The organism is Acidobacteriota bacterium, from assembly GCA_016715115.1.
In the GTDB taxonomy this organism is placed as follows: Bacteria; Acidobacteriota; Blastocatellia; order Pyrinomonadales; family Pyrinomonadaceae; genus JAFDVJ01.
Genome location: JADKBM010000013.1, coordinates 115,344 through 173,014, shown reverse-complemented (window position 1 = coordinate 173,014; position 57,671 = coordinate 115,344). Strand labels below are relative to the sequence as shown.

Genomic DNA, 57,671 nt, shown 5'->3' with positions numbered 1-57,671 from the left:
CCATTTTGAGCTCGGAAAAACTTCGTAACGTCCCTCGCCCGAAAAATCGACGACGACAGTCGAACGGGACTTGAACGTTACCTGGAAACCCGCGGGATTCGCGAGAAATGTGAGTGTGAATATCTGAAAGAACAGACATAACACCGGTGCGAGTGTATTCATTTGATTCTCCTTTAGTTCTGAGTGTTTGCGGGGAATGAGACCCCGTTGTAATCCGGGCGAGGGTTTGAGCGCGCTGACGGCACGGGTCGCCGCCGATAGAATTCGTCCGAATGCGACAATTCTATCGCAAATCTCAACGATTTCAAGTTCGAACTATTCGGGATTCCGTCCGCTCCGACAAATCAAGATTCCAGGTTCCAAGATTCCAAATTTCAGAACTTTCGAACACCGGCGTCTCTGGAATCTCTGGAATCTCTGGAATCTCTGGAATCTCTGGAATCTCTGGAATTCTGGAATCTCTGGAATCTCCGGAATTCTGGAATCTCTGGAATTCTGGAATCTCTGGAATCCCTGGAATCTCTGGAATTCTGGAATCTCTGGAATCTCTGGAATTCTGGAATTCTGGAATCTCTGGAATTCTGGAATTCTGGAATCTCTGGAATCTCTGGAATTCTGGAATCTCTGGAATTCTGGAATCTCTGGAATCTCTGGAATCTCTGGAATTCTTGGACTCAGATGATATCCGGGTTTTTGACGACCGCAATGAACGGCAGATTGCGGTAACGGTTGGCGGCATCGAGGCCATAGCCGACGACGAACTTGTTCGGAATCTGAAAACCGCAGTAGTCGATGACGAGTTCGGTCTTGATCCGCGGTTCGGGTTTGTCGAGAAGCGTCGCGATCTTCAGGGAATTCGCGCCGCGGGAGCCGAGTATTTCCATCAAGCGGAAAAGCGTCAACCCGGTGTCGATGATGTCTTCAACGACGATCACTTCCTTGCCGCGGATCGGATGCGTCAGATCCTTGAGAATCTCGACATCGCCCGATGAAACCGTGCCGTCTTTGTAACTCGAAACCGACATAAAATCGATCGTCAGGTCAAGATCGATCTCGCGCATCAGATCCGACAGGAAGATCACGGATCCTTTCAGAACGCCAACCAAAACAAGCTCGCGGCCCGCGTAATCGGACGTGATCTGTCGGCCGAGTTCGGCGACTCGCGACCTGATGTCATCGGCCGAGTACATAACTTCGAGGTTCGGATTGGTAAATTCGGTAAACTCGGCGACTTTTTGCGTTGACATAGTTTTCGTTTAAGATTGAATGGATTTTTAGAAATACTATTGGAGCATCGCCCAAAGGTCAAACCCGCGCTTATGGCTGACAACAATGAAACAAGAGACCGCGTCCGCGAACTGGTCAGGCAGGTCCTGTCGGCCGTCCCGTCCGAAGAAAAGCCGAAAGTGAATTCGATCGAACACGTCGTCGTCAATTCGCTGCAGAATAAGGTGGGAAGGGAGTTTGATCGCGACGAATCCGCGAGGAGCCTGATCACTGAAGACGATCTTCGCGGGCTCGAACCGGGGTCAAAGCTCCGGATCGCCGCAAACGCGAAGTTCACGCCGCTTGCGGAAGATCTGGTCCGCGAGCGCGGGATCGTTTTGATCAAAAAAGAGTCGCGGCGCGCAACAACGAAGGTCAGAAGCGTCGCCGTCGGCTGTGATCACGGCGGCTTCGAATACAAGGAAAAACTGCTCGTTTTTCTCACCGAACTCGGACTTAATGTCCGCGATTTCGGAACGGATTCAAAAGAAGCGGTCGACTATCCGGATTTTGCCCACGCCGTTGCGTTCGCGGTGTCGCGCCGTCAGACAGACGTCGGGATCATCATCGACGGCGCCGGTATCGGCTCGGCGATGACCGCCAACAAAGTTCCGAACGTCCGCGCCGCGGCGTGTTATTCGCCGGCGCTCGCCAGGAACTCCCGCGAGCACAATGGCGCCAACGTATTGACACTCGGCAGCGGTCAGAACACGGTCGACGAGATTCGCGATATCGTAATGGCTTTTCTCACTTCCGACATTTCCGAAGAGCGTCACCTCAAAAGAGTCGGGAAGATCGACGCCGTTGAACGGGAATATAAGAAATAGTTGTTTACCGCGCGGCATTTATTAATTGAGTTAATCATTTATCTTTTCGCTCTCAGGCTCTAAACTGGAGTTGATGTTTCGGATTGCTCCACAACCGAGAAAGAACCCGGAAAGAATCTTCAGTTCGTCGCTGGCGACGTACGTCAACGGCGTTTTTAGTTCCGACAATACTGAAAAGCCCGGGGCCTCCTCCGAATCAAAACCGGTAGTCAAGTCAAACCAACGAGTTGCGGAACACGAAACATCTTTCGGAACTGATTCGAATTCGGGCGCGGCCCGGTCTTTGGTCTCAGGCTGAATTTGCGGCGGTCGGAACCGAATTCCGATCCGCGCTCGAATTCGTATCGGTTCTCAGGACCCGCGCGAATCGCGCAACGCCTTGACGGCAAGCGCCGCTAGTGGACGAAATCGGACCGCGCGTGTAAATTAATCGTAGTATGAAGATCAAGGCAATAATCGCATTCACCGTTGTATTCGCGCTCGCGATGGCGGTTTATGCTCTCAATCAATCGAATTCCGCCAAATTGGGTACCGCGGATTGCTGTATGAAGAGCGATTCGTGCCCGATGAAGGATAAGAAGTCTGATTCGGAACAGATGTCGAAACACGACAATTGCCCGATGAAGTCGAAGATGTCTGATTCGGAACAAGCGTCGAAACACGACAATTGCCCGATGAAAGATAAGATGTCCGATTCGGAGAAGATGTCTTGTGACAACTGCCCGATGAAGGACAAGAAGGCCGATTCGGAAAAGATGTCTTGCGACAACTGCCCGATGAAAGCCAAAAGCGAGGATTCTTCGCCGGACAACTGCCCGATGAAGAAAATGCGCGAAAAACCGTCAACGGAAAAACCCGCGACGGACTAGACTGCTGTAGCAGCCGCGCTTTCCGCAAACAAGCGAGGCTGACATTATTTTTCTCCTTTTCGAAACGACAAAGGCAGCCAATGCCACGGCTGCCTTTGTCGCGTTCCGGGGGTCGGAATTTACATTGTTTACAAATTCTTTGCACGTTCTTAATCCTTTTCGCCGACACGTCAGGCACAATACCCGAATATGAAACATCCAGTTAGCTTGCTCTTTATCGCGATGTTCTTTTTGGCAGCGTCGGCCGCAATCGCCCAAGCGCCGGACATTTCAGAACTTTCGAAGCTCGAAGGCGGGCGCCGGGTGATCGAGTACTTCGAGGCTTTCAACTCGGGCGACGAACAAAGGCTCAAACAGTTTTTTGAACAAAACCTGACGGCTGAATCATTGTCAGCCCGTCCGGTGGCTCCTCGGCTCGATTTTCACCGGCAGATTCGCCAGGATCACCGCACTTTGACAGTTGAGCAAGTGGTTTCGATCGAAACCAAGCAGGACGTTGAAGTTTCCTTGATGGCGCGCGGCGCAACAGGCACCTGGCTTTCGTTCAAATTCCGGTTTGAGCGGCAGTCGCCGCAGAAGCTCATCGGTTGGCAGATCCAAATGTCGAACGCACCGTCATCTGTCCCGAAATCGAATTCACGGGCGCCGAGCGCCGCCGAATTCCCCGCCGCACTTGCAAGATACCTTGACGATCTCGTCGCAGACGATCGGTTTTCGGGCGTCGTGCTCGTTGCAAAAGGACCGGGTCCGATTTTTCGGAAGGCGTTTGGGCTGGCCGATCAGGAGACGAAACGGGCAAACGACATTGAAACCAAATTCAACCTCGGTTCTATCAATAAGGTCTTCACGCAAATCGCGATCGGCCAACTCCTTGAGCAAAAAAAGATTTCGATCGATGACAAACTCGGCAAATTTCTGCCGGATTATCCGAATAGCGAAGCCAGAGAAAAGGTTACGATCCGACACCTGCTCACAATGACGTCCGGCATCGGTGATATGTTCGGATCAAAATTCGAATCCACTCCGAAGAAGAAGCTCAGATCGATCAAAGACTTCATTCCGCTTTTTGCCGATCAGGCTCTCGCGTTCGAACCTGGTACGCGAAACCAGTATTCGAATGGCGGTTACGTGCTTCTTGGGGCGATCATCGAAAAGATTTCGGGCATTAGTTATTACGAATATGTCCGCAAAAACATCTTCGAACCGGTCGGGATGAACAATACGGATTCGTTTGAGTCGGACCGCAAAACACCGAATATGGCCGAAGGCTACACGACGCTCGGAGTCGCCGACGGCGCTGCGAGGAAACGCCGAAACAATCTCGACACACGGCCCGCTCGGGGCAGTTCGGCGGGCGGCGGATACTCGACGGCCGACGATCTGCTGAAGTTCTCTCTGGCGCTGCAAAGTGGAAAATTGCGGCTACCGAACACCTCCGGCGACGATCCACGCGCGCCCGGAAAGTTCGGCGGCTTTGGATTTGCCGGCGGTTCGCCCGGCGTCAACGGTATGATCGAAATAATCGCAGAAGGCGGCTACACGGTGATCGTACTGTCGAATTACGATCCGCCGAGCGCCGAAAATGTCGTCGATCAGATCAAAAGCTGGCTGGAAGATCTCAAGAAGAAATAGCCGCCAAGGAGATTGCGAAACCAGAGCAGAAAGCGAATCCGAATCCCCAAATTCGTTGGTGCCCCCGGCAGGATTCGAACCTGCAACCAACGGATTATGAGTCCGCTGCTCTAACCGTTGAGCTACAGGGGCCAAAGCCCTTTCAGTTTATTAAATCACCCGAGGTTCGGCAAACTTCGACGAACAAAAAAGGCGGGCCGGCGAAAACTTCGCCGGCCCGCGGAAACGGGGGTAGCAAACTGAAGAGGCTGCCATCTATGAGCGGACGATCTTCAATCCTCGTCCACCTTCCTGATCGCAGCTCCTCAGACGATTACGGACAGCCCCCAGAGGGGTTGATTTTGGGATCACTGCTCTTGATATCCACGCCCGAACCCAAGGTTGTCCCGTGAACCGTAAAGCAACTGTTCAGCTCTTTCGGGGTCAAGATGCGGTTCAGTATCTCTCGTCTGGGCTGCCAGACGAGGCCGGTGTCGTTTTCCAACTTCAGGCGGATGTTTTCCGCATCTCCCGGAAAATCGAACTTGATCTGGTAACCACTGGTTTTACCCTCTTCCTTGCGCGACATCGGAATCATCTGTTCCGGATTGTTCGGATCCGGCTGGTCCCAATTTGCGTAGAAATGAGCAATATATGCACCCGAATGATTGATCTTGACCCAAAGGTTGTCGAGTTCCTTACAGTCTTCGGTTACGAAATCGGTCGTCGAACCCATCTTGGCGACCGTGTTGTCCTTCAGGAATTTGACGGTGTACGCAATCGGCACGCCCGGATTGTTCTTGGAATAGACGGCATTCTTGCCCTTGATGATCCTCTGAAGATCCGCTGCGCCCCTCGCCGAAACCGCTTCGGAGGCGACCTCCGCGTTGCCGCCCATCGTCACGACGGTGATCGAGGAATTGCTGATGATCTTATTGTAATTCGCCTCGGCGGTCGCACCGACGGTGACCACTCCCGCGGCGTAGTTGAAAGCCGCTTGAGCTTCCATCGCCGAAGTCGATTTATCGGTTTCCATTCTGAGCATGATGATCCGGCCATAGTTGACGCTGCTCACGTAAGCGGGCGCCGACGGGTTCTCGGAGTTGAAGGCATCCTTGGCTTCTTCGGCCGTAACGCTTGAATCGAAGAACTGTTCCGGCAGATTCGGCGCGTCGAACGTGACCGTGTAGAAAACCTGCCTGTAAACCGCGACAACGACATTCTTTTCACTGCTCGACGAATACTTGAACTGTGCGGATGCGTCGCCTGACGCCCATTTCACGTTGAATCCCAGGCTCATCGCCAATTGCTCGCTGCTGTAGGCGATGGTCGAGTTATAGTTTGAACGCGACGGGTTGATGTAGCCGTCCTTGAAGCTCGTCGAGTTGTTCCAGAAATTCAACGCCTTGTTGACTGCGCTCTGAACCTTGCCGTCGGTTGGGTTTGCAATGACAAAACTGCCCTCGTCCTGCAATCCCGGAAGATCGAGACGCAGGTCGATCGGCGCACGCGGCAAGCCCGTTAACGGACGCGGTTTCCCGTCGACCAATTCCTGGTCGGCATAGACCAGCGCGCCGGGATAGATCACACCCTGGGTCGGCTGCAGAATGGCGACGTCTTCGAAGTTCTTGCTCAATGACCGCTCCGTTCGCACACAACGTATGATCTTTGCGTTGCCCGGTTTGCGTTCGTTCTTTTTGCCCTTTTCCTTGTCGACGATGAGCGTGCCGCCGTCTCCCTGGACCGCGAGCAATTTGCGCGCGTCGTACTGCAGACTGCGGATGTACTGACGGAGCGAAGCGTTCGTGTTCGGACGATCGGGCGTCGTCGGCATGGTCGGCTCCGTCGTTTTGGTCGGAGTCGTCGGTTCGGTCGGCTCGGTCGGCTCCGTTGTTCCCGTCGATTCACCGTCGGCGTTCATCGCCGCGGTGAGCGCTTCGGAGATCGTTCCCTGAACGGCTTCGTCTTCGATCGCGGCTTTGACGTCGGCCATAAACAGATCGACGATCTGCTTTTTGGTCTTGCCCGTCATCGCGCCGCGTTGCTTGAACGCTGTCGAGATCTTTCCTTTCAGATCCTCAACGCCGTCGAGATCCTGCGAATCGTCGAGCACGTTCTCGGTCTCGTCGATCAACTGCTGAACGAATGCCGCCGCATCGGCTGCGTTCAACGGTTTATCGTCGTTTCGAATTGATTTGCCGGTAATTTCTTCCGTCGCAAATCCCATCTGCGTGATCGGTGCGGCTGCCATTCCGACGATCAGCGAACTCAACGTAACAACTGCCAGGACTGCGTTTTTCGCAAATCCCTTGCGCACGTGGAAATTGCCCAAATTGGTCTTCCTTTCTTTTTTCATTTTCCTTCTCCTTTTCTGATCGAACCATTCAAGCTGGGCCGGGCGTCTCCGGAACCGCCAGCTATTTCAATGTCATTTCGACGTATCCGTGTCTACTGACAATCGTTGCTAAAGCTGGAACCCAACGTCGTCGAGCCGAGAACACGGTTGATGAATTCGCGCTTACGCTGCCAAACGAGACCGGCTTGCTTTGGTAAGATATCCGGCTCGTCCGATCAACGGGTAGTACGAATTTATTGATTCGCGCCACTGGGTCTTTGGTACGTGATCGAACCCAGCACCCTGGGAATGCTCGGCCCGCGGTAACGTCTGTAAACTTCCCAAACCTCCGCGCTAAATGTCTTGCCGAGCACCGCGCCGGTAAAAACCTCCGCAACGAATTCCTTTTTGTTTCTCTTCGCGTATTCGGAGACCTGGGCTGCAATCGCCTCATCCGCAGCTCCCCGACGATTTACCTCGGCGGTCCATTCGGTATTTCGAAACGGACCCAGCGTGAAGAAAAATTCACCCGCGTGCCGTTCGTGCAGGATATGGCCTATTTCGTGAATAATCGTGATCGAAGGTTTCGGAAGCCCCATCAAACCGGAATCAGAAAGCGCCGCCGGCTTCGTCGGTGTTATCTTCCGCAAAATAATGTCGGCGATGGGCGCCCAGTTTATTCCGCGTTGGTACGCAATGGTCATCACCTCTTGACAGTCCATTCCAACGGGACGGACCGATCGTCCCGTTGCCTGATTGAAACACAAGGGATTTTTGAACCGGTCGGAATCTTTGACCAGATAGATGGTCAAGTTCGAGGGGAGCGTTAATCCTTTATCGACAACGATTGCGACCCCGCGTTTGACCGCATTGACCTTGAGTTCCATATCCGGATCGTCAGCGTCTTTTCGAAGAACGAAGGGCACCCCCTTGTAATTCCCGTTCTCGGGTATGAACTGCCTTGTTTGCCCAATGTAGTCCTTGAACTCCTTTTGCATAAGCTCAACTCTCCGGAGTTTTTGATCGTTCGTTATACCAACCTCCGGCGATCTCCAAAACGCAGATCTCGCTCCGACCAGCGGCATATCCGCAACCGGTTCACGCGGGACGGTTGGTTCGGTTGGCATTGTTGGTTCCGTTGGCTGAGTCGGTTCCGTCGGTTCCGTCGATTCCTCGTCCGCGCCGATGCTTTGCCAGGTCTCCCAGATCGAATCCTGCGCTTCCTTGTCGGTGACGACCGTTTTCAGATCGGCGAAAAGCATATCGAGGATCTGTTTGCGGGACTTTCCCGTCAGAATTCGGCGATCCCATTTCTCCTGGATCGCGGCCACGTCGTCCTCGCTCTCGACGGCGTCGGTGAGACTCTCTTTAAGCTGTTCGAGCAGGGCCGCGGCGGCATCGGCATTCAATGGCGTCGGTGCCGGTTTGGCGGCGACGTTCTCGCTTGCCGCATTCACCCGTTTCGCCGACGTACCGAACATCGCAACGGCTGCCGCGAGCCCGAGCATCACACACACCGTGACCAAGGATTTCATTCCGGATCCGATGCCGCTCCATTCCATTTTTGTAGTTCTGACCCTTCTCATATTTAGCTTCTCCTTTTCTGCTAACTTCCGTCCTGCGCCGCTTCGAACCCCGAAAAAACTCAAAGCTCGTCCCTGCCTGTTCAAACGAGAATCTCGACCGAACAGGGTCACTCACCGCTGATTGTTCTTAAGGGAATTGATCGAATCGGACGCCGCGCGCCCGATTCTGCCTGCTATTGCTCGTCCTCGCAAGGCGAGTAGAAAGAGAAGTACTCGTAACCGGTCGAAATGACGCGCGTCGCCCCTTTCCAGACGCCGATCGAGTACTTCAGGTCGTGCTCGCCGCATTCAAGCTCAAGTTCGTCATAGGGCATAAAGACCTTGAACTGCTTGAACGCCGCCCGTTGATATTGCGGAGTGAACTTGGAAAACACCGCAACCTTGCCGTTTGCCGAGAAAAACTGCTTGTTCGTGTCGACCAACGCCGCGCCGTCGGCTTCGTAGAAATAGATGGCGATCGTCAGTTCCTGTTTCAGAGCGTTGTTGACGTCAAAATCAAGGATGAAACCCATTCCGTCAATTTCCTCCGTTTTGTCGGTAGCCTCGAAATCGATTTCCAGGTTTTTGATCAGAACTTCCGGCAGCAGTCCCGTCGGCTGCGGCTTCGGATCGACTTTTCCGGTGTTCGTCGGCAGCGGCCGGTTGCCGTTGAATGGGTAGAGGGTCGCGACAACGGCTTTGTCGCCCTCTGAAAGTTCCGAGTTCCACGCTACGCCGCGATTGTTCTTCGTCAGTGCAGGATCGACCGGATAGTGCATTATCGACAGCCGGTCATAATCGCCGTTGGTGATGTCAGTCCCGGGACCATAACGTTTGAGAACCTGCGATCGGACCCGATCCGGATCCCAGCCGCTCGTCCGAAAATAGTATTCGAAGACCTTTTCTTCGTCATAAATGATGTCGCCGTTGCCGTTCTGATGTTCGTGGTGCAGTCCGATCGCGTGCCCGAATTCGTGCAGCGCCTTGCGCTTGAATTCCGCTTCCGGGGTGTTGGCATTGAAGGTTCCATAGTTCATCGAAGGTCCGTCGGTTCCAGGTGCCGACCGGTACTCGTTCCCCACCTTAACCATCGATATCCTCTCGGAATCGCGACCGAAAAACGACCAGGCGGCGCCGGGCTGGAAAGCAAAACTGATGCGGATCTCGGCCGGGCCCGAATCGACAAACACGAAATCGAGATTGGCGTACTGTTCCCAGATCTGGGAATACTGAACGATCTTCGCCTTCCAGACGGCGGGTCCGTCGAGAAAGCGGACACGAAGCGTTTGACCCGGAAGCCATTTCTTCGAGCGCTGAAAAACGGCTCCCTTGACGCCTTCGGGGCGCTTGGGCTCCTCTTTCAGAAAGTCCGACAGGCACGGCTCGACGCCGTTGGTCTGTGCCAATACCGGGCTCGAAAGACAGATAAAACAAATGGCGACAATGATTCTTGCAAGCATGATCGATCTCCTTTTCACTTGACGGCGGGACACTCGTCCGTTGTCCTACTTTCGCGCTTCTTCGCGTTCAACCAGTCGATTGACGGCGGCGACGATCTGATCGCTGATCTCCCGATCGGTAAACACTGACATTACATCTGCATTGAACATTTCGGCGATCGCCTTCCGTGTTTTGCGTTTCATCGATCCGCGAGCGCCGAAGCGTTTAATAACCTCCTTGCGTTGCGACCGGGTCTTTTCAAAGCTCATGATCGGATAGATCACGATATCCATTTCGACCTGCATGTTCTTGACGAACATTTTTGTCTCTTTGGAACTCAGCCGTTTGTCAGCGCGGCGGCTCGTGCCCGAACTAAACGACTTCGCCGACGATTCTACCGGAGCCGCGACGAATACGGTCGCCAATAAAAGAAAGGCCAATACCGAGCCGACGATCCTCTTCGTTATGCTATTTGAAAACTCGTTCATCATCATTCCTCCAAAAACTGTCTTCTGCGACACCGTATCTCATCGACCTCAGGCAATTGGCCGGGTACAAAACGAAACAGCCCGTGTCACTTCGAGAAACGAGATTATTCCCGAAATCGGAACATCGATCGGTATTTTCTTTCCGTCACTGATTGAAACTTAGCCGTTGTCGGCGGCAAGCATTCTTTCGGCAAGTTTTTGAAAGGCTTCTTCGACACGCTCGCCGGATTTGGCGCTGGTCCGGAACATTTTCCAACCATAGTTCATCATCTGTTCGAGTTCGGTCGGAAGAATGTCGAATTGTTCGGTGAGGTCGTTCTTGTTGAAGAGCACGATGAACGGCAACGGCCCGACTTCGCGTTCGACCATCTGCTGGATCGAAAATGCGGTGACGAAGGTTTCGTGACGCGTCAGATCGACGACGATGAAATAGCCGGACGCGCCGCGCAGGAACGACGGTCGGATCTTGAACTCGGCGTCTTCGCCCTGCAGATCCCAAAGCAGCAGGTTGACGCCGTCATCTCCCACGGTAACCGACTTCTTGTCGATCTTGACACCGATCGTCGAATGATATTTTTCCGAGTAAATGCTCTGCACGAAGCGCCGCACAAGACTCGTTTTTCCGACGCCCGTCGCGCCGAGCATACATATCTTTTTCTGGATCATTTTTCTTCCAAAAAGACCTTGAACCGCACGCCGCATTCGCCGGCATCACCGCTCGCGCCGGCACCAACAGCCTTGAAACCGGATCCGGCCGACTTTAGTATCTCAGAGCGCGAAAACAGCTCCGCCAAGATCTTATCGGCCCGCGCCTGGCTGATCTCGGCGTTGATCTCGTCCGTTCCGCTCGGATCGGCAACGCCCTGTATCTCGACCCGAAATCCGCGCCCGGACACCTTGGACACGCGGGAAAGATCTTCAAAATCCGCAGTCAGCGAGGCGACGATCTGTGCGTCACGGTCAAGGAAGTTCGTCGTGCCGCACGCAAACCTTATTTTTTCGGATTCGATCGTCCTCTTCAACGAATCGAATCCGACCTGAAAGGACTTGACCCCGTTCAACGCCGGCGCGATCTTGCGCGAATCGACGAACCACTGTCGCGGCGCGTCGCCGTCGGCGTAGACGATGCCGTTCTCATACGTGAGCGTAACGCCTGCCGGCGGCACAAGCAAGCGGCGCGCTCGCTCGATGACGTACGCCGGCGACACGTCCTGGAATGGTTTCCAGTTTTGCTCGACATCGTCGGCATCCAGTTTGAATTCGGCGCGGATCGCGTCCGGGTCGGCTGCTAACTCGTCGCGCAATCCGGAGATCGAATGGGTGAAAAATCCGCGTTCCGCTTCGGCGACGACAAATCCCGGCTCGGTCTTCAAACGCGACACGAATCCCGACCAACGCCAGGAATCGCGAACCCAGAAGAACCCGACGACCAAAACGACCAGCAGCAAGAGCCCGGCGAGCGCGTTGAACGGCGTGAAAACTCCTTTCGTTTCAATTTCCGCAGTTCCCAGCTGAAACCGCAAACAGCGTTCGAGGATCGGGCGCGAGCGTTCGAACTCGGCGGCGTCGCCTTTGAAATCGTGAAATTCACCGTCGAACTCGAACTGAACCTCTTCGATCGTTTCGAGCAGCGTTTCACGAAGCGTCAGCGGCGCGTTGCCGCGTATGACCGCCGCGAGTATCGCGTCCGGACCGTATTCGATCCAAACCGAAAGATCCCGAACCTTGAGAGCGTCGAGCGTTGCGTCCTCCTGCGCTTTGAACGAATCGTGAACGAAATCCTGGATCGCCGTCAGCATCGCCGAAACCATATCGCCGTCTTCGGTCGCCGTCGGGTCGATAGAAACGTGCTGCAGCAAAATTCCTGTGTCTTTGTGGATCAGGAAGACCTGCTCGACGCGGTACAAAAGCGTATTGAGCATCACGACCTCGCCGAACGGCTTGCCGGTTCGCATCGCTTCAAGCCGCCATTTCATCCCTTGCGGCGAAAAACTGTGCTCAAGCGTTTGATTGAGCGACTGAACCATTTGGCTCAGCGCTTCGGCGATCGCCTTGCGGACCGCCGGACCGATGATCGGAAAGATCGCCTCGGCAAGGATTCGCGGATTCCGCTTCGCCGAAACCTTGATGTTCTCCTCGACTATCGGAAGCGTCGCTTCGGTGAGTTTGCGATCGCGCCGCGCGCTCTTTCTGAGCGCCGACGGCAACACTTCGCTGACGCTTTCGGACTGAACGAGTATTCTTCGAAGCTCAGCGAGCCCGGTTTCCGGATTTCCAACTTCCGAAGACAACTCGGACGTTTCGGGAACATCATTGGGGTTGTCGATGGTTGGAAGCATCGGATTTGGGATTTGGGATTTGGGATTTGGGATTTTGCGTTCGAGGTGCAGAGATGTCTTTCTGAATCCTCAAATCCGCAATCACAGATCCCAAATCCCAAATCGAATTAGTCGGTCTCCGGGAGACTGAAATCGTTCGTCAGGCGCATTGCCATCTCGGTGAACAATTCCGCGAGCGCCGTGCGGTCGGCCTTGTCGTCGCGAATCTCGGACGACTCGCGGTCGAGTGTCGCAAGCATTTCGCTATGGCGCTTCTGAATGTCCTCCGAAAGATTCTTTGATTGCGTCAGAAGTTGCTGGCGCAGGTCGCTTTCCGATTTGGCAGCCTGTTCGTTGATCGTCGTGACCTTTTTGTCGAGGTTGTGCGACATATCCCGAAGCCCGTCCGAAAGGACCTTTACGGCGTCGGTCCGCGAATTCTGTTCCGATGCGAGCCGGTCGGTCAGTGACTTGACCTCGCTCTTCATATAGTCTTCGAGAGCATCGAGTTTTTTCCTTGTTTCATCGCGCATATCCGAGATCTCCTTTGAAAGGCGCTCTTCCATTCGCGCAAAACGCCGTTCAAAATCGCGCGACTGCGATCCGAACAGAATATCTCTGATCTTGTCGATGTTTCCGTCTTCGGGTTGTTCCGCACCGGTCTTCTTCTTTTCGGGTTTCATAACTTCTCTCGTAACAGTTCTCTTAGTTTATTGAATTCGCGGCCAAGGGTTGCCGCAGCCTCTGAAAGATCGCCTGCCGAATCGACCGATCGCTCGAGGTCGAGGCAACACGCCACGATTGATGAAAGCCCGACGTTTGCGCTGCTTCCCTTCAAGGCGTGGGCGCGGCGTTTCACCGTCTGCAGGTCGCCAACTGCGACGGCGGACTCGATCTTCGCGATCTCTTCTACGGCAAACCGGAAATAGGTTTGAAAGATCTCCGACACAAAATCCTTCTCGCCGCGGGCTTCGATCGACGAGAAGTTCGCCAGGACTTCGGGGGTAACGTGGCTTGCTAGCAAATGGTGAATCAAATTCGAATCCAAGTCAAGATTTGGCGACCTGTAATGATCCGCAAAATGCGTTTCAAACATCATTGAAAGGGCGTTCGGTGTCAACGGTTTGCAGAGAAAGTCGTCCATCCCGGCGCGCAGACAGTTTTCACGCTCGATCTCTTCGGCGTGCGCCGAGAGCGCGATGATCTTGGTCGACCGGTTCGGGCCGTCCGACCGGCGAATCAACTCGGTTGCGGCGTAGCCGTCGATCTCCGGCATCTGGCAATCCATCAGGATCAGGTCAAACGCGCGCTTGCCCGCAAGTTCAACCGCAGCGGCACCATCCGCCGCCACCGTTACGCTGCATCCGGCCTGTTCAAGCATCTTACGGATGATCTCCGAACTGATCGGGTGATCTTCGGCAAGAAGGACGCTGAAGTTCGCCGTCGGACTTTCGGATATATGTATGCTCTGGTTCGAACCCGGTTCAGATGTCCTCGTGAGCCGCACGTTGAACCAAAACCTCGAACCTTCGCCGGGAACGCTTTCGACGCCGATACTGCCGTTCATCATTTCAACCAGTTCGCGCGAAATGGCGAGTCCAAGCCCCGTTCCTCCGAAGCGACGGGTCGTTGAAATGTCTCCTTGAGTGAAAGGTTGAAACAGCGCCGAGAGTTGCTCGCTGCCGATTCCGATGCCGGTATCGATGACTTCGAAACATACCTCGTCGCCTTGCGGGTCGGCCCGCCGGACCGTCAGCGTGACACTGCCCTGATGCGTGAATTTAAGCGCGTTGCTGATCAGATTGCTCAGGATCTGCCGCAAACGCCCGGAATCGCCGCGAAACGAACCTTCGATCCCCGGATCGATCGCGGCGGTCAGCGAAAGTCCTTTCGCTTCGGCACTCGAGGAATAAAGCGTGAGCGTTTCGTCGATCAGCGCACGCAGGTCGAAACTAACCAAATGCAGTTTCAGTTTTCCGGCTTCGATCTTGGAAAAATCAAGAATGTCGTTGACGATTTCGAGCAACGAACCGATGCTCTGTTTGAGCAGTTCGACGAGATTGGTCTGTTCCGGGCTGAGGTCGGTTTCCGCGAGTAGGTTCGCCGTGCCGACAATGCCGCTTAAGGGCGTGCGAATCTCGTGGCTGATATTCGCCAGGAAGGCGGCTTTGGTCCGTGCGGCCTCAACCGCGGCATCGCGCGCGTCCGCTACCGCCCGTTCGATCTCGCGCCGTTGCGTGACATCCTGAAAACTAACGACGGCTCCGTCGATCCGTTCGCCGTCGATGATCGGCGTGCATAGAAATTCGACGAGAAGTTCGGAACCGTCCGCGCGGACAAAAACACCGTCGAGCATATGCGAGGCCGCGCCTTCTGAAAGCGCGAATTGAATCGGACAGTCCGCGGCGAGTTCTTCGGAAACGCTTTTGTCAGTATTGAAGAAGGCGATATCGTACGGACGGCCGACAATGTCCCCGGCGTGTGAACCGAGCATCTTCAACGCCGATCGGTTTGCGAAAACGACGTTTCGCGACGCGTCGATGATCGCGACTCCTTCAAGCAGCGACTCAAGAATGAGATCATTTGAAGCCTCAACGCTGGCAAGAAGTTTTCCGATGGCCTGGTTCATTGTTTCGTTTACAATAGCCGTTTCAGCCTTGAATTGTAAACAAAAACGACGGAACAATCCTTTGTTCCGTCGCCTTGAAGCGGTTGATCGCAATCTCGTGCGAATAATCGCACCAGAGTTTGGCCGATCCAGCGAAGTGGTGAATTCAGCTTCGGTTTAAGACCACGGCACGCTTCGAAAAGCGCCGCGCGCTGCTTCAGCGAAGACGGAATCAGACGCAACGGGGCCACGAATTCACGCAGCCCCGTTGGTTGAAACACACGCTAAACTCCGGGCATCGCTACGCGATTCGGGCTTGAAGTTGGATTCAGATTCGGATTAGGGAAGGCGGCCCGTCAAAAAAAAGATGCTCAGCCCCGAAGGGTCCTGACGGGGCTGAGCTCCTGCGGACCCTATGGGCTACCCCCGTCCCCATATCGCCGCATTCCGCAGCTTGGTTCCGCGGACGCGTCAACGCCACGGAACCGCAAATTCCAAAGAACATTTCAATTTGAAAGCAACAACGGCGCCCCCGTCCTGGAATTTCTCTGCCCCCAAAAAAAATCTTCAGATGGAAGCGCCGTTTGTCGGTATTGATTAATACAAGACTTGTGCCAAAACAGTCCGCAAATTCGCAGGAAAGCTAAATGAAGTGTTTACAATGCTTTGCGATCGCAGGTCAGCCGAACCTCAGGTCACTGGTTTTGAATGCCCGACATTTTGTCTGGCATTCTAGACATACAGACTGACATTCCGTCAGCTATGAGCGTCGTACTCGGCAAGTTTCCGATACAACGTCCGCGACGTTATGCCGAGAATGACCGCAGCGCGCTCGCGATGTCCGCCGGTGATCTCGAGGACTTTCAGGATATGCCGCTTTTCGAGTTCTGCGAGCGGTATCGGTGACTCGGGCGTCCCGGAACTCGAATCTGAAGCCTCGAATCCTGCCGATTTCATCACCGCGACGTCGTCGATCAGATCGTCGCGTGAAAGCGCGGCCGAGCGTTCGAGCGCGTTGCGAAGCTCGCGGATGTTCCCGGGCCAGTCCTGATGCATAATCTGCCGGATCGCATTCGGGGAAAACGAAAGATGGGGACGATTGAAGCGCAGTCGCAGTTTGGCAACGAAATGATCGATCAGCGCCGGCAGATCTTCACGCCGATCGCGGAGCGCCGGAAGATTGAACGAAACGACGTTCAATCGATAAAAGAGATCCATCCGGAAGTTGCCCTTGCGAACCTCGGCCGCGAGATCTTTGTTGGTCGCGGCAATGACCCGCGCCGAGGCTCGTTTGTCGCGGGTCGCTCCGACCGGTCGGAAGTTGCCGTTCTCGAGAAAATGCAGAAGCTTGACCTGCATCTGCAGCGGCATCTCGCCGATTTCGTCGAGAAAGAGCGTCGAACCGTCGGCGGCTTCGACGAGTCCGGTTTTGGCCGCCATCGCGCCCGTGAAAGACCCTTTTTCGTGACCGAAGAACTCGGATTCGAAGAGATGTTCGGGCAATGCGCCGCAGTTGACCGAGATCAAAGGCAGATCGGCACGGGGACTCCGCGAATGGATCCAGCGTGCAAGGACGTCCTTGCCGGTTCCCGATTCGCCGGTGATGAGGATCGTCGTGTCGAGTTTTGCGACCGTTTCGGCCTGACCGAAGATCACGTTCATCAACGGACTTTGATGCACCGGCTCGACCGTCAAATCCTCGTTTTGACGGCGAACCGCGAGCCGAAACCGTTCGTTTTCCCTGATCAACCGACGCTTTTCGAAGGCCTTGCGGATAAGCGCCTCGACCTGATGCGGATTGGCCGGTTTGGTGACGTAGTCGTACGCTCCGCGGCGCATCGCCTCAATGCCCGTCTCAAGCGAAACATCGGCTGTCAGCATTATCACTTCCGGCGGATTTTCGCCGCGCCTGACGGTCGGAAGAAGTTCGATGCCTGAAGCGTCCGGCAAATTGACATCAAGAAGAACAACATCGAATTCGTCCTCGCGAATCCGTTCGAGCAGCGCCTTGGCGTCCTCAGCCGATGAAAACTCGAGGTCGTCCGCGGCGATCTGTGCAGGCAAAAGCCGACGCAGCACCGGATCATCATCGGCGAGGAGTATTTTGATCGTTTGGGTCATCTATTCGGTTGAGGGGGGTACGGTCATTTGACCAAAAGCGGCTGCAAAACATCGGCCGAAAGCAGTTTCTGCAATTTCGCCGTCAGTCTCGGACGCAATTCGGCGGCCTGTTCGGGACCGAATTCGGTTTCAAGCCCTCGTTCGATCTCATCCGGTTGCTTGTCGCGGAACAGGCCTTCAAGAATATGAAGGTCGAGGTCGTCAAACTCGGCGATCCCCAACGCATTCGTCATATTCGCACCGAAAACGCGGGTCTGCGCGAGGTCGAAGATCCAATCCGCGGCCTTCTCAAGCGGATCGGCGTCCGGGAATCGCGCCTTGATCAGTTCGAAGATCCGCTCGCGACCCTCGACATTCATCAACAACGCGAGGAAGAACCGCTGTTCCGGGTTCGCGACCAAGCTCCGTTTATGGACTATGGAATCGAGGCGCCGTTGGTATTCAAAGACCTTGCGCAAGACGTCGGCGTGCGCGCCGTGGCGCTTCCCGACGATCTCCATAAAAACATCGAACTTCGACTCCGAGCGGCCGAGCTTGAAAATCTCGTCCATCTGATTCGATTTCAGATAGTTCCTGATATTGAGCAGGATCAAATAGGACGTAAACAGGTCCGATCCGGCGAGCAGATCCGAAACGAGTCCGTCAGCCTCGGGACGTTCCAAACGGATCATCGTCGAGATCAGCTGGAGTTTCTTGATCAGATTCGGCTCCTGATAGAACGGGTCGACCGCCACGTGCGGCTTGCGGTAATCGAACTGCGGAAGATGGTTCTGAGTTTGGTGCGTCCGAATGACGATCGTGACCGACGGATGGTCAAGATGGAAGAGTGAGTGAATATAAGCGGCACCGGGGACGATCTCCTGAATATCGCCGACCTTGAGCAACTCGCAAACCTTGAGACGTATGTCGCCGATCTCCATACACTGGTTGATCGTCTCCAGACGCTCGAACTCGTACCAGCTATGAATGCTTGACCCCTCAAGCACCTGGAAGGCACCGCAAAAGCGTGCTGATGCGTCGCAGTCGTGCCTTCGAGCCAGAAATAGGCGTCTATGTAGAATCTGGTTCCGTTATAAATGGTTATCGGCGGCTGGCCGAACGATGCCGGCAGATCTTGCTGCAGCGGCAGAACATCCTGTTTGAGCGCCCATTCGACAATTTGCCAAGGCGTTATCCTTTCCGGAAAGCGCGCTTCGCAAAGCGCCGCGGAACAGATCCCCGGGAAGGCGTCGTCGTTGTAGTTCTGATCACACCAGAGGCGCTCGATTCGCGCCCCGACCTCGTCGAATTCTTTCATAAACCAGTTAAAACGTCGGCGGTGACGGCACTTCAAGCGGCGGTTCGTCTTCGGGTATCCGGTCCAGGTAACTGAAGATCAGGTAAACGACCAGAATGCTGAACGCGATCGCCGCAAGATTGACGACGATCGAATAGGTTTCATAAATGTCCTCGTTCCACCCGAACGCGGCGATTCCAATCCCGAAAAACAAGCCGATCACGAGACCGCAAACGAGCTGCGTCCCGATGAACGCGCCGGCGCAAATGAACGCCCACAAGATCCCGTTGCGCCCGCTGTCATTTGCTTTCTTATATCCGAACCAAGCTGCCAGAATCGCCAGTAACATAGTTGGTACTCCTAAGTTTACATTTATTTTGCCTAATGCCTTATGTCCCAACGGCTTTCAAACTCGGGATAGGGCAAGATTCTTTTGTATTTCGTCGTTAATCTGGTATATTTTGCGCAATTCTTTTCAAATTTCAAACACAAAATGGAGTACAGATGAATTCAAACGCAGGTACGATCGAGGACGTTGCAGGAATCCCCCACGCCGAGAAGCATCCAAAAGGGCTTGTTGTGCTGTTCGCCACCGAAATGTGGGAGCGCTTCAGTTTCTATTCGATGCTCGCGCTTTTTACGCTTTATCTTCGCGATCCGACCGACGGTTTCGGATGGACCGCGTCACAAGCGACTTCGCTTTATTCAAATTACTTGATGTTCGTCTATGCGAGTCCGCTGATCGGCGGCTTCATTGCGGACAAATTCACCGGTTATCGCAAAGCGGTGATGATCGGCGGATTCTTCTTTATGGCGGGGCACGGCCTGCTTTCGATTCCGGCGATCTGGGCCGTTTATCTCGCGCTCACCTGTTTGGTAATCGGAAACGGATTCTTCAAGCCGAACGTCTCGACGATGGTCGGCAATCTCTACCCCGAAGGCAGTCATCTGAAAGACCGCGCCTATAATATTTTTTATTTCGGCATCAACGTCGGCGCGTTCATCGCACCGATCGTGATGGAGTTCGTACGCCAGTTTTGGGGCTTCCATCCGGCATTTGCCGTCGCCGCGTTCGGGATGATCATCTCGGTCGGCATTCTTTGGAAGTTCAAGAGCCACGTGATGGCCGCGGACAATGCGCACGGCAACGGCGACCAGACGGCCGACTCGGCCGCGACCGCAACCGACGCTCCGCCGCACGGAGTCAGCGACCAAGCGCCGCGAAATGCTTCGCAAATGGCGTCGGACCTGATGAACACGGTCTCCGACGGAAAACGGATTACGGCGCTGATCGTGATCTTCCTGATCGTCATCGTCTTCTGGATGGTCTTCCACCAAAACGGTTCGACGTTGACGTATTTCGCCGACGACAACACCGATTGGAACGTGACCGGCACGATCTCAAACTCGATCAACGCCTTCTGGGTTCTGACACTTACGTTCCCTCTGGTATGGTTCTGGGGATTCCTCGACCGCCGCGGCAAGGAGCCTTCGACCCCAACGAAGATGGCGATCGGAATGACCTTGACCGGACTCTCGTTCCTGGTGCTCTATTTCGGCGCGTCGATCGGCGAGAATATGACCAAGTCGGCGGATCAGTTGGCTGCCGGCGAATTTCGGGTCAATGAGCGCGTGATCACGAATCTTGCCGCCGCGGGCGTTTCGAAGGACGTTCTCGACAAGATCGTCGCGGCGAAGGACGCCGAAGGCAAACCGCTGATCTACGGCAAGAAGTTCGCGGCGAAAACGGACGAGGCGACCAAGGTCAAAACCTCGGGTGAAAACCAGTTGATCGCCGCGATCAACACGGTCGCGCCGGGTCAGGGAGACGCGAACAAGGCCGCGATCCTGCAAAACGCATACTTGTTCCGGGTCTCGCCGTTTTGGCTGGTCTTTGCCTATATGATCGTGACGCTTGGTGAACTGATGCTCTCGCCGATGGGATTGTCGCTCGTTTCCAAAGTCGCACCGATCAGTAAACGCGGGCTTCTGATGGGCGGATGGTTCGTCGCGACGGCGATCGGCAACAAACTGACGCAGATCGGCATTTTCTGGGACATCTGGCTGCAATCGTCGTTCTTTCTCGTGCTCGCGGGAATGGCGCTGTTTATGGCCGTCGTTCTGTTCCTTATCCTGAAACCGCTGAAAAGAGCGATGCCGGGAGTGTAGAAAAAAGGCAAAGGGAAAAAGGGAAGAGGATAAGGTCGTAATCGTATCCTCTTCCCTTTTTCCCTTTGCCTTTTTCCCTTTTTGCCTTTTTCCCTTTGCCTTTTTCCCTTTGCCTTTTTCCCTTTGCCTTTTTCCCTTTGCCTTTTTCCCTTTGCCTTTTTCCCTTTGCCTTTTTCCCTTTTCCCTTTTTCCCTTTGCCTTTTTCCCTTTGCCTTTTTCCCTTTGCCTTTTGCCTTTTCCCTTTTTCAAAAACTGATCTTCTCGCTTGACCCGATCTCCGCACCGAGTTTCTGCACGGAATGCACCTTCCATTTGTCTTCGCGATCCGGGAAATCCGTCCGATAGTGTCCGCCGCGTGATTCTTCGCGCCAGAGCGCGGCGCGCGCGATCAGCGTCGCAAGGGTGACGAAATTCAATGATGCGGTCGAGAGATTTGCGCTCCGGATCTGTTCGAACTCAGTCAATGCGCGTTCGAGAGACTCGCGATCCCGCAATATGCCGACTCGCTCCCACATCACGCGTTTGACGCGTTTTTTGACCGCTGTCATAACGCCGACCGACTGTTCGCTGACCGGACCGACGGCGTGTCCGGTGATCTTGCCTTCAAATTCCGCGAGATCGATCGAATCGACGAGTGCCGCAGCGCCCGCGCGGGCGCCGAAAACAAGTCCCTCAAGCAACGAGTTCGAGGCCAAACGGTTCGCGCCGTGGACGCCCGTGCAGGTGACCTCGCCGGCGGCGTACAGCCCGGGGATCGTCGAACGCCCGTGCAGATCGGTCCGAATCCCGCCCATACAGTAATGCGAGGCAGGCGAAACTGGCAGCTGATCCTTGGCGATATTCAAACCGTAAGTCTTGCAAGTCTCATAGATCTTCGGGAATCTCTCGCTCAAAAAATCCTCGCTCAAAGCCGTCATATCGAGAAAGACACTGCGTGTTCCGGTTCGCCTCATCTCGGCGACGATCGAACGCGAAACGATGTCGCGCGGCGCAAGTTCGAGCCGCTCGTCGTATCTTCCCATAAAGCGCTCGCCTGCCTTGTTGCGAAGGATCCCGCCCTCGCCGCGCATCGCTTCGCTGAGCAAAAATCGCGGCGCGCCCTCGATGCTGAGCGCCGTTGGATGAAACTGGACAAACTCCATATCGGCCATCTCGGCACCGGCGAAATACGCCATTGCCATTCCGTCGCCGGTCGCGACGGCCGGATTCGTCGTGTGCTGGAACAGTTGTCCGGCGCCGCCGGTGCATAGAATAACGGCTTTTGCGTATAACTCGCGGGGCGCCCGCAGAATCGGATCGAGGAAGCGGACACCGACGCAGCGTCCGTCAGCGACGAGCAATTCCTCGGTGTTTGCGAACGGCGTCAGAGTGATGGACTTTTCGGCTTTTGAACGCGCGATCAGCGCGCGGACGATCTCTTTGCCGGTCGAATCGCCGTGTGCGTGCAGAATCCGCCGGCGTGAATGGGCCGCTTCCTGTGTAAAGACGAGTTTTCCGGCTTCGCGGTCAAATTCGGTGCCCCAATCGATGAGTTGCTTGATGTAGAGCGTTCCTTCGGAAACCAGCGTCTCAACGGCCTCTTCGTCACAAAGTCCGGCGCCGGCGATGAGAGTGTCATCTTCGTGGAGTTCGGCGTTGTCGTCGTCTGAGAGAACGACCGCGACGCCGCCCTGTGCATATTCGGTGTTGGATTCGCTCGCCTTGTCCTTCGTGAGGACCGAAACGTGAGCGCCCGAACCCGCAAGTTCGATGGCCGCACGCAACCCCGCAACTCCGCTCCCGATCACGACAAAGTCGGTTTCCAAAGACATCAACTGCAATTTAACAGATAATCCGCCGAACAGAAAGTTGACAAGATAACGGAACGCGCTCGCGCCGAATGCTCGCCGGCGCTTGATTCGGTACCATTCATTTTCGCGAAATTGCAGGGGTCAACGCGAAGTAATCTCTTCTCTTTCGATCGCTTTGCGTCACTTTGCGGTTTCAAATCATACGATTTTCCTGAGCCTGAATCGGCCGTTCGAAAAGGACCCTTTTGCAAAAATCGTGCAATTGTGGGAGTTTGATAATTGAATTCAATCGACTGACCAAAATGACACAGACAGAACTCGAACGATCAGATTTTATCAAAGGGAAGATTAACGACGTCGTCGTTTATCCGTTGCGCAAGTTCGTCGACGACCGCGGCTGGCTTGCAGAGCTTTTTCGGCACGACGAGCTCGCCGAGGAGTTTTATCCGACGATGGCGTACATTTCGGTGACCGAACCGGGGATTCAACGCGGCCCGCACGAGCACGTCGATCAAGCCGATCTTTTCTGCTTTATCGGTTCCGGGAATTTTATGCTGCGAATGTGGGACAATCGCGAGGAGTCTTCGACATTTCGATTTGTGATGACGCTGTTTGTCGGGGCCGACAATCCGACCGCCGTCATTGTGCCGAAGGGCGTCGTGCACGCTTACAAGAACATCAGCCGAACCGAAAAGGGCGTCGTCATCAACTGCCCGAACCAGCTTTATATGGGCGAAGGGAAGAAGGAACCGATCGACGAGATCCGTCACGAGGACGATCCCGATACGATTTTCACGATGGCGGTTTAGTTCGATTTGTGAATCGGGATTTCGGATTTCGGATCGAAGCGCCGGGCTTGTTCCGATTATCCGGGAGGTTCGGATTCTAGAATCGAACATCCGTTTTGGCCGACAACGCTTTTCCCGCACAAGCGTCGGCCGTTTGCCGGTCCGGTGAGAGCCGGATTCGCGAACGGCCAGTCGGCCAATCGATTTTGGGATTTGGGATTTGGGATCTTTGGATTTGGGATTTGGGATATTTGGGATTTGGGATTTGGGATTTGGGATCTTTGGATTTGGGATTTGGGATCTTTGGATTTGGGATTTGGGATTTGGGATTTGGGATTTGGGATTTGGGATTTGGGATTTGGGATCTTTGGATTTGGGATTTGGGATATTTGGGATTTGGGATATTTGGGATTTGGGATTTTGGGATCTTTGGATTTGGGATTTGGGATATTTGGGATCTTTGGATTTGGGATTTGGAATATTTGGAATTTGGAATTTGGAATTTGGAATTTGGAATGTCGAATCTCACAATGGAATCTGGAATCTTAATCTTGCATAAATGAAAGTGGTTCGTATCATCGCGCGTCTCAACGTCGGAGGGCCGGCGCGCCACGTCATTTGGCTGACAAAGGCACTTGACGACGAGGAGTTTCGTTCGGTCCTGCTCACCGGAACGGTTCCCGAAGGCGAAGAGGATATGAGCTATTTCGCCGCCGAAAACTCCGTCGATCCGGTTTACATTCCTGAAATGAGCCGTGAATTGTCGCCCAAAGACGTCGTTTCTCTTTGGAAGGTCTTTGCGCGGTTACGGCGCGAGAAACCCGACATCATCCACACCCATACCGCCAAAGCCGGATCCGTCGGGCGAGTCGCCGGATTTCTTTATCGCTGGCTTCTGTGGAAGGACGTCAAGATCGTCCATACCTTTCACGGGCACGTGTTTCACAGCTATTACGGAAAACTGAAAACGTCGGTTTTTCTGTTGATCGAGAGAGTTCTCGCGCGCGTCGCGACGGACCGGATCGTCGTCATCAGCGAACGCCAGCGAGCCGAGATCTGCGAGGATTTCGGCGTCGGACGCGCCGAACAATTCGCCGTCATCCCGCTCGGAATCGAACTTACACAGTTTTCAGCGGCCGAATCCAAACTAGATTTATTGCGTCAAGAGATCGGCGCTGCCGACGACGAGATCCTCGTCGGATTCGTCGGGCGACTGACCGGGATCAAGAATATCCCGATGTTGCTTGCCGCGGCGGCCAAGGTAAGCCCCGACAAACGTCTGCGTTTCGTGATCATCGGCGACGGCCATTTGCGTTCCGAACTCGAAGAATTAACTCGCGAACTCGGCATCGGATCGACGGTGACGTTTCTCGGGAACCGCAACGACAGCGGCACGTTCTACGCCGGGCTCGATCTCGTCGCCCTTTGTTCGCTGAACGAAGGCACGCCGCTGACGCTGATCGAGGCAATGGCAAACGGCAAGCCTTTCATCTCGACCGAGGTCGGCGGCGTCGGCGATCTCGCCGGGAAATTGGTCGGGCAGTTCACGGATTTCGCCGTTTGTGAACGCGGCGTCACGGTCAAATCGGGCGACGTTGACGGTTTCGTCGCAGGACTTGAGTATTTGGCCGGGAACATCAAGCTGCAAATCGAGACCGGAGCCCGCGGAAAACGATTTGTCGAGGAAAATTACTCGCGCGAGCGGCTGGTCTCGGACATTCGCGAACTTTACCGGGAATTAACTGCCGGCGAACGACGAACTGCTTGATTTTGATAGGTTATTGTTTTGTAATAGTCTGAAGATTTCCTCGTATCCGGATTTAGTTGAACCCTAATGTTCGATTCATCTCTCTATCCGTTCCTTGTCGGTGCCATTAGCTTCGCGCTTTCCGTCGGCACGACCTTCGCCGTCCGCGAACTCGCGCGGCGTTACGGATTCGTCGCGAAACCGAAAGCCGACCGTTGGCACAAAAAGCCGACCGCGATGATGGGCGGCGTGGCGATCTTTTTGACGACCATTATAATTTACGCGTTCTTTGTCCCGCATACGCGCGAGTCGCTGGTTATCGTCGGGGCCAGTTCGCTGCTGTTTCTTGTCGGTCTGCTGGATGATCTGCTCAACATCAAGCCCTATCAGAAGCTATTCGGACAGGTCATCGGAACCGCGATATTGGTCGGTTTCGGGCTGCGTTTGCCGTGGACCGGCTACGAGATCGTCGACATCTGGATCACCGTCATCTGGGTCATCGGCATCACGAACGCCATCAACCTGCTCGATAATATGGACGGCCTTGCGGCCGGGATCTCGGCGATCGCGGCGTTCTCGCTCGCGCTCGGGTTCAGCGCCGGCGGCCAACTCGACGAATTGCTGCTGGTTGCCGTCTTCATCGGTGCGCTGATCGGTTTTCTGGCTTTCAACTTCAACCCGGCGTCGATCTTTATGGGCGACTGCGGATCGATGTTCGTCGGCTTTCTGCTCGCGAGTTCAGTGTTGATGAACCAGGTCGGAGGGCGGTCACGCGGCGTCCTGACGATCCTGGCGGTGCCGGCGCTGATCCTTTTCGTACCGATCTTTGACACGACGTTCGTCACCATTCTGCGCAAGCTCTGGGGACGAAAGGCCTCGCAGGGCGGACGCGATCACACCTCGCACCGGCTTGTCGCGCTTGGTCTCTCCGAGCGTTCGGCGGTCCTGATGCTCTACGGGTTCGCGATCGTCGCCGGCGCGATCGCTTTGGCGGTGCGCGAACTTCAAACGACGCAAAGCATCGCGCTGATCGCCGCATTCACGATCGTGTTGACGATCGTCGGCGTCTATCTCGCCAAGGTCAAAGTTTACGAAGAGCAGGACGAAGAACTGGCGCTTCAAACCGGCGCGGCGTTCGGATTCTTGCTCAATATATCGCACAAACGGCGTATATTCGAGATCCTTCTTGACGCGATCTTGATCACGCTTTCGTATTACGTCTCATACGTGCTGCTTTTCGGCCAGTTGGAAGAAGGCGGAAACTGGGACTTGTTCGTCAAAACGCTTCCGATTCTGATCTCGCTCAAGCTTTTCGCGTTTCTCGCGGTCGGAGTTTATCGCGGACTTTGGCGCTACACGGGGCTTCGCGACTTCTTCACTTTCTTCCGCGGAAATATTTATGGTTCGATCCTCAGTATTTTGCTGATTCTGTTGATTTTTCGTTTCGAGAATTTTTCCCGCGCCGTGTTCGTTGTCGACGCGTTGGTGATGTTCTTTGCGCTTGCGGGTTCGCGCATCGCGTTCAGGCTGTTCAGACAAATGCTGCCGATGCCGTTCTCGGAAGACGGGCGCAACGTCCTGATCTACGGCGCGGGCGATGGCGGAGAGATGATTCTCCGCGAGCTTCAAAACAACCGCGAATGGGAATATAGACCGGTCGGATTCCTCGATGACGATCCGCTCAAAAAAGGCAAGATCATCAACGGCTTGAAGGTATACGGGGGCTATGAATCGCTCGATCAAATTTGCCGGGAGAACGACATTCAGGAGATTCTGGTGTCGTTCCGGGCACTGTCGCCGGAGCGCATCCGCGAAGTCCGTGCAATCTGTCAGGAGGCGAACGTCGCGCTCAACCGAGCGATGATCAGGATCGAGCCGCTCGACTTCGATTAATCTTCAAAATGGCCGCAAAAACATTCCAGCTCAAGAACCCGGCCGCGCGCAGCGCTCTGATCGCCGCGGCCGTCGTGACGGTCATCGCCGTCTTTTTTTGCGCCCGTTGGTTCTTCGCCAACACGATCGCGACCCGCTCGGTCTACAAAGAGATCGCCGAGATTTCGGTCCTGCTGGGACCTTCCGATCCTCAAACGCATTTCGCGCACGCCGTGTTGCTCGAAAAAACCTTCTTTCCCGAAGATCTGCCGCGTTCGTTGAGCGAGTTTGAACGCGCCGTCGCACTTTCGCCGGCGGACTTCAATCTCTGGCTCGAACTCGGCCGGGCGCGGGCGCGGTCGGGCGACGATGCCGGCGCCGAGACCGCGCTCCGACGGGCGCAGGAACTGGCGCCGAATTACGCCCGTGTCGCCTGGGCGCTCGGCAACTTTCTGTTGCGGCAGGAAAAGAACTCAGAGGCCTTCGGGTTGATCCGTCGAGCGTCCGACGCGGACCCGCAATACTCGAATCCGGCGATCACGAACGCGTGGCAGGTTTTCGATGGCGATTACGCGAGGATCCGTGAACTTGCCGGTGAATCGCGCAATTTGCGAGCGTCGCTGGCGGCGTATCTGGCGCGCCAGAAGAGATTCGAAGAAGCAGTCGAGGTGTGGAACTCATTGCCCGAAAGCGACCGCCAGAATGATCTGAAGGCCAACGGCGACGAGATCTATCGTGAGATGCTCGCCGCAAAGCGTTTTCGCGATGCGGTTGGAATGAGCAACCGGCGCTTCACGACGGGCACGCTTTTCAACGGAGATTTCGAGATCCCGTTCACGCTTCAGTCTCCAACGGTTTTCGAATGGCAGATCGCCGACGGCGCCGAACCGCAGATCGCGGTCGATTCCTCGCAAAAACACGATGGAAACCTAAGTCTTATTCTCGTTTTCAACAGCTCGGACGGCACCGGCTTTCGCGGCGTTACCCAGACGGTGGCGACCGAACCCGGGCGCGGCTACGTCCTTCGCGGTTTCTACCGCTCGGACGCAAAGGCGGCCACGACCCTCAAATGGACCGTTTCAAACGCCGCTAACGGGGCGCCGATTGCGGAAACTGCCCAGATCGACGCACGCGCGGAATGGAAGGAGTTCTCGGTGGCTTTCAAGGCTCCGGCGGATACCGACGCCGTCGTCATAAGCCTGAAACGCGGAAACTGCGCTTCGTCAATATGCCCGATTACCGGCAAGATCTGGTTCGACGGACTTCAGGTAGCCGAAGCTTCAAAACGGAACGACTCAAAATGACCAACGAAAGTCGCGAAATCGAAACTCCGGGCGACGCGCCGGCCGAACCGCTGAATGAACATCAAGAATCATCGCGGCTCAGGAGCGCGGCCATTTTCCTTCTTTATTTGATCCCGATCTCTGCGACGCTCGCCTACGGCGCGGTCGAAACCTGGGCGTTCGGCTTCATTTCCCTTCTGACCGGGTTGTTGGTGTTGTTCTGGATCGCCGACAGCCTGTTCAAACGCGAGTTTCGGATCGACACGAACCTGCTGCAGGTCCCGTTTGCCGCGCTCGTCGCCGTCGGGCTGATCCAGTTGCTTCCGCTCCGCGCGGCGAACGCGCCGTCGCTTTCGATCCCGGCGGTTTCGTCATTGTCGGCAAATCCGTACGCGACGCGCGTCGCCGTCATCCAACTGATCGCCCAACTCGTCTTTTTCGCGACCGCCTTTGTTTTCTTCGACAACTCGCGGCGCATCAAACGCCTTTCGATCGGGTTCGTGATCTTCGCTTCGCTGCTGGCGTTCTTTGGAATTCTCCAGTGGCTGGCCAATCCGCAAGGGATTTACGGCTGGCGACCGACGCCGCAGGCGATACCATTCGGAACGTTTGTCAATCAGCATCATTTCGCGGCGTTGATGGAGATGTCGATCGGATTGACCCTCGGACTCCTCTTCGGAGGCGCGCTCAAGAAGGACAAACGGCTTCTACTCGTCATCGGGGCGGTTCTGATGGCGAGCGCCGTCGCGCTCACGGGTTCGCGCGGCGGACTCTTGAGTATGCTCATCGTCGCGATAATCGCGGCGTTTCTCGGATACGTGCGCCGACCGGACGCCGAGGAATCAGAGGCTCCGAGTCGCATACCGCGGAAGGTCGCGCTCGTCGGCTTCGGCGTCGGATTCGCGGTCTTGCTCGTTGCAATGGTCGTCTTTCTCGGCGGCGACGCATCGCTGATGCGCGGCGTCGGAATCACGAACCAAGCGGATTTCAGCAGCGGGAGACTCCACTTCTGGTCGGTGGCGATGCAGATCTTCAAGGATCACCCGATCCTCGGCGCCGGACTCGACGGCTTTGCGACAGTGTTTCCGAACTATGACAGTTGGAACGGAACGTTCCGCGTCGAACAGGCGCACAACGACTATCTGCAGATTCTAGCCGACGCCGGAATCGCCGGTTTCGCTTGCGTCGCAACCTTTGTTTTACTTTTATTCCGAAAGAGTCTCGCGATGATCAACGGAGCCGCCGATCCGCATCGGCGGAGTATCGCCGTCGGAGCCCTGGCCGGATGCGCCGGAATGCTCGTCCATAGCTTCTTCGACTTTCCACTCAGAACGCCGGCGAATGCATACTTCTTTCTGCTCCTCGTCGTCCTTGCGACGACCGCGGTGCGATTTCCGAGGCGTCACCGCTCGCGCCACCGCTGACGTCATTTGAGTTCAAAAACGAATCCCTTCTTGAAGAACAGACGCAAAACCCAAGGCTTTGCAGGATCGTCATTGTATTCCGCTTTTTCAAGAACTCCGCCGAGGAAGATTTTCGAATTGTCAGCCTTCAGATCCTCGACCGCCATATCAAAACGGATGTAATCGAACGAATGAATGCCGTCTCCCGACTTGTTTGTCGCGGTCGTCCTGAGCGCCGTCGGAGTGTTCCTGACCCGGCAGATATAATTGAGTTTACCGGTGCAGTCCGCGGCGAATTCTCTCGGCGGCAGAACGATCTCCTTTCCGATGAACGAAGCCACGGCGCGGTCGAGTTCGAGCCAGGTCTTTTCGGCTTCCGCGGCGTTTCCCTTTTCGTTGGATTCGAGAATTACGCCGGCCAGCGCGAAGAGCCTGAGATAACGAAGCTGCGCGAGTTGTTTCTTGTCGTTTTCTGCCTTGAGAGCATTGAGATGAACGGCAGCGGTCGCGGACGCTTTTGACCAGTTCTCGGACTGCAGATCTTCGGCGAGCGCTTTCCAGCCGGCATCCGAGATTTCTGCGGCTACTGTCCGAACGGGCGCCTTTGCGACCGGCTTGACGGGCGTCTTCCGTCGTTGGGCTGCCGCCGGAACAACGGCCAAAAACGCAAACAACGCAAGAGTTATGGCCTTTCTGAACATTACTGCTGTTTCATCAGACGCGCCCGGGCCGCAACGGCTTCCTGATACGCTCCGCCCTTGACGTCACCGAGCTGGATCGCCGCCTCGTAGATCTTGACCGCGTATTCATTCTGGTCGTAATACTCGTACAATCGCGCAAGCGCCACATACGTCAGCGAGATCAGCGCCGGATCGGCCTTCTGGAGCTGGGCGGCGCGCAAGATGTTGTCAAAATAGGTCTTAGCCTCGAGAATCCGGACGTTGCGCTCCTCGATGTCCGTGATCGCCGCGGCCGAAAGGCTTTTGACGCGGCCGAGGTTATACGGAATCCGAAGGTCGTTCGGATTCGCTTCGAGGAGCTTTCTGAGTTCGGCCTCCGCTTCGCCGTACTTCTGTGCCTTGATCAGCGGTTCGATCTCCGTGAGCCGTTTGGTCAACGGATTTTCGACCAGCGTCAGCGCCGTTTTGCGTTGTTCTTCGCGGTACGCAAGCGCGCGCTTGCGGGCGTCGGCGGTATCAGCGAGACGATTCCCTTCCTTCGTCGTATCGAGGCTCAGGATCATATCCCGCAGCGAACCGGCGATATCGAACTGCGATTCCTCGAGTCCTTTGAGTTGCTGGGCAAAGTAGAACGCCAGCACGGCGCCCTTCTCATACGCCTCGGAAAGCTGGAGCGCGACCTCGTCATCGAGCCGCGGCATCTCGAATCGTCCGTCGATCAGATAAAGTTCGTCGGTCAATTGAACTACCTTGCGGCCCTTTGCGTCGGTCGTTTCGCTGACCGGCTTTTTTCCGACGTTGCGCCGCGCCTCGGCAGTTTCGGACTGAAATTTCTGATACGCGGGCTGCTTGGCATCGACCGCCGCGACGAGCGACCGTGAAACCGCAAGCACGATGTCGGGTGAAATATCAGGATTCGTCTTGCGTCGCTCGTCGAGCAACGATTTGATTCCTTCCTTGAACGTCAGTATGTCGCGCGAGTTCTTGAGAATGATCGGGTCGAGCACGAACTGCAGAAACGCGCGCCGCACCTCCGATTCGTCGAGTTCCGTTCCGGGCGGGACGATCGCGTAATAATCGTCGCCGATGTTTCGGAAGTTGATCGTCGCGTCTTGCGCGAGAATGTCCGGAACGATGAAGAATCGACGCTCCCGCTCTCGGATCTCGGTCTTCTGAAGCTTGGCGGTCTTGCTCTTTCCCTTCTGGATCTCGGTCTTGATCTGTTCCGTGTAAACGAGCTCGGGGCGAGTGTGCAGATAATCGAGCAGTCCGCGGACCATTTCGATCGTTGACGAACGCATCGCGTCTCCGGTCGCCTGATATTCCTTGTAATATTCTTCGACCTTCTGCGAAACCGTGTAACTCTGATCCCCGCGGCGAATCACGCTGCGGTAGAATTGGCGCACGAGAGGCGAAAAGTCGAGCACCTCAAGCAGATCGCCGGGCAGATCGGTGGCACGAGTCGGTTCCGCAAGATCCGGAACGGGTCCGAGCGTGTAGGACATCGAAATGAACGGCGCCATCAGTTCCGATGACGACGCTTTCGGATGCCTCTTCCTGTACTGATCGACGAAGAACTTCATCCGTTGGACGAGTTCCGGATTGAGTCCCTCGATATCCGCACGCATTTTCTGCCGAAACTCCGAACCCTTTTCGGTCAGTGGCGACTCGAGCCCCGATGCCTCGAGCGCAAGCGAGACCACGATCAAACGCCGGTCAGGCTCGATCTTCACGCCGTATTGCGATAGATCGAACAATTGCGGATTGCCTTGCGCGAAGACCGGCAGCGAAAGCGCCAGCAACAGAAATACAAAAACGACTCTTTTCATTTGCTCAAAAAAACTTCGAGCAAAGGGCACGAAAAACGACGGAGGATTCGGGGGAATCGGTTACGGTTTCTCCGCTATTCGTCGCGCCTTTGCTGCTTCTAAAAGATGCCTCGGGTTGGCCTTTGGATGTCTCTCAAAAAAAGGGATAAAGGAAAACACGCCGGAGCGTAGTCCTTCATCCCTTCGGAAATCCTTTTCGAACCGATCTAGTTATAACTCGCAAGCGCTTCGCCTTCGTTTTCGAATACATCGAAAACCGTCAGAAGCTTGGTGATCGCCAAAAGATCTTGAATCTTCTGTGTCAGGTTCAGGAGTTTCAGGCTTCCGCCTTCTTTGTTGACCGCCGTGAAGCTCGAAACCAATTCGCCGATGCCGCTCGAATCGACATAGCCGACGCTGCCGAGATTCAAAAGAATCTTCTTTTTGCCCTCGCCCAGCAAACGACGGATCGTGGTCCGAAGCGCCACGCTGCCTTCGCCGATGGTTACTTTGCCATCCATATCAAGAATCGTGATGTCACCCGCTTGACGCTCAGAAATGTTAAGTTCAGCCATTTTTATCTCCTGTTCGAATTAATAGACGTTTGATTGCAATTTGTCTTTGAAATTTACCAAAAATTCCGGATTAAAACAAAACTATGCCCGTTTTTTTATCATCCGGACGGTCGTTCCGCCCGCGTCGTGACACTCCCAATCGACCTGATCGACAAAATTATGCATAAAAAGAATCCCGCGGCCCGTCGCCTTGAGCAGATTTTCGGGATTCGTCGGATCCGGAACTTTTCCGACGTCAAAACCGTCGCCAAAGTCGCGGATAAGAATTTCAATTCCGTCGGACATCCTGTTTAACGTAATTTCGACGGATTTCGTGTCATCCAGCTTGTTGCCGTGCTTGACGGCGTTGGCGACAGCCTCGCGAACGGCCATATCGATACCGAACAACGCGTCGTCCGGAAATCCTGCGTCGGTGGCGAACGCGACCGCTTCGACGACGGCGTCGTCGATCGCTTCGATAGTGCTGACAATTGAGAACTTCGTTTGCTTTTCGTTCACTAAGTGCCGGTAATTGCTCGTGGATTCTTACAAAACTGTATGCTAAGTTTCCTTTTTCCGCCGGCATCTGTCAAGACTCGTTTTCCGCGTCGTCGACTTGGACTATGATTTGAAAAGATGGCGCTTTGAAGGCGATAAGCAAAACTGAGGGAGGAGACCCGAAATGACTGAAAGAGCTGAACAACTGGCACGACAATTGATGCGGCGGGAATGGCAGAAACTGACAGAGCGCGAGCGACACGTGATCGAATCGATAGTCGCGAAAAAACACGTCAGTCGCAACATTTCAAAGGCATTTGAAGACGAACGGACCTTTGGCGAACGCATTGCCGACCGCGTCGCCGCATTCGGCGGATCCTGGACATTCATCGTTATCTTCGGCGGCTCGATCGTCTTATGGGTCCTTGTAAATTCGATCCTTCTTCTGAACCGCGGCTTCGATCCGTACCCTTATATCCTGCTCAATCTCTTTCTGTCGATGATCGCAGCGGTCCAGGCGCCGATCATTATGATGTCGCAAAACCGCCAGGCGGCGCGCGACCGGCTCGATGCCTCGCACGATTATGAAGTGAACCTCAAGGCCGAACTCGAGATCCGCGATCTTCACGAAAAGCTCGACGATATCCGCGAAGCGAAATGGATGGATCTGGTCGAGATGCAGCAGGAACAGATAAAACTGCTTCAGCGGTTGATAGAAAAGAAGTAGTGCCCCGCGGGAACACGCGATCGGGCCGAGCTTGCGAAGATGCGGCTCAGAGGATTGAATTGAAAAACGAGATCACCCGTCGATTGTAATCGCTGAAAAACTGATGTTCGGTGAAACAGACCTTGAGTTGATCCAGGATATCCGGCAGATTTCCGTTGTACTGCGCCGGAACAACCGCTTGCCAGCCGGACGAAATCGGATTTTGCCGCAACAAATCGCGTGAATCGAGAAAACCGTTGTTTTTCAAAGCGTTGTAGATATTGATCGAATCAGCCGTGTTGAGGCCGGGAATTCTTCGAAAACGCTCGGGGAAAACCGGCGACGGCCGCAGGACGTTATATTCTGCGCGAATTCCGCGGCCGCGGAGCACGTTGTAGTTATTCAGCGCTTCCTGAACGCTTCCGGGCGCGAGCGTCGAGTCGTTTTGCATAATGCACCAGATGGTTGCGGCGGTTGTGTTCTGCATTATCGTCGCGTTCGACGTCGCGATGTAAACCGCGGTTCCCCGGAAGCCGAGAAAAAGCGAAACCCTTGGGGCGAACGCGCCGCCGTTCGAAATACCGCTCGCGAAGACCGGCGTTTGATTCGTGATCAAGCCGCGCGAAATGAAGCTGGCGATCGCGGCCTCGACATTGATGACGTCGGGATTGTTCGGCGGCAGTGACGTGTTCCATTGAGCGTTGACACGGTCGCTGCTGTTCATCGATACGACCGCGTAGCCTTCGGCAACCAGTTCGCGTGCGAAGATCGTTTGCTCGCTTGAACTGAAAAGGCCGTTCATACTCCCGCCCGAGCCGTGAAAGTGAAAGACGATGCCGACCGGGTTCGCCGGAAAAAAATAACGCATCTGCGTCGAGCCGATGTTTTCCGGACCGACCGGCAGCCACGCCGGAACCGTTCTGTAAGTCGCATTGAGATTGATATTTTTCGTACCGGTTCGGACCTTCGCGTGCCATTCGTCGGGTCTCGCGAGAAGGTGCGTGTCGCCGACCCAGCGGTCGAAGATCTGACCGGCCGGATACGGATCCGCCCATACGTCAACGATCTGCTGTCCGCGAAATCGTCCGTCGCCGCTGCCCGACCCGACCGTCAGGCTTGTCTGTCCGAACGCACCGACAGCGAGAGCAAGAACAATCACGATCAACTTAATATTCATTGGCTAGATTTACCCCTTGAACGCTATTTGCTAAGTTAGACGTTCGAAAGTTCGAATTGGACGATATGAAGGTCTCTTCGGCAAATTCTATCATCGGCGCGATCTCGCTTCCCGGCGACAAGTCGATCTCGCACCGCGCGGCGATGTTCGCGTCGATCGCGGAGGGCGAAACGACGATCACGAATTTCGGGTCGAGCGTCGATTGCGCCTCGACGCTCGCCTGTTTCGAACAGTTGGGCGTCGGCATCGAACGCGCCGGCTCGACCGTGCGCGTCAAAGGTGTCGGGAAATACGGGCTGAAGCGGTCGGCCGAACCGCTCGACTGCGGCAACTCCGGAACGACTGTCCGCCTGATCTCCGGAATCCTTGCCGGCCAGGACTTTGAAACGACGCTGACCGGCGACGCGAGTCTTTCAAAACGCCCGATGAAACGTGTCATCGAACCCCTTACGCAAATGGGCGCTTCGTTCGATTCGGCCGACAATCGTCTGCCGCTGACGATTCGCGGAAAACGACCGCTCAAGGCGATAGACTACAAAATGCCCGTCGCCAGCGCACAGGTAAAATCCTGTGTCCTCCTCGCTGGGCTATACGCCGCCGGCACGACGTCGGTTGCGGAGCGGGATTTCATCGATTCCGCGAATTGTGTCGATTCCGGCATCAAATCCGAGATCCCAAATCGAAAATCCCAAATCGCGCTGACTCGCGATCACACCGAACGAATGCTCCGCTGGTTCGGCGCCGATGTCGTTTGCGGTCCGGACGGCCGTGTATCGATTTCCGGCGATGCGAAACTGTCGGCGCGCGATTTTCGGGTGCCGTCGGACGTGTCGTCAGCGGCTTTCTTCCTAGTCGCAGCGAGTTGTCTTCCCGGGTCCGGGCTTCTGATCGAAAATGTCGGTCTGAATCCGACGCGAACGGCCGTGATCGATGTCCTGCAGCGCTTTGGCGCGAACATCGAGCGGTTCGGCGAATCGGAGCTTTCAGGAGAACCCGTCGGAAATCTCCGGGTTTGCGGCGCGAATCATTTGAAGGGCGACACGCGCTCGAACCTGATCGACGGGGACATCATCGCCAACATCATTGATGAGATCCCGATTCTCGCGGTGTTCGGAACGCAGGTAGAAAGCGGGATCGAGATTCGCGGCGCGCGCGAGCTTCGCGTCAAGGAATCGGACCGCATTGCCTCGGTCGTCGAGAACCTCCGTCGGATGAACGCGAACGTCGAGGAATTCGAAGACGGGTTCCGGATCGCGAAGTCGAAGCTGAGAGGCGCGCGAATCGACAGTTTCGACGATCACCGGATCGCGATGGCCTTTGCCGTCGCCGGACTTTTCGCCGACGGAGAGACCGAGATCGACGGCGCGGATTGCGCGGCGGTCTCGTTTCCGGAATTCTTTGAGACGCTTCGAAGCGTTTGCGGATGATTCGATGTGCGGGACGCGGAGAGTCAAAAATGGCTGAAGAAATTCGCATCGTGCTGACCGGTTTTATGGGTGTCGGCAAATCTACCGTCGCCAGACATTTGGCGTCGATGCTCGGGTGCGACAAGACCGACCTCGACGCGGCGATCGCTGATCGCGAAAGAAAGTCGATCGCGAACATCATCGACGAGCACGGCATCGACGAATTTCGGCGCATCGAATCTGAAGTTCTCGGTGCCATCCTAGAATCCGGCGCGCGGATCGTTGCGCTTGGCGGCGGCGCCTGGACCGTTCCGGCGAACCGCCGGTTGATCAAAGACCGGAAGTTTACATCGATTTGGCTCGAGACCAGTTTCGATCATTGCTGGCTCAACATCGTCAACTCAAAACGCGTCCGGCCGCTCGCGCGGAACAAGGCTGAAACGTTCCGGCTGTTCGAAGAAAGACAGAAACTCTACTGCCTCGCCGATTGGCATTTTGTCGTGAGATCGGGACTAAACTCATTCGAAGTCGCGCGTCAAATCGCGGAGGAAGTGTTTTCGCTGGAATTTGACTAGAATTTTTTTGAAAATAGTATAAACTGGTTTTCACTAGCCCCAAGTACGATAGTAGGATCCCGAAAATCGGTTTGATTTCAGGGAAACAGATTTGCCGCCGCGCGCGATGCGCTTCGGCGAAATGATTGAAAACAAAGATAAAAGGAAAGTTTTTGGAGGAATAAAGAAAATGAAATTCTTAGTTGTTCTCAGCTTGTTTGCTTCGATGCTTCTCGCCGGTTGCGGCGGCGGCGCGGCCAACAACGCCAATGCCAATGCCAATGCCAACAAGGGCACACCGACGCCGGTTGCCAATATGTCCAGCGGAACGGATACGGCCGTGAAGACGAAGATCGAAGACGCTTGGAAAGCCAAAGGCTGCACCGGTGCAACGGTTGAAATGAAGGACGGGAAAGCGACTCTCCGGGGAACGGTCTCCGATGCGAAGTTCGGCGAGTGCGTCCAGGCGGCCAACGAGGCGGCACCCGGCAAGATCGACAACCAGCTTGCGAAAGGCAAATAGTTTTAGGGAGGCAATTTAATATGTCATTAGCTGAAAAGTATCAATCACTTATCGACTTGGCGGGCAGCCTGAGCGTTGCTGATATGGTCATCAACGAAGGCGACGGCGTCCTTCACATCGAGGGCGCGGCACCGACGGCGGAAGCCAAACAGGCTCTGTGGGATGAATACGGACGAATCGATCCCGACTATCGCGCCGGAGACCTCGTCCTCAACGTCTCGGCACCGGAAGCCGCAGTCAACACCTACACGGTCCAATCGGGCGACAACCTGAGCAAGATCGGCGGAAAATACGGCGTCACGTGGCAGGCGATCTTCGAAGCCAACCGCGACAAACTCAACGATCCCGACAAGATCTTTCCGGGACAAGAACTGGTTATCCCGCAATAGTTTAGCCGTTTTGTTCGATAAATAGACCGCGATGCCGGAAGGTGTTGCGGTCCTTTCCTTTTCGGCGCCCTGAGATTTGCGATTTTCAATTTGAGATTTGCGATTTGGGAGCTTTGAAAAACCTGGTCAACGGCGATCCGGGCGCCGTTTCTGACAGAACACGGATAGATCGAATGAATGCCTCGAACTGAGCGTTGCTTGAAATCCTCTTCTGTCTCCATTGGATGAAACAAATCCGCCCCATCCCGCCAATCTGTGTTCTGTACGAAAAGCGATTTGTTTCTTATATGCTACAGGCCGTTCTTGACACAGATGAACACGGATGGGTCGGGATGAAAACGATAATTTGAGCCCAATTCGGCGCCTATCCCGCCGATCCGTGTTCATCTGTGGTTAAACTGCCGCCGATTTCCTTCAAGCCGGAATTTCAAAGCTCCCAATTTGCGATTTGCGATCGCAATGTATTGCGCTGTTCACACACTGCGGATCGAAACTTCCCCGGTCACTTCCCGATTTCCCTTTAATCACGAAGCCCAATGCAAATTCAAAATAGAATTGAGAATCGCAAATCTTCCTTCCTGCCGATTGCGAGAACAAAAAACTGGTGACAAACAATGTTGATGAATGTTATTCTCTTTGTGGCGAATTTTGCCATCCTAACTAGACTCAGTCGCCCCACGCTTCTATCAAAACGTCTCCGCAAATTCTATGGAAAAGTTGCACGAGTATCTTCAAAGCCTGCTTTCGACCTGCAGCTACGAGCTGAAACTTGAACCGAACCGAAATCCGTATCTCGTTTCGGTCAATGGCGATTCCGATGTCGGCAACGCGCCGCTTCTCGGCACGCAGATCAGTATGATGGTCTTTCCGCTGATCCCGACCGAAGTCAAGATGCAGTTGCCGAACCAGAACGAGATCGAGTTCGTTCACCCGCACAACCTCGGCCGCTTCAACTTTAACGTGAAAAAGTCGCCCGCCGGATTTATCGTCACGGTTCGCCCGTTGATCAATGAACCGCTCGAAAAACAGGCCCTCGAAGGCATCCTCGAAACGCCGTCCGCACTGCCGTCGACGCCCGAAATCCAGGTAACCTATTCGACGCCGACCCAGCCGCCCGCGTACGAATTCGAGAGTGCGGCGGCCGCATACGAGGCGAACTCTGAATTCACCGCCTCCGAGTTCTCGCCCGAGATAATTCCCGATGCGCAGCCATTTGAAACGTCATCCTACGGCGAATCCTATGGCAACGGACAGCCCGAAATAGAAGTTGTCCCGGTCAACGATCCGGAGTTTCAAACGACGTTCTCGAGCAGTTCGACTTACGAACCGCCCGCGAAACGCCAGGAGTTTGAATCGAACGAATACGTCGCGCCGGCATTTCAAACATTCAATCAATCGCAGCCGACTTCGCCAAGTCAGTTCGAGGAAATCCAAATGCCCCAGGAATTTTCGCCGACGTTCACGCCGTCTGCGCCCCAGCAGTTCGCTTCGCCGCCCGAGCAATTTATTCCGCAACAACAGTTTGCGCCGCCGCAACAGTTCGTACCGCAACAACATTTCGTCCCGGCCCCTTCGTTTCAGCCGGCGGAAGCGGCGTTCGAACCGGCAGTGGCAAACCCGCGGGCAAAGGCGCGGATGGACGCGTTGTTTCACGCGATGTCGGAGATCGGCGCATCCGATCTTCATATGAGCGTTTCGATGCCGCCGATGGTGCGTAAAGACGGCAAAATGAAGGTCCTGCCGTCAAACGAACAGACGCTCACATCCGAATCGGCGCGCGAACTGCTGACCTCGATAATGCCGTCGAAGAACCAGGAAGAATTCTCGGAGCGAAACGATACCGACTTTGCCTACGAAATCCCGGGCCTCGCGCGATTCCGCGCCAACATCTTTATGGACCGCAAGGGAATGGGCGGAGTGTTCCGCATCATTCCGACCAAGATCCTCACTGCCCAGCAACTCGGGCTCTCGCCGGCGATAATGAATCTTTGCGAGCTTTCGAAGGGACTGGTCGTCGTTACCGGCCCGACCGGATCGGGTAAGTCGACGACCCTTTGCGCGATGGTCGATCACATCAACAAACAGCGCGACGACCATATCATCACGATCGAGGACCCGATCGAGTTTGTACACGAAAACCAACAGTGCCTCGTCAACCAGCGCGAGGTCCACAACCACACCGACAGTTTCAAGAATGCGCTGCGGGCCGCCCTGCGTGAAGATCCGGATATTCTGCTGGTCGGCGAAATGCGCGATCTCGAAACGATCTCGATCGCCATCGAGACCGCCGAAACGGGTCATCTCGTCTTTGGAACGCTGCATACGACGACCGCCGCTTCGACGGTCGACCGCATCATCGACCAGTTCCCGGCCGACCGCCAGCAGCAGATCCGCGTGATGCTGTCTGAGTCGCTGAAAGGAGTTATCGCCCAAACACTGCTGCCGAAAAAAGGCGGCGGTCGCGTCGCGGCGCTCGAAGTTCTGATCGTCACGCCGGCGATCTCGAACCTGATCCGCGAAGGCAAGACTTTCCAGATCCCGTCGGCGATGCAAACCGGCAAGAACCACGGAATGGTGATGCTCAACGACGCGCTCTTCGCGCACGTCCAAAACGGCCTCGTCGAACCCCGCGACGCCTACATCAAGGCCGTCGATAAGACGACCTTCGAATCAATGCTGACCCGCGGCGGATTCAAGATCTGAAAATAGTGCAAAGTGCAAAGTGCATAGTGCATAGTGCATAGTGCATAGTGCAAAGCGAATGATCTTTCACTCTGCACTCTGCACTTCTCCACTCTGCACTTTGCACTATGCACTATGCACTCCTTTGCACTATGCACTCCTTTGCACTTTGCACTGTGTCCTGTTCCTACTCGTACGGTTTCAGCTGATCGTTCACCTTCGCTAGATCGCCGACAACGACGATCGTCATCCTGTCCTCAGTCAGGTACTTTTTCGCCATCGCCTGAACGTCCGCGGCGGTGACCGAGACGACCCGTTTGACATAGTCGTCGATGAAGCTCTTCGGCAGTTCGTGATAATTCATCGTTTCGAGCTGTCCGATGACGCCGAAACGGGACGAATTCTGCAGCACGTAGATCCCGACCATATTGTTCTTGATGCCTTGAAGTTCGGCTTCGCTGACGGGCTCGGTCCGCATACGGTTGACCTCGAAAAGAATTTCCTTGATCGAATCGCCCGTATTCTCGGTCTTTACATCGGCCGATTCGTACCAGTAACCGGTTTTGTAACGGGTCCAGACGGCGCTGCCCGGTGAATACGTGTAGCCTTTGTCCTCGCGGATGTTCGACGTGATGCGCGAACCGAAGGCGCCGCCAAGGATCGAGTCCATCACGACGAACTTCACGTAGTCCGGGTCCGACTGATCCGGCGCCGGCATTCCGACATAAAGCGTCGACTGCTGCGCGCCCGGCCGATCGACCTTGGCGAAGGATCGTTTGACCGCCGTCTTCGGCGGGTTCCGTTCTTGCTTCGCCCCGGCTTTCCAGCCCGAAAACGCCTTTTCGACGATGTTGCGGACGGCGGCAGCGTTGAATTTGCCGACGATGTAGAGATGCGTCCGCGCCGCGCCGTAATTCGCGAGATGGAAGTTGCGAATGTCATCGAGCGTGTAAGATTTGACTTCGGAGTCGGTCGGATTAACCTGCCCGTACGGGTGATCCGGGAAGATCATCTCGCGGAATCTTTCCCACGCGACGTTCTGTGCCTGCGTGCTCGCAACGGCGAGTTGGCGCAATTTGTTGGCGCGCAAACGCTCAAGGTCCCCGGCTCTGAAATTCGGATTCATAATGACGTCGGAAACGAGCGTCAGGAAACGGACGTCGAATTCCGAAAGAACTTCGCCGCCGATGACCGTATTGTCCGTACCGGCGCCGACGTTCAAACTTCCGCCCATCTCGGCCATTGACCGCGCGATCTCCTCGGAAGTGCGCGTCTTCGTTCCTTCTTTGAGCATATCGGCCGTCGTCTGCGAAACGCCTTTTTTGCCCTTCGAGTCATCCTTCGTGCCGGTGTAGATGTAAGCCTGGATCGCGACCTTCGGCACCGAACCATACTGCACGAGCGTCACCTTCATTCCGTTCGGCAACGTGAAATTCTCCTGCGCCGGAAAGACGAACGGTTTCGGCTGCCCGCCAACCGGCGGCGTTTCTTTCTGCGCGAACACGGCCGACGCGGCCAAAAAGACCATCGCCGCCGAAAGGCAAAAACGCATACGGAATCTCAATCCAAGATCCAAAATCGAAAATCCAAAATCAGTCATTCTTTCCTCCTTTCGTCTCCGGATTGACGATCACGACCGTACGGTTCGTGCTGCGCAGATACTCACGCGCCGTTTTTTGTATCAGGGCCGGTGTAACCTTTCGGAAATTCGCCTCGATCTGATTGATGTTCTGCGGACGGTCGTCGAAAAGCGCGAACGACGCCAGCAGGTCCGCGCGGCCGAAACCTCCGAACTGCTGGAGCGTGTCGTAGAGTCCTGAACGAAGTTTGACGATCGCGCGGTCGATGTCCTTCTGAGCGACGGGTTGCGTCTGCAATTGCCTGACGACCTCGTCGAGCGATGCCTTTATCTCGTCGGCCGTATACTTGTCATCGTGGATCATATCCATCGCGAACAGCATCGGTCCGTTGTAGTTGAACATATTTCCGAGGTACGCGTTGATGCCGCCGCCGACACCGCCGGCGTAGCCTTTTTTCTTGACGAATTCCTGGTGGATCAGACTGTCCTCGCCCTGAAGCATGATCTGGTCAATCAGGCCCATCGCGAAATACTCGGGCGTCCCGCGCTTCGGCATTTGGTAACCGAAGGCGACCGCCGGCTTGTTCGCGAGTTTGTCGGTCCTCGAAACCGTCCGCTCCGCTTCCTGGCGCGGTTCGGAAATGTCCGGCAAAGCGTCCGGTGCCTGGGCCGGAATGTTGGCGAAATACTTGCTGACGAACTGCTTCGCTTCCGGTTCGTCGAAGTCGCCCACGACCACGAGCACGGCGTTCTTCGGCGAGTAATACTTGTCGAAGAATGTCTTCGAATCGCCGAGCGTTGCGGCTTCGATGTCTTTCAGCTCGCCGTAAAAGTTGTGCGAGTTGTACCAGTTCTGAAAAGCCGCCATCGGCAGGTCGATCCACGGAAACGTGCCATACGGTTGGTTCAGGACGTTGACGATGACTTCGTTGCTGACGACGCCTTGCTGGTTTTTGAGATTCTCGTCCGTGATATCGAGTCCGCGCATCCGGTCGGCCTCGGCCCAGAGCAACGTCTCGAGTTTGTGCGATGGCACGACGGCGAAATAGTTCGTGAAATCAAACCGCGTCGAACCGTTGAGCACGCCGCCGTTGTTCTCGACGAGTTTGATGTATTCCATCTTGCCGAGATTCTTCGAGCCCTGAAACATCAGATGTTCGAACAGATGCGCGAATCCGGTCCGGTCTTTCGGCTCGATCCGGAAACCGATATTGTAATAGACCGCGACGGTGACGAGCGGCGCCGATTTCTCGGGCGACAATACGACGCGCAGTCCGTTTGGCAACCGGTAATAGGTGACCGGTACGCTCAATCCGCCGGCCGGCTTCGGCTGCGCGGGCACGGCGATCGCGGCGAGCGCGAAAACCGTGGCCAAAACGAAGCCCCTTTTCCAAAATGTTTTCATTGATTTTCCTCGTTCAGAATTGATAAGAAATTTCTTGATATACTATTCGAACTTCGACGCAAATAGTTTCAAATTGTGTTGGAACGCTCCGATTGTGTGACGGATCGCGGACAGCGTCGGGTCCCGCGATTTGAAAATTGCCGGTCAATCCGCTAAAACTTTACTAACCTCTGAATTTAGAACTCGATAATACTAATGATGATTGAAGAAATAACTGCAGCCGAATTGAAGGCGAAAATGGACGCCGGCGAGGACTTTCAGCTGATCGATGTCCGCCAGCCCGACGAATTTGCCTTTGCGAAGATCGAAGGCGCGAAGCTCATCCCGCTCGGCGATATCTTGCGCCGGATGGATGAACTCGATCCGGCGCGCGAAGCGGTGATCCATTGCAAAATGGGCGGCCGCAGCGCACGCGCGATCGAAGCCCTCCAGCATTCAGGCTACAAAGGCCGACTCAAAAACCTGGTTGGCGGCATCACCGCCTGGTCGAACATCGTCGACTCGAAAGTGCCTAAGTATTAGAAGGGAAAGGGAAAAAGTGAAAAGGCAAAAGGAAAAAGGCAAAAGGGAAAAAGAAAAAACGACAAGATCGCCGGTTACCTTTGCCTTTTTCCCTTTCGCCTTTTGCCTTTTGCCTTTTCGCCTTTTCCCTTTTCGCCTTTTTCCCTTTCGCCTTTTGCCTTTCGCCTTTTTCCCTTTTGCCTTTTTCCCTTTCGCCTTTTTCCCTTTCGCCTTTTTCCCTTTCGCCTTTTTCCCTTTCGCCTTTTTCCCTTTCGCCTTTTTCCCTTTCGCCTTTTGCCTTTTGCCTTTTGCCTTTTTCACTTTTTCCCTTCGATTCGCTCCTCAAGGAGTTGTTGAATCTCTTTGGTCGTGCGGATGATCTTCATTCCTTCGGAGACTTTCGTGCGGCACGAGATGACACCTTTTTCCTTGCCGTTGTCCTGCGCCAGCCAGACCTGGCAATTCAGGCAATCGCCGTTCCAACAAAGGTCGCCGCGCGAAACGGACTCGATCGAAAGGAACTGGAAACACCTGAGGAGCGAGTTGTTTTCCGGAACGCTGCAGGTTTTTCCGCAGATCTCGATCTCGATCAAACGGTCGAACGGTTCGAAAACGTCTTTGTAGTCGTCAAGGTTCATTGGTTTGCCGCCATTTGATAAAATCGTCGAAGCCGTATAGATTATGCAATTCGGTCTCTGCGCCGGCAAACGGCGGCGCGGAATTTTCGACGGGGGGCTTCGAAACAATGTCGGTTGTGATGTACGTCAAACCAGGGTGTCCGTATTGTCAGCAAGCGCGCGATCATTTCAACGCGAACGGGATTCCGTTCGTCGAATTCGACGCGCAGAACGATCTCGCAAGACAGCGCGAAATGCTCGAGTATTCCGGCGGCGATCTCGTCGTGCCGTGCATCGTGGAACACGGCGAGCACATTCAGTCGGGCTGGGGCAACCCGCGGCGCGGCTGAACGATCATACCTACGTGACCGGCAGTTTGCCGGTGAGAATTCTAACCGCAACGATCGGAGTTTCCCGGTCATCTTGCTGCTCGCAGGTGCGATGCAACAATGACTCCGGGTATTTACGGCGGGTTTCGGTTTCAAGCTTTACTTGGAATTGCGTTCAAGGTTAAACTTGGTCATCCGTTATCCGACAGGGCAATATGATCGGTTCGAAGATCAATCAATACTTAATCAAGGAAAAGATCGGCGCGGGCGGACAAGGGACCGTTTACAAGGCCCTCGACACCAAGCTCAACCGCACCATCGTTGTTAAGATCCTCCCGCCGGAGCTCACCGCGAAGACAGCGAATTTCAAGCGCTTCGAACGCGAGGCTCAGCTCTGTTCACAACTCGATCATCCCAACATCTGCACCATTTACGATTTTCACGAGGCCGACGGCGTGTTCTATATCGCGATGCAGTACATCGAAGGCAAGAACGTCCGGCAACTTGTCGCCGGAAGGCCGCTTGAGATGCGCAGCGCGTTATCGATCGCGGTTCAAGTGTGCGACGCGCTCGCCTTTTCGCATTCGCGTGGAATCATCCATCGCGACATCAAAGCCGGGAACATTATGGTCACTTCCACCGGCCAGGCGAAGATACTCGATTTCGGACTTGCAAAACTGATCCAGGACGAGCCGGGCGAACATACGCGCGGACTCGACCGGTCGGAAATAACCGAGGTCGGAATCCCTTACGGAACGGCAACTTACGCTGCGCCCGAACAAGCCAAAGGCGAACGCGCCGATCATCGAGCCGATATTTTTTCAACCGGTGTTCTGCTCTACGAGATGCTCACCGGGATTTGGGCGTTTCAAGGGAAAACGGTCGTCGATGTGCGCCATCAGGTGCTCCACGGAACCCCTAGGCCGCTGGCCGAAATGCGGCCCGAACCGACACCGCCGAAGCTTCAGGAGATCATTGATAAAGCGCTCGCCAAGAACCCGAAGGACCGATACCAGAAGATCGCGACGATGCGCGACGACATACGTTCGGTCCTCAACGAGATATCGGGGATGCCCGTTATGCAAAACGATACTTTTGCCCCGCGCCATATCGACAGCAGTATGGTGAAGCGCGCCTGGAACTGGATCACCGGAAAAGCCGGAACCGAAACTTCGATGACCGGCCGTACGCCTTCGGTCTCGAATCCGCCGTCGTTCGCTCCCGAGATCACTCTGACCGCGACCGGAACCGAAAAAAAGAGCGTCGCAATTCTGCCATTCAAGAACCTGAGCCGCGATCCGGGTTCGAACTTTTACGAGTTTTCGCTTGCGGACGCCGTCATTACTGAACTTGCCCAGATCAAATCCCTGATTGTCAGGCCGAGTTCGGTGATCGCGAAATATCAGGGCGAGGACATCGACCCGCGCGAGGCAGGCGAGGAGTTGAACGTCAACGCCGTGCTTTCGGCCAGTTTCCTGCGCTCGGGCGAGCGTCTGCGCGTGACGGCCCAGCTCCTCGACGTCGCCTCGGGCGAGATTCTCTGGAGCGACCGCATCGATGCGCAGGGCGGAGATATTCTCGTCTTGCAGGATATGATCGCGCAGCGGATTCTCGACGGCCTGCGGCTCGAACTTTCGGAAAAGGAGCAGGAAAAACTGGGCCGAAGACCGACCGACAATGCCGAAGCGTGGGAAGAATACCTGCGCGGCCGCGACAATTTCGGTCGATTTATTTTCCGGACCGTATCGAACGAAGACTGCGACGCGGCGATTCGAAATTTCAAACACGCGGTCGAGCTTGATTCGCACTTCGCGCTCGCCCATTCGGGACTCGGCGCGTGCTACGCGAACCGCTTTTTCAAGGGGCTCGGCGAACCGGAAGATTACACTCACGCCGAAAACGCTTTCACCAAAGCTTTTTTCTACGACCCGAACGTCGTCGAGGCGCGCGTCCTGATGGTTATGATCTATATGGCGCGCGGCGAAAAGAAAAAGGCGCGGGCCGAGACGAAACTCTTGCAGGAACAGTTTCCTAATGAAGCGCCGCTCTATTTCGTCAAGGGCGTGATGCACCGCCTCGACGGCGAATACGAACAATCGTTGAAGGCGTTTGAAAAACTCGGACGTCTCGATCCGGCGGCTCGCGTCGTCGCGGCGTACAATCGTGCGCGGCTCTTTATTTATCAGAAGAAGTTTGACGAGGCGCTGCACGAGATCGACAGGGGCCGCAAGGTCGAACCGAATCACCCGATGATCCGGATCTTTCACGCCGCAACGCTCTTTCACAGCGGAAAACGGGCCGAAGGCATCGCGATGCTCGAACAGGTGATCACCGAGAACCCCGAAATGCATGGAATCCGCCCGTTGCTCGCGGCGTTTCTCGCCGGCAACGGCCGCACGGAAGAGGCCCGAGCGCAGCTTACGGACGACGCGCTTGCGCTCGCCAAATCCGATCACGATATGGCCTTCTGGGTCGGCGAAGCCTACGCGCAGCTCGGCGAAAACGACCTCGCCTTCAAGTGGCTTGGCCGTGCCGTCAAACTAGGAAACGAAAACCGGCCATTCTACGAGAACGACGTCTGCCTCGAACCGATCCGCACCGACCCGCGATTTGCCGAATTGCTCGCGAAGATGGGACAGAGTGCATAGTTCGTAGTGCATAGTGCAAAGTGCATAGTTCATAGTTCATAGTGCAAAGTGCAGAGTGCAGAGTGCATAGTGAGTGACGATACGATTCACTCTGCACTCTGCACTTTGCACTCTGCACTTTGCACTTTGCACTCTGCACTTTGCACTCTGCACTTTGCACTTTGCACTCTGCACTCTGCACTCTGCACTCTGCACTTTGCACTCTGCACTATGCACTTTGCACTTTGCACTCTGCACTATGCACTACGCATGCTCCTCTCAAATACGAACTCGTTGCAGCCCAATCCGACCCCGCCGGCTTTTAATTTTGTCAGCAGATAACCCTTCGCTTTGTAGAATTCGAAGATCTCGTCCACGGTCGCGACCTCGTACGGATAACCGCCGATCCAATCGACCAGATCGTACCATTTGTTCATTCCCCGAGCGTTTTTGTAATGCGTCCACGACCGGACATATTCCATCGGTTTGAGAGTCAATAGCGATCGGACAAAAGCCTTCAGTTCTCCGGGAAGGTAGACCGCGAAAGTCAGCGGCGTACGCAGGAATCGCGGAGTCCGATTGTAGAATTTCTTGATCGCAAGCCAGCGTGCGGCTTGCGTCCCGGTATCGTTGTAGATCGCGATGAATAGTTTCCCGCCGTCCGCAACCGCCGTTTCGGCGTTCGTCAGCGCTTCCCACATTGAACCCGTGTGATGCAAAACGCCCCACGAATAAACGACGTCAAACTTCCCGAGGCTCTTGATGTAATCGAGATCGAGCGCCGAGCCCTGTTCGACGCGCCACTCCGGATCATCGTCGAAATAGCGCCGGCGGAGTTCAGCCGTACAGGCGACGGAATTCGTATCAAAATCGAACGAATGAACCTTCGCGCCGAGACGTCTTGCCGCAAGTGAAAAAAGTCCGCTTCCGGAACCGATGTCGATAAACGTCTTGCCGGCGAGCGACTCGACCTCGAGCATCTCGCGAAGCGATTGTTCGGCATTGGCGATGCGTTCGTCGTCGAGCAATTCGAGAAAATTGCTCCAGTTCTTGCCGAATTCAAAGCGTTCGCCCGATTCGACTTCGCGCGAGTGTTGGAGAGCTATTTCGTTCATAAGATTATCCGGTAAGCGGACTCTACGCGGGCCGCCTGAAGGCGGAACTCCGAACTCAATAAGAGACCCAATAATATCCGAGTTTCACATATTCGATCCCGATGTCGCGCCAACCCTTTGGGCTCAGCCACCAGAACCAAACGCTTTCGGCGGGCGCCGACGTTATTCCGAATTCGATCTCGGACGCCGTAATCTCGAAGACCCGCAACGCGCGGCGCGTATGATGCGCACTGGTGACGATCAGAATCCGCTTAAAGCGAAGATCGCCGCTCAAATCTTTGACGGCAATCGCTTCGTCACGGGTCGATCCGACGACGCCCGGGAAAACGTCTATCGCCGCTTCCGGAACTCCGGCTGCCGTCAGTTCCCGCTTCGCCCGCTCAAAATTGAAGGGATTGCGCTGTTCCGACTGATCCCATCCGCTTTGCTCGCCATCGTTTGTCAAAAGCACCCGCGGAGCGGCGCCCTGCTCAAAGAGTCCCGCCGCGATTCGGGTCCGTTCCCGAATCGCGGATCCGCCCGCGAGGACGAGGATCGCATCGGGGCGCTCGATCTGTTTTTCAACGACCAGCCATTTCGCCAAAAGCGGCGCAAGAAATATCCAGATCACCAGAACCGACAAGAGCGAAATTCGGATTTTGGAATTGTGATTTGTGATTTTGCTTTTCATTCATCGCACGGCAGCTAATTTCCGCGGTTCCGACTCATCTTCCCGATCACGTCCCGCAACTCGTCGACCTTCGCGTCCCAGCTTTCGTGGCGGATGCGGTCGCTGACGGATTCGCGCGGTATCGGATGGTCGAGCGCGTATTCGATCTTTCTCAGGAAATCGTCGTGATCGACTCCGACGAGGCAATCTTCCAGCACGTGAACTTCGGGGATGTCGGTCGAGACGACCGGCAAACCTGCGGCCAGGTATTCACGCACTTTCAGCGGATTGGCGGCGAGCGTCAACTCGTTGATCTCAAATGGGTTAAGCGCGACATCGAAGCCTTTGCAATAGGCCGGCAAATCGGCATAGGGCTGGCGGCCGAGAAAGTGTATGTTCGGAATTCCGTCGAGGATCCTGATCTTCTTCTCAGCGTCGACCGTGGTCTTGCCGATCAGAACGACCGAACCGTTCCTGAAGCGCTCGGCCGTTTTCTTGATCAACCCGAAATCGACCCAATCAGCCAGCAGACCGTGAAATCCGATGATCGGCCGCGGCAGATTCGCGATCTCGTCCGGAACCTCGGTCTCCGGATTGAGCGCCGTTCGAAAATGGTGCCAGTCCGTTCCGTGTCGAATGATGAATGTGTTCGGATTGTAGTCCTTTTTCGATGCGAACAGCTTTTCAGCGGAGACGATGACCAAGTCGGCGACCCGGAAAAGCTCTTCTTCGATCTCGCGCAACCCGGCGGCGACGCCCGTGAACGCGGTGTATTCGTCAACGCAGTAGTAGATCAGTTCGCGCTCGCCGAGTTTGCCGGCAAGCAGTCCGGCGGCCGGGTTGAAGACCATATTCAGCGGTTCGGCGAACTTCAGCTTGCGCATCGCCTTGCGAACCTGCGCCAACAAAAGCTTTTGATTGAGTTTGCGAACCGCGGCGGACCCGTAAGTCGGGACCGCGAGCGGGTTGAGGACGAAAATATTCGGCTCGACCTCTTTGACTGGTTCCGTGAAACTCTTTAGTTTCTTGTAGATTCGCGCCATATCCTTGCCCGACGCGGTCGGCATCCGATTGGCGATGGCGTTGATCCAAAGTATCCGGTTGTCGCGCGACAGGACCCGCATAAGATGCGTTTTCGACAACGGGTCGCCCGTCCAGTCGTGCGAAAAACAGATGATGTCGCGCCCGCGAAGGATTTCGGCGGACGCGGTTTCGGCGAATTTCTTGGGGTTTTTATAGGGCATTTATTTCAGACGGTCGAGACAGGTCCGCAGATAGTATTTCACGAGACTGTCCTTGTGCAAATAAAGATCGAAGAACTCCCGCGCGTTGGCGGCGATCTGTTCGCGTTCATCGTCGTGGTTCAGATAATACTCGCAGAGATCGACAAGATCGGAAAAGTCTTCCTTGCAGTAGACGATATGCTTGCGGTCGACGAGGGGCGCGTTGAGCATCGTCCGGTGCGGATAGGCGATCACACAGGATCCGATCGCCAGATAGTTGATCAGACGGAAGCAGAAATCGCCCAGTCCGGGCATATCGATGCACACCTTCGAACGCGCAACTTCCTGTAGAAACTCGAGATAATAGACCATCTTCATTCCGCCTTCGAACGCGAAGCGATCCTGACGGTTGAGGATGCCGCAGGCCTTTTCGCGGATCTCACGGGCATACGCGAGACCGAAACGACCATATACGTCGTATCGAAATTCGCGCCGCTGACGCAGTTCGCGCAGGTTCCCGAGGTGATGATAGAGACGCTTTCCGTCCGGAACATAACCGCCCGGAACGACGGAGTCGATGCCGTAGCCGCGTTTTGCGAACTGCATCTTGAAGTAGAGATCCGATGTCTCGGCGCAATCTTCGTCGATCGCCATATAATCCGAATAGCCGATCGCGATGCGCCGCGTCCGCCCGTTTATGACGAGTTCGAAATTCACGGTTCCGCGATAGCGTTGCGGTATGTCTCCGACCATTTCGACCGGAATATGCTTACGGAACCCGTAGAGCAGGACCTCGACCCAGTCCGACGCGGCGTCCCACTGATACTGATCCGGCCAGCGAATGCTGACGTTTTTCAGTTCGTCGGGAGCGACGTGCCAGTCGCGGTTTTCGATTTCCGGCCGATGGGCGAAGAGATTCAAATAAAGCTCGACGCCGGACTTTCTTACTTTTGTAATTATTGCAGACATGGTGGATTTGGGATTTGCGATTTGCGATTTGGGATTTGCGATTTGGGATTTGGGATTTGGGATTTGCGATTTGCGATTTGCGATTTGCGATTTGCGATTTGCGATTTGCGATTTCTGAATGCTCGAATCTGGAATCTTGAATCTCTTGAATCTATGGAATCTGGAATCTCTGGAATCTGCAATCTGGAATCTGGAATCCAGAATCTCTGGAATCTCTGGAATCTGGAATCTCTGGAATCTGGAATCTCTGGAATCTGGAATCTGGAATCTCTGGAATCTCTGGAATCCAGAATCCGGAATCTGGAATCTGGAATCCGGAATCTCTGGAATCCCGATCTACGTTTCTCCGTCGAAGAACCTCCGCTGCCAGATCTCGAAATTCACCAGCGACCAGAGGCGTTCGTCGTGATTTTCGCCGGCGTTGTGACGCTTGACGATGCCGGCGACGAAATCCGCATCGAAAATGCCGCGGGCGCGGGCGCGTTCGCCGAGAACGTATTCGTCGACGATATGTTTGAAAGGCCCGCGGAACCAGTTTCCGACCGGAACCGGGAAACCCATTTTCTGTCGGTAGAGGATCTCATCGGGCAGGATTCCCTTCATTGCCTCCTTCAGCAGAAACTTCGTCGTTTTGCCGCGAAGTTTCATATTCACCGGCATCCGCGCGGTGAGTTCGACGAGTTTGTGATCGAGAAACGGCACGCGTGACTCGATCGATGCGGCCATCGACATCTGATCCTGTTTCATCAGCAGTTCGTGGAGATACGTTTTCGAATCGACATACAGCAATTTGTCGAGCGTCTCGCACGCGTCGGTCTTCGCCAGCCAGCGATTCTGGTCGGCATACGGATTCGGATCGCCGATCCGGACTTTCGTTTCGTCGGAAAACAATTCCGACTGCATATCCTTTCCGAAAACGGCGAAATTATCGAGGAAGAGACTTTCGATATCTGCGTCGCGCGTGAGAAAGGTCCGCGTCAGTTTGCCGCCGAACCTGTATGCGCCCGAACGGACCGCCGACCGCACGAACGACGGCGTCATCGCCTCGTATTTCTCGCCGAGATCGAGCAGTTGGAGCGCTTTCGCGTATCGCGCGTAGCCGGCGAGGATCTCGTCGCTGCCCTCGCCCGTGAGCACTACCTTGACGTGCTCCTGCGCGAGTTTTGAGACGAAATAAAGCGGCACGGAGGCGATGAAGCCGATCGGCTCGTCCTCGTGCCAAACGAGATTGGGCAACTCGTCGAAAAACTGCTGCGGCGTGATTGTGATCTCGCGGTGATCGGTCCCGAACGCCTTTGCAACGATCCGCGCGTACTCGAATTCATTGGCTTCGCGTTCACGAAATCCGACCGAGAAAGTCTTTATCGGTTCATCGACCATCGTCGACATCATCGCCGCGATCGCCGACGAATCGATCCCGCCCGAAAGAAACATCCCGAGCGGAACGTCGGCCATCAAACGCAGTTTGACCGCCCGGCGAAACATTTCGCGCCATTCGTCAACGAACTCGGTGTCGCTTCGCGGTTCGAATTTCGGCTCGAATTTCAGATCCCAGTATTCGCCGATCGCCAAATTCCCGTCATTCCACGTCAGCGTGTGACCCGGAAGAAGCCTTCGGACATTCTTGAAGAGAGTCTGGTCGCGCGACGTGCCGTGATTTGCAAACTGGTCCGGCAGCGCGTCGTAGTTTAGTTCCGGGCGAATCGCGCCGGCCTCGAGAATGGTCTTGATCTCGGATCCGAAGTAGAGATTTCCGTCTTCATCGTGATGGTAATAAAGCGGCTTGACGCCGAACCTGTCGCGCGCGATGAAAAGCGTTTTTTCGCGCCGGTTCCAGATCGCGAACGCGAACATTCCGCGAAGATAGTTGACGCATTCCGCGCCGTGCTCTTCGTAAAGATGAAGAATCGTTTCGGTATCGCAGTGAGTCTTGTAAACGTGCCCTTTCGCCTCGAGTTCGCCGCGAAAGTCGGCGTGATTGTAAACCTCGCCGTTGTAAACAATTACGAGCGAACCGTCCTCGTTGAACATCGGTTGCGCACCGTGCGAGACATCGACGATCGAAAGGCGCCGATGGCCGAGCCCGACACGTTCGTCGATAAACTCGCCGGCGTCGTCGGGACCGCGATGAAGAATAACGTCGCGCATCCGGCGCAGCGTTTCTGGCTCTATGTTCTTGCCGGAGCGCGTCGAATACGCGATTCCGTTGATTCCGCACATATGGTAAAGAAATTATTGAAAAGGCGGGCGCAGCAGGCCTTTTAAGGGCCGAAGGTATTTTACAATGTTTTGACTTGTTTTGGCGAGAAAAATTTGCGGATCGAACCGGATAAATCGTTGGTAATCAAGCGCTTTTAGACGTTTATGAACAAGAAACTTGTACAATGATTGAAGTAATGACAACAGATCAGATTCGCGTCCGGCGCAGGGAAGTCGTAAAGCCGGGCTGGAGAAAATTCTATTTGGCCTTCGCCGTGCCGGTCGTCGTTATGTTTGCGGTTGCGGGATTTCTCATCGCGGGCAACTATTTTGGCGGCTTTGAGCCGGAAAACGTCGAAACGGTCGTCGAAGGCGGCCGGCGGATAATCAAAGTCCCGGCCGGCGGCAATCTGCAGTCGGCGATCAACCGCGCGACGGGCGGCGACATCATCGTTCTCGAGGCCGGCGCGACGTACAACGAGATCGTTCTGCCCAAGAAGAACATCAGCGATTTCATCACCATCCAGAGTTCAGCCATCGACCAACTGCCCGCAGATGCGCGCGTCTCGCCGCAGCAGGCGCGTCTGATGGCTAAGATCACGACGCGCGGCGGCGGAAAATCGGCGGTCGCGAGCGACAACGGTGCGCATCACTTCCGGTTCGCAGGCATCGAGTTCGTCCCGACCGCGAAAGATTACGTTTACAATCTAATCTATCTCGGCGCGAGCTCGAATCTTGTTTCCGACGTCCCGCACGATCTCGAATTCGACCGCTGTCTTGTCCGATCGACGCCGAACAACGTCACGCGCCGCGGCATCGGGCTCAACAGCGCGAACACCGTCATCAAGAACAGCTATTTCGAGGGATTCGCCTATCCGCAGGAGGAAACGCAGGCGATCTGCGGCTGGACCGGAACCAAAAACGTCAAGATCATCAACAATTACATCGAGGGCGGCGCCGAAAACGTGATGTTCGGCGGATCCGATCCCGCGAGCGCCGAACTCATTCCGCAGGACATAGAGGTTCGCGGAAATCACTTCAACAAACCCGAAGCGTGGCGCGGAAAGAACTCGATGAAATGCCTGTTCGAGATCAAGAACGCGAAGCGGCTGCAGTTTACGGACAATTACCTGGAGAACAACTGGCTCGGCGCCGCCTTCCGAATCACCGTCCGGAACGACGGCGGCACGGCTGCGTTCAGCACGATCGAAGATGTTGTGATAAAAAACAACGTCGTCAACGGCGCCGGCGAAGGCATAAACATTCTTGGCAAGGACGATATGTATCCCAGCCAAACGCTTAAACGCCTGAGCATCGTCAATAATCTGTTTCTCAATATCGGCGAGCAAACCTATGAAGGCGGCGGTTATTTCGTTCAGGTTTCGAACGGCGTCGACATCCTGATCGCCAACAACACCTCGTTCAATCGCGGCAACATCACGACCTTTCACGGCGATCTGCCTCAGAATTTCGCCTTTCGCGACAACATCGTCGGACACGGAAACTACGGTATTCACGGATTTCCGAACATCAAGTCCGCGGAAGCGCAACGGATTTTTCGCAACAATGCGATCGTCAATAATCGAGGCATCGACGCGGGCGACACTTCGTTTCCGTCCGGCAACTTCTGGGTTTCGGATATTCGAAACGTCGGATTCGTGAACCTCGCACAGAAAAACTACGCGTTGAATCCGTCGAGCAAATTTAAAGGCAAGGGCACGAACCGTTCTGACCTGGGCTGCGATGTCAGCCAACTGCCGGCCCCCAGGCGTTAGCACCTTGTCAACTTCGTGCATCTTCGTGCGTTTCGTGGATTCAAGAAACGCCGCCGAACCCGATACCAAAGTCCGCACGAGCGCGCCTTCTTTCACTCCCCAAAAAGTCCGTTGAACCCAGTTTAGGCGATACATCTGCCTTTGTGTTTCTTCCGGTCGGTTCACTTGAGTATCCGCGGAAACTTGGCGGGCGTCTTTAATTGATATAACCGAAGTCTCGTTCGACTCGGAGCCTGTCCGAAACTGAATCTGCTTCTTCAAGCGTGCGGAGCACGCGTAACTCTGGCGGATGCAATAGATCCGAGTGTTTCACACGATCGCTTGAGTTAATCGCGTATGACAGCTGGGTTCCGCTCCGCTTCACGTGGTGCTATCGTCCGTGCGTGTGCTCCGCACACTGAATCGATTTTTACGACAGGCTCCAAGGTAAACAGTCCTTCCGCGTGGCGGATAGCCGGGGAGATTGTCATCATCCCAAGAGGTCTTCGTAGATCCGTATCACATCGTTGATATTGTCGGAACAGTCCGGATTGCGCGGTTCTTGTTTCCGATCTTCGCGCGCGACGGAGAAAATCTCACGAACCAGAGCGACCGGATCGTGAATCGGGATAAGGTTTACGCCTTCCGGACGCATACCGTTGTCGGTCGCGATCACCGGAGTTCCAAGATGGAGCGCCTCGCGGATCGCGATCGCATCGCCGTCGAACTTCGTTGTTCGAAGCAGAATGTCCGCCCGGTCTATCAGATTGAGAGTTATCCTGTGCTCCAGATCGCCCGTCAGCATTATTCGGGCCGAATACGGTTTGGACGCGATCGCCGTCCGGAGGTCGCTTTCGAGGCTCCCCGAACCGACGATCATCAGCCCCGCCGCCGGCAGATCACGGAGAACATCCGACATTGCATCGATCTGCATATCAAGGTCGTACGCATCCTCGAGCAAACAGACGGTCAACAGAAACGGATCGGAAGCGGCAATGAATTGAGCGATGTTCGCCGGAATCTCGACCGAGCGGTCCGGACTCTTCAGTGAAAACGGAAGGATCAGGCTGAGTTTTTCGGGTCCGACACCAAACTTCTCAAACATTCGGATCATCAAAGGGTTCACTCCGATGATCCGGTCGAACGACCGAAACGCAAAGCCGGCCTTTGAGAACGGCCGAGCGAGCGCGGCGTTTTCCTGCGCGTATCCTCCCGAATGGAATGTCAGTACCGATTTGCCTCGCCCCCGAAAAGCGCACGCCAGCATCAATCCCGTGACGCGGTTCGTAAGATCGCCGCCAACGTGTAGGTGAACAATGTCGTAATCAAGTTTGGACAGGAGCCTGACCAACTCGTAGGCGCCGGACGGGCGATACACATCCGGCTCCGGCTCCATCCGGGAACTGCGCGACGTCGCGATTATCGAACATCTCCCGCCGCGCTCCCGTAACGCTTCGCGGATCGCGAGCATATTGCGGCTGATTCCGCCCTCCGGCGGCGGATACGGTCCGAGCTGAAGTACGTGCATTCGCTATCCCAAGACCTCGGCGAGGTCGATCGTCTGCGTTTTTCCGGTTCGCGCCGCCTCGAGCATCGCCAAACAACAGATCGTCGCCCTCGCCCCGTCGATCTCGCTGATCTCCGTCTCGGCGCCGTTCTTCAAGCTTCGGACGAACGACTCAAGCTGCTCCTGGTAACCTTTTGCCGCAAAAAACCTCGATCGGCTGTTCCGGCTCTTTTTCTTGACCACAAGACGCTTGAAATCTTCACACAGGACACTGACGCCCGGCGCAAAGACCTCGACCATCTCACCACCCGAACTCTCGCTTCCGACGACCGTATAGACAAAATTTCCGATCGAGCCGTCCTCAAAGCGAAAGGTCGCCGCGACATTGTGCCCGTCAAACCCGTGAGCCGCGACCGATACGGGCTCGCTTTCCGTGAGCCAATA

53 protein-coding genes, 1 tRNA gene and 1 pseudogene (2 of these 55 cut by a window edge) are annotated in these 57,671 nt (G+C 55.2%); 22 read left to right on the top strand and 33 right to left on the bottom strand.

Annotated elements, in window-relative coordinates:
* The 3 genes from IPN69_15515 to hpt all read right to left on the bottom strand — a co-directional run.
* Positions 1-162, bottom strand: partial view of a hypothetical protein gene (locus tag IPN69_15515; GenBank protein ID MBK8812119.1) — the 5' portion only. It extends 330 nt beyond the left edge of the window; the window shows 162 of its 492 coding nt (coding positions 1-162); its start codon is at positions 160-162; its stop codon lies beyond the left edge, outside the window.
* A gap of 142 nt (positions 163-304) precedes the next feature.
* Positions 305-706 carry a hypothetical protein gene (locus IPN69_15510; protein ID MBK8812118.1) on the bottom strand — a complete coding sequence of 134 codons (402 nt, stop codon included), beginning with the start codon at positions 704-706 and terminating at the stop codon, positions 305-307.
* Positions 675-1,247, bottom strand: coding sequence for a hypoxanthine phosphoribosyltransferase (gene hpt, locus IPN69_15505; protein ID MBK8812117.1), 573 nt, complete (start codon positions 1,245-1,247; stop codon positions 675-677). The genes IPN69_15510 and hpt overlap by 32 nt, the downstream gene beginning before the upstream one ends.
* Positions 1,248-1,319: 72 nt before the next feature.
* On the opposite strand from hpt, the gene IPN69_15500 reads away from it, so the two are divergent.
* The 3 genes from IPN69_15500 to IPN69_15490 all read left to right on the top strand — a co-directional run bounded on the left by IPN69_15500 (position 1,320) and on the right by IPN69_15490 (position 4,594).
* Positions 1,320-2,093 carry an RpiB/LacA/LacB family sugar-phosphate isomerase gene (locus tag IPN69_15500; protein ID MBK8812116.1) on the top strand — a complete coding sequence of 258 codons (774 nt, stop codon included), beginning with the start codon at positions 1,320-1,322 and terminating at the stop codon, positions 2,091-2,093.
* Between the two features lie 437 nt (positions 2,094-2,530).
* Entirely contained in the window at positions 2,531-2,962 is a 432-nt protein-coding gene (locus IPN69_15495) for a hypothetical protein (protein ID MBK8812115.1), read from the top strand.
* 189 nt (positions 2,963-3,151) lie between these two features.
* The gene (locus tag IPN69_15490) at positions 3,152-4,594 is read left to right on the top strand and encodes a beta-lactamase family protein (GenBank protein MBK8812114.1); all 1,443 of its coding nucleotides are present in this window, start codon (positions 3,152-3,154) and stop codon (positions 4,592-4,594) included.
* Between the two features lie 56 nt (positions 4,595-4,650).
* On the opposite strand, the gene IPN69_15485 is transcribed toward IPN69_15490, so the two are convergent.
* The 5 genes and pseudogenes from IPN69_15485 to IPN69_15465 all read right to left on the bottom strand — a co-directional run bounded on the left by IPN69_15485 (position 4,651) and on the right by IPN69_15465 (position 10,233).
* Positions 4,651-4,726 (bottom strand) — tRNA-Ile (locus tag IPN69_15485).
* Positions 4,727-4,907: 181 nt separating this feature from the next.
* Positions 4,908-6,929: a thiol-activated cytolysin family protein gene (locus IPN69_15480; GenBank protein MBK8812113.1), complete on the bottom strand. Its 2,022-nt coding sequence runs from the start codon at positions 6,927-6,929 to the stop codon at positions 4,908-4,910.
* 1,073 nt (positions 6,930-8,002) lie between these two features.
* Positions 8,003-8,080: pseudogene (locus tag IPN69_15475) on the bottom strand (peptidase).
* Positions 8,081-8,667: 587 nt separating this feature from the next.
* On the bottom strand, positions 8,668-9,933 hold the full coding sequence (locus IPN69_15470) for a matrixin family metalloprotease (protein ID MBK8812112.1): 1,266 nt from the start codon (positions 9,931-9,933) through the stop codon (positions 8,668-8,670).
* A gap of 45 nt (positions 9,934-9,978) precedes the next feature.
* The gene (locus IPN69_15465; protein MBK8812111.1) at positions 9,979-10,233 is read right to left on the bottom strand and encodes a hypothetical protein; all 255 of its coding nucleotides are present in this window, start codon (positions 10,231-10,233) and stop codon (positions 9,979-9,981) included.
* A 10-nt stretch (positions 10,234-10,243) separates the two neighbouring features.
* On the opposite strand from IPN69_15465, the gene IPN69_15460 reads away from it, so the two are divergent.
* Complete coding sequence (locus tag IPN69_15460; GenBank protein ID MBK8812110.1) at positions 10,244-10,564, top strand: hypothetical protein; 321 nt, start codon at positions 10,244-10,246, stop codon at positions 10,562-10,564.
* Here the strand turns inward: IPN69_15460 and IPN69_15455 are convergent.
* The 7 genes from IPN69_15455 to IPN69_15425 all read right to left on the bottom strand — a co-directional run bounded on the left by IPN69_15455 (position 10,561) and on the right by IPN69_15425 (position 19,073).
* On the bottom strand, positions 10,561-11,067 hold the full coding sequence (locus IPN69_15455; GenBank protein MBK8812109.1) for a GTP-binding protein: 507 nt from the start codon (positions 11,065-11,067) through the stop codon (positions 10,561-10,563). The genes IPN69_15460 and IPN69_15455 overlap by 4 nt on opposite strands.
* Positions 11,064-12,740, bottom strand: coding sequence for an OmpA family protein (locus IPN69_15450; protein MBK8812108.1), 1,677 nt, complete (start codon positions 12,738-12,740; stop codon positions 11,064-11,066). The genes IPN69_15455 and IPN69_15450 overlap by 4 nt, the downstream gene beginning before the upstream one ends.
* A 107-nt stretch (positions 12,741-12,847) precedes the next feature.
* Entirely contained in the window at positions 12,848-13,402 is a 555-nt protein-coding gene (locus tag IPN69_15445; GenBank protein ID MBK8812107.1) for a hypothetical protein, read from the bottom strand.
* On the bottom strand, positions 13,399-15,348 hold the full coding sequence (locus tag IPN69_15440) for a response regulator (protein MBK8812106.1): 1,950 nt from the start codon (positions 15,346-15,348) through the stop codon (positions 13,399-13,401). The genes IPN69_15445 and IPN69_15440 overlap by 4 nt, the downstream gene beginning before the upstream one ends.
* Before the next feature lie 735 nt (positions 15,349-16,083).
* Positions 16,084-17,448: a sigma-54-dependent Fis family transcriptional regulator gene (locus tag IPN69_15435; GenBank protein ID MBK8812105.1), complete on the bottom strand. Its 1,365-nt coding sequence runs from the start codon at positions 17,446-17,448 to the stop codon at positions 16,084-16,086.
* 23 nt (positions 17,449-17,471) lie between these two features.
* Positions 17,472-18,434 (bottom strand): hypothetical protein, encoded by a 963-nt coding sequence (locus IPN69_15430; GenBank protein ID MBK8812104.1) that lies wholly within the window; start codon positions 18,432-18,434, stop codon positions 17,472-17,474.
* A 318-nt stretch (positions 18,435-18,752) separates the two neighbouring features.
* Positions 18,753-19,073: a hypothetical protein gene (locus IPN69_15425; protein ID MBK8812103.1), complete on the bottom strand. Its 321-nt coding sequence runs from the start codon at positions 19,071-19,073 to the stop codon at positions 18,753-18,755.
* Between the two features lie 1,157 nt (positions 19,074-20,230).
* Here IPN69_15425 and IPN69_15420 point away from each other — a divergent pair.
* Complete coding sequence (locus IPN69_15420) at positions 20,231-20,893, top strand: hypothetical protein (protein MBK8812102.1); 663 nt, start codon at positions 20,231-20,233, stop codon at positions 20,891-20,893.
* Here IPN69_15420 and IPN69_15415 read toward each other — a convergent pair.
* Together IPN69_15415 and nadB are read right to left on the bottom strand one after the other, a co-directional pair.
* Complete coding sequence (locus IPN69_15415; GenBank protein MBK8812101.1) at positions 20,853-21,176, bottom strand: hypothetical protein; 324 nt, start codon at positions 21,174-21,176, stop codon at positions 20,853-20,855. The two genes, IPN69_15420 and IPN69_15415, sit on opposite strands and share 41 nt — an antisense overlap.
* Positions 21,139-22,704 (bottom strand): L-aspartate oxidase, encoded by a 1,566-nt coding sequence (gene nadB, locus IPN69_15410; GenBank protein ID MBK8812100.1) that lies wholly within the window; start codon positions 22,702-22,704, stop codon positions 21,139-21,141. The genes IPN69_15415 and nadB overlap by 38 nt, the downstream gene beginning before the upstream one ends.
* A gap of 281 nt (positions 22,705-22,985) precedes the next feature.
* Between nadB and IPN69_15405 the strand changes: the two genes are divergently transcribed.
* The 6 genes from IPN69_15405 (at position 22,986) to IPN69_15380 (ending at position 29,797) form a co-directional block, all read left to right on the top strand.
* On the top strand, positions 22,986-23,492 hold the full coding sequence (locus IPN69_15405) for a dTDP-4-dehydrorhamnose 3,5-epimerase family protein (GenBank protein ID MBK8812099.1): 507 nt from the start codon (positions 22,986-22,988) through the stop codon (positions 23,490-23,492).
* A 95-nt stretch (positions 23,493-23,587) separates the two neighbouring features.
* Positions 23,588-24,034 carry a hypothetical protein gene (locus IPN69_15400; protein ID MBK8812098.1) on the top strand — a complete coding sequence of 149 codons (447 nt, stop codon included), beginning with the start codon at positions 23,588-23,590 and terminating at the stop codon, positions 24,032-24,034.
* Positions 24,031-25,239 carry a glycosyltransferase gene (locus tag IPN69_15395; GenBank protein MBK8812097.1) on the top strand — a complete coding sequence of 403 codons (1,209 nt, stop codon included), beginning with the start codon at positions 24,031-24,033 and terminating at the stop codon, positions 25,237-25,239. Before IPN69_15400 ends, IPN69_15395 begins: the two co-directional genes overlap by 4 nt.
* Positions 25,240-25,305: 66 nt before the next feature.
* Positions 25,306-27,111 carry a hypothetical protein gene (locus IPN69_15390; GenBank protein MBK8812096.1) on the top strand — a complete coding sequence of 602 codons (1,806 nt, stop codon included), beginning with the start codon at positions 25,306-25,308 and terminating at the stop codon, positions 27,109-27,111.
* Positions 27,112-27,119: 8 nt separating this feature from the next.
* Positions 27,120-28,394, top strand: coding sequence for a hypothetical protein (locus IPN69_15385; protein MBK8812095.1), 1,275 nt, complete (start codon positions 27,120-27,122; stop codon positions 28,392-28,394).
* On the top strand, positions 28,391-29,797 hold the full coding sequence (locus tag IPN69_15380) for an O-antigen ligase family protein (protein ID MBK8812094.1): 1,407 nt from the start codon (positions 28,391-28,393) through the stop codon (positions 29,795-29,797). Before IPN69_15385 ends, IPN69_15380 begins: the two co-directional genes overlap by 4 nt.
* A 2-nt stretch (positions 29,798-29,799) precedes the next feature.
* Here the strand turns inward: IPN69_15380 and IPN69_15375 are convergent, their stop codons facing one another.
* From IPN69_15375 to IPN69_15360, 4 genes are all read right to left on the bottom strand, one after another.
* Positions 29,800-30,477 (bottom strand): hypothetical protein, encoded by a 678-nt coding sequence (locus IPN69_15375; GenBank protein MBK8812093.1) that lies wholly within the window; start codon positions 30,475-30,477, stop codon positions 29,800-29,802.
* Positions 30,477-32,285, bottom strand: a complete 1,809-nt coding sequence (locus IPN69_15370; GenBank protein MBK8812092.1) for a hypothetical protein — start codon at positions 32,283-32,285, stop codon at positions 30,477-30,479. The genes IPN69_15375 and IPN69_15370 overlap by 1 nt, the downstream gene beginning before the upstream one ends.
* Before the next feature lie 206 nt (positions 32,286-32,491).
* Positions 32,492-32,839, bottom strand: a complete 348-nt coding sequence (locus IPN69_15365; protein ID MBK8812091.1) for an STAS domain-containing protein — start codon at positions 32,837-32,839, stop codon at positions 32,492-32,494.
* An 81-nt stretch (positions 32,840-32,920) separates the two neighbouring features.
* Positions 32,921-33,337, bottom strand: a complete 417-nt coding sequence (locus tag IPN69_15360) for an ATP-binding protein (GenBank protein MBK8812090.1) — start codon at positions 33,335-33,337, stop codon at positions 32,921-32,923.
* Positions 33,338-33,500: 163 nt separating this feature from the next.
* Here IPN69_15360 and IPN69_15355 point away from each other — a divergent pair, with 163 nt between their 5' ends.
* Positions 33,501-34,043: a DUF1003 domain-containing protein gene (locus IPN69_15355; GenBank protein MBK8812089.1), complete on the top strand. Its 543-nt coding sequence runs from the start codon at positions 33,501-33,503 to the stop codon at positions 34,041-34,043.
* 46 nt (positions 34,044-34,089) lie between these two features.
* Here IPN69_15355 and IPN69_15350 read toward each other — a convergent pair whose 3' ends face one another.
* Complete coding sequence (locus IPN69_15350; GenBank protein ID MBK8812088.1) at positions 34,090-35,199, bottom strand: hypothetical protein; 1,110 nt, start codon at positions 35,197-35,199, stop codon at positions 34,090-34,092.
* A gap of 65 nt (positions 35,200-35,264) precedes the next feature.
* On the opposite strand from IPN69_15350, the gene aroA reads away from it, so the two are divergent.
* The 5 genes from aroA to IPN69_15325 all read left to right on the top strand — a co-directional run bounded on the left by aroA (position 35,265) and on the right by IPN69_15325 (position 40,774).
* Positions 35,265-36,626, top strand: a complete 1,362-nt coding sequence (gene aroA, locus IPN69_15345) for a 3-phosphoshikimate 1-carboxyvinyltransferase (protein ID MBK8812087.1) — start codon at positions 35,265-35,267, stop codon at positions 36,624-36,626.
* Between the two features lie 29 nt (positions 36,627-36,655).
* Positions 36,656-37,180, top strand: a complete 525-nt coding sequence (locus IPN69_15340; protein MBK8812086.1) for a shikimate kinase — start codon at positions 36,656-36,658, stop codon at positions 37,178-37,180.
* A 169-nt stretch (positions 37,181-37,349) separates the two neighbouring features.
* Positions 37,350-37,682 (top strand): hypothetical protein, encoded by a 333-nt coding sequence (locus IPN69_15335; GenBank protein ID MBK8812085.1) that lies wholly within the window; start codon positions 37,350-37,352, stop codon positions 37,680-37,682.
* 20 nt (positions 37,683-37,702) lie between these two features.
* Positions 37,703-38,071: a LysM peptidoglycan-binding domain-containing protein gene (locus IPN69_15330; protein MBK8812084.1), complete on the top strand. Its 369-nt coding sequence runs from the start codon at positions 37,703-37,705 to the stop codon at positions 38,069-38,071.
* Between the two features lie 1,635 nt (positions 38,072-39,706).
* On the top strand, positions 39,707-40,774 hold the full coding sequence (locus IPN69_15325; GenBank protein ID MBK8812083.1) for a type IV pilus twitching motility protein PilT: 1,068 nt from the start codon (positions 39,707-39,709) through the stop codon (positions 40,772-40,774).
* A 166-nt stretch (positions 40,775-40,940) separates the two neighbouring features.
* Here IPN69_15325 and IPN69_15320 read toward each other — a convergent pair whose 3' ends face one another.
* On the bottom strand, positions 40,941-42,353 hold the full coding sequence (locus IPN69_15320) for an insulinase family protein (GenBank protein MBK8812082.1): 1,413 nt from the start codon (positions 42,351-42,353) through the stop codon (positions 40,941-40,943).
* Complete coding sequence (locus IPN69_15315) at positions 42,346-43,737, bottom strand: insulinase family protein (GenBank protein ID MBK8812081.1); 1,392 nt, start codon at positions 43,735-43,737, stop codon at positions 42,346-42,348. The genes IPN69_15320 and IPN69_15315 overlap by 8 nt, the downstream gene beginning before the upstream one ends.
* Before the next feature lie 195 nt (positions 43,738-43,932).
* Between IPN69_15315 and IPN69_15310 the strand changes: the two genes are divergently transcribed.
* Entirely contained in the window at positions 43,933-44,259 is a 327-nt protein-coding gene (locus tag IPN69_15310; GenBank protein MBK8812080.1) for a sulfurtransferase, read from the top strand.
* Here IPN69_15310 and IPN69_15305 read toward each other — a convergent pair.
* Both IPN69_15305 and IPN69_15300 read right to left on the bottom strand, forming a co-directional pair.
* Positions 44,249-44,584: a hypothetical protein gene (locus tag IPN69_15305; protein ID MBK8812079.1), complete on the bottom strand. Its 336-nt coding sequence runs from the start codon at positions 44,582-44,584 to the stop codon at positions 44,249-44,251. The two genes, IPN69_15310 and IPN69_15305, sit on opposite strands and share 11 nt — an antisense overlap.
* Positions 44,556-44,876: a (2Fe-2S)-binding protein gene (locus IPN69_15300; protein MBK8812078.1), complete on the bottom strand. Its 321-nt coding sequence runs from the start codon at positions 44,874-44,876 to the stop codon at positions 44,556-44,558. Before IPN69_15300 ends, IPN69_15305 begins: the two co-directional genes overlap by 29 nt.
* Positions 44,877-44,983: 107 nt before the next feature.
* Between IPN69_15300 and IPN69_15295 the strand changes: the two genes are divergently transcribed.
* Together IPN69_15295 and IPN69_15290 are read left to right on the top strand one after the other, a co-directional pair.
* Positions 44,984-45,205, top strand: coding sequence for a glutaredoxin (locus tag IPN69_15295; protein MBK8812077.1), 222 nt, complete (start codon positions 44,984-44,986; stop codon positions 45,203-45,205).
* Between the two features lie 194 nt (positions 45,206-45,399).
* Positions 45,400-47,832, top strand: coding sequence for a protein kinase (locus IPN69_15290; protein ID MBK8812076.1), 2,433 nt, complete (start codon positions 45,400-45,402; stop codon positions 47,830-47,832).
* A 236-nt stretch (positions 47,833-48,068) separates the two neighbouring features.
* On the opposite strand, the gene IPN69_15285 is transcribed toward IPN69_15290, so the two are convergent.
* From IPN69_15285 to IPN69_15270, 4 genes are read right to left on the bottom strand one after another with little or no spacing between them, the layout of a single operon-like run.
* Entirely contained in the window at positions 48,069-48,926 is an 858-nt protein-coding gene (locus IPN69_15285) for a class I SAM-dependent methyltransferase (protein ID MBK8812075.1), read from the bottom strand.
* Positions 48,927-48,981: 55 nt separating this feature from the next.
* On the bottom strand, positions 48,982-49,596 hold the full coding sequence (locus IPN69_15280; GenBank protein ID MBK8812074.1) for a YdcF family protein: 615 nt from the start codon (positions 49,594-49,596) through the stop codon (positions 48,982-48,984).
* A 14-nt stretch (positions 49,597-49,610) separates the two neighbouring features.
* Positions 49,611-50,819: a glycosyltransferase gene (locus tag IPN69_15275; GenBank protein MBK8812073.1), complete on the bottom strand. Its 1,209-nt coding sequence runs from the start codon at positions 50,817-50,819 to the stop codon at positions 49,611-49,613.
* Positions 50,820-51,767 carry a glycosyltransferase family 1 protein gene (locus IPN69_15270; GenBank protein ID MBK8812072.1) on the bottom strand — a complete coding sequence of 316 codons (948 nt, stop codon included), beginning with the start codon at positions 51,765-51,767 and terminating at the stop codon, positions 50,820-50,822.
* 118 nt (positions 51,768-51,885) lie between these two features.
* Here IPN69_15270 and IPN69_15265 point away from each other — a divergent pair, with 118 nt between their 5' ends.
* Positions 51,886-52,176, top strand: coding sequence for a hypothetical protein (locus IPN69_15265; GenBank protein ID MBK8812071.1), 291 nt, complete (start codon positions 51,886-51,888; stop codon positions 52,174-52,176).
* Here the strand turns inward: IPN69_15265 and asnB are convergent.
* Positions 52,104-53,987 carry an asparagine synthase (glutamine-hydrolyzing) gene (asnB, locus tag IPN69_15260; GenBank protein MBK8812070.1) on the bottom strand — a complete coding sequence of 628 codons (1,884 nt, stop codon included), beginning with the start codon at positions 53,985-53,987 and terminating at the stop codon, positions 52,104-52,106. The genes IPN69_15265 and asnB overlap by 73 nt on opposite strands.
* A gap of 176 nt (positions 53,988-54,163) precedes the next feature.
* Here asnB and IPN69_15255 point away from each other — a divergent pair, with 176 nt between their 5' ends.
* Positions 54,164-55,741: a hypothetical protein gene (locus IPN69_15255; GenBank protein MBK8812069.1), complete on the top strand. Its 1,578-nt coding sequence runs from the start codon at positions 54,164-54,166 to the stop codon at positions 55,739-55,741.
* A 469-nt stretch (positions 55,742-56,210) separates the two neighbouring features.
* Here the strand turns inward: IPN69_15255 and IPN69_15250 are convergent, their stop codons facing one another.
* Complete coding sequence (locus tag IPN69_15250) at positions 56,211-57,248, bottom strand: glycosyltransferase family 4 protein (protein MBK8812068.1); 1,038 nt, start codon at positions 57,246-57,248, stop codon at positions 56,211-56,213.
* 3 nt (positions 57,249-57,251) lie between these two features.
* A protein-coding gene (locus tag IPN69_15245; protein MBK8812067.1) for a bi-domain-containing oxidoreductase crosses the window boundary here: on the bottom strand, positions 57,252-57,671 show its final stretch. The gene runs 1,728 nt beyond the window's last position; only the last 420 of its 2,148 coding nucleotides appear in the window; its start codon lies beyond the right edge, outside the window; its stop codon occupies positions 57,252-57,254.

Coding starts and splice junctions, on each gene's coding strand:
- IPN69_15500 (MBK8812116.1), top strand. CDS start 1,320: ATGGCTGACAACAATGAAACAAGAGACCGCGTCCGCGAACTGGTCAGG.
- IPN69_15465 (MBK8812111.1), bottom strand. CDS start 10,233: ATGTTCGTCAAGAACATGCAGGTCGAAATGGATATCGTGATCTATCCG.
- IPN69_15480 (MBK8812113.1), bottom strand. CDS start 6,929: ATGAAAAAAGAAAGGAAGACCAATTTGGGCAATTTCCACGTGCGCAAG.
- hpt (MBK8812117.1), bottom strand. CDS start 1,247: ATGTCAACGCAAAAAGTCGCCGAGTTTACCGAATTTACCAATCCGAAC.
- IPN69_15265 (MBK8812071.1), top strand. CDS start 51,886: ATGCTCGAATCTGGAATCTTGAATCTCTTGAATCTATGGAATCTGGAA.
- IPN69_15440 (MBK8812106.1), bottom strand. CDS start 15,348: ATGAACCAGGCCATCGGAAAACTTCTTGCCAGCGTTGAGGCTTCAAAT.
- IPN69_15320 (MBK8812082.1), bottom strand. CDS start 42,353: ATGACTGATTTTGGATTTTCGATTTTGGATCTTGGATTGAGATTCCGT.
- IPN69_15255 (MBK8812069.1), top strand. CDS start 54,164: ATGACAACAGATCAGATTCGCGTCCGGCGCAGGGAAGTCGTAAAGCCG.
- IPN69_15250 (MBK8812068.1), bottom strand. CDS start 57,248: ATGCACGTACTTCAGCTCGGACCGTATCCGCCGCCGGAGGGCGGAATC.
- IPN69_15290 (MBK8812076.1), top strand. CDS start 45,400: ATGATCGGTTCGAAGATCAATCAATACTTAATCAAGGAAAAGATCGGC.
- IPN69_15455 (MBK8812109.1), bottom strand. CDS start 11,067: ATGATCCAGAAAAAGATATGTATGCTCGGCGCGACGGGCGTCGGAAAA.
- IPN69_15470 (MBK8812112.1), bottom strand. CDS start 9,933: ATGCTTGCAAGAATCATTGTCGCCATTTGTTTTATCTGTCTTTCGAGC.
- IPN69_15490 (MBK8812114.1), top strand. CDS start 3,152: ATGAAACATCCAGTTAGCTTGCTCTTTATCGCGATGTTCTTTTTGGCA.
- IPN69_15365 (MBK8812091.1), bottom strand. CDS start 32,839: ATGGCTGAACTTAACATTTCTGAGCGTCAAGCGGGTGACATCACGATT.
- IPN69_15355 (MBK8812089.1), top strand. CDS start 33,501: ATGACTGAAAGAGCTGAACAACTGGCACGACAATTGATGCGGCGGGAA.
- IPN69_15445 (MBK8812107.1), bottom strand. CDS start 13,402: ATGAAACCCGAAAAGAAGAAGACCGGTGCGGAACAACCCGAAGACGGA.
- IPN69_15295 (MBK8812077.1), top strand. CDS start 44,984: ATGTCGGTTGTGATGTACGTCAAACCAGGGTGTCCGTATTGTCAGCAA.
- IPN69_15375 (MBK8812093.1), bottom strand. CDS start 30,477: ATGTTCAGAAAGGCCATAACTCTTGCGTTGTTTGCGTTTTTGGCCGTT.
- IPN69_15420 (MBK8812102.1), top strand. CDS start 20,231: ATGGCGATCGGAATGACCTTGACCGGACTCTCGTTCCTGGTGCTCTAT.
- IPN69_15370 (MBK8812092.1), bottom strand. CDS start 32,285: ATGAAAAGAGTCGTTTTTGTATTTCTGTTGCTGGCGCTTTCGCTGCCG.
- IPN69_15330 (MBK8812084.1), top strand. CDS start 37,703: ATGTCATTAGCTGAAAAGTATCAATCACTTATCGACTTGGCGGGCAGC.
- IPN69_15380 (MBK8812094.1), top strand. CDS start 28,391: ATGACCAACGAAAGTCGCGAAATCGAAACTCCGGGCGACGCGCCGGCC.
- IPN69_15340 (MBK8812086.1), top strand. CDS start 36,656: ATGGCTGAAGAAATTCGCATCGTGCTGACCGGTTTTATGGGTGTCGGC.
- nadB (MBK8812100.1), bottom strand. CDS start 22,704: ATGTCTTTGGAAACCGACTTTGTCGTGATCGGGAGCGGAGTTGCGGGG.
- IPN69_15405 (MBK8812099.1), top strand. CDS start 22,986: ATGACACAGACAGAACTCGAACGATCAGATTTTATCAAAGGGAAGATT.
- IPN69_15285 (MBK8812075.1), bottom strand. CDS start 48,926: ATGAACGAAATAGCTCTCCAACACTCGCGCGAAGTCGAATCGGGCGAA.
- IPN69_15275 (MBK8812073.1), bottom strand. CDS start 50,819: ATGCCCTATAAAAACCCCAAGAAATTCGCCGAAACCGCGTCCGCCGAA.
- IPN69_15350 (MBK8812088.1), bottom strand. CDS start 35,199: ATGAATATTAAGTTGATCGTGATTGTTCTTGCTCTCGCTGTCGGTGCG.
- IPN69_15390 (MBK8812096.1), top strand. CDS start 25,306: ATGTTCGATTCATCTCTCTATCCGTTCCTTGTCGGTGCCATTAGCTTC.
- IPN69_15315 (MBK8812081.1), bottom strand. CDS start 43,737: ATGAAAACATTTTGGAAAAGGGGCTTCGTTTTGGCCACGGTTTTCGCG.
- IPN69_15450 (MBK8812108.1), bottom strand. CDS start 12,740: ATGCTTCCAACCATCGACAACCCCAATGATGTTCCCGAAACGTCCGAG.
- asnB (MBK8812070.1), bottom strand. CDS start 53,987: ATGTGCGGAATCAACGGAATCGCGTATTCGACGCGCTCCGGCAAGAAC.
- IPN69_15325 (MBK8812083.1), top strand. CDS start 39,707: ATGGACGCGTTGTTTCACGCGATGTCGGAGATCGGCGCATCCGATCTT.
- IPN69_15385 (MBK8812095.1), top strand. CDS start 27,120: ATGGCCGCAAAAACATTCCAGCTCAAGAACCCGGCCGCGCGCAGCGCT.
- IPN69_15270 (MBK8812072.1), bottom strand. CDS start 51,767: ATGTCTGCAATAATTACAAAAGTAAGAAAGTCCGGCGTCGAGCTTTAT.
- IPN69_15395 (MBK8812097.1), top strand. CDS start 24,031: ATGAAAGTGGTTCGTATCATCGCGCGTCTCAACGTCGGAGGGCCGGCG.
- IPN69_15435 (MBK8812105.1), bottom strand. CDS start 17,448: ATGACCCAAACGATCAAAATACTCCTCGCCGATGATGATCCGGTGCTG.
- IPN69_15495 (MBK8812115.1), top strand. CDS start 2,531: ATGAAGATCAAGGCAATAATCGCATTCACCGTTGTATTCGCGCTCGCG.
- IPN69_15310 (MBK8812080.1), top strand. CDS start 43,933: ATGATGATTGAAGAAATAACTGCAGCCGAATTGAAGGCGAAAATGGAC.
- IPN69_15280 (MBK8812074.1), bottom strand. CDS start 49,596: ATGAAAAGCAAAATCACAAATCACAATTCCAAAATCCGAATTTCGCTC.
- IPN69_15335 (MBK8812085.1), top strand. CDS start 37,350: ATGAAATTCTTAGTTGTTCTCAGCTTGTTTGCTTCGATGCTTCTCGCC.
- IPN69_15425 (MBK8812103.1), bottom strand. CDS start 19,073: ATGTTACTGGCGATTCTGGCAGCTTGGTTCGGATATAAGAAAGCAAAT.
- IPN69_15300 (MBK8812078.1), bottom strand. CDS start 44,876: ATGAACCTTGACGACTACAAAGACGTTTTCGAACCGTTCGACCGTTTG.
- aroA (MBK8812087.1), top strand. CDS start 35,265: ATGAAGGTCTCTTCGGCAAATTCTATCATCGGCGCGATCTCGCTTCCC.